The following is a 57671-nucleotide window of genomic DNA, read 5'->3' on the forward strand; positions in this document are numbered from 1 at the left end:
CTTGAGAGTGAGTTCACTGATTTGGTGAAAGCAGGAGCCAGCGATGAGGATCTGGCTCTGTTCACCAATCCCGCCGAGCACGAAATGGTGGTTCGCTGGGACATTGTCCAGGACCCACCGGATGTGCTCGTATCAAACTTTGCCATGCTCAACGCCATTCTGATGCGTGACTTTGAAAACCCCCTGTTCGCAGCGACGCGGGAATGGCTCAAAACATCACCAACGCACGTTTTCACACTGGCCGTGGACGAGCTTCACTCCTATCGGGGCACATCCGGCAGTGAAGTTGCACTCCTCATCAGGCGTCTACTCAACAGGCTCGAGCTCACGCCGGACAGCCCGCAACTACGCATCATCGGTGCGAGCGCCTCGCTCAATGCAGATGACGCTGGATACGAGTTCCTGGAGGAATTCTTCGGGGTCGACAGGAAACGATTCCACATCACGGAGGGGCAACGCCAAACCTTGCAGGACACGTTGCCGCTGGATCTCGCTCAGGTGCTGAAGGAAGATGAGGCAGACACACTGACGAAGAGGGCCCCCGAACTTGCTGAGGCCGTCGCCCGGGCCTGCTATGACACTGACGAACAACGCTACCGCACCTACTCACTGCCCACTGTGGCCGAGCGGCTTTTTGGCTGCCCAGACCCGGGTGTCAAAGGTTTGGACGCTGCCTTCCGTGCCATTGCACAGAGCGATCAGCGAACCATTCCCCTTCGAGCGCACCTTTTCGCCCGGGTGCTCTCGGGGCTATGGGCCTGCAGTAACCCCAAGTGCGTAGGGGTTGATGACGGACGAGCGGATGTATATCGGACAGTGGGAAAGGTTTTCGGCCGTCCAGTATCCATGTGCGACGCATGTGGCTCGCGCGTGTTGGAGCTCATTCTCTGCAGCGAATGCGGCGATGTAAGCCTGGGGGGTTACCGCCTGCCGCTGCAGGGAGACGGGGAAGAGGCGCTGAGCTCTACACCGACCTCCATCATGTCCGACAGCCCCGGGCTGGTGACCAGGCGCCGGCGGGAGAGTTACCGGTGGTATTGGCCGTCACCCGACGGCACCCGACCGGTCGGGCAAGCGGATTGGACCCATGCCAAGTTCAAACTGCAATGGGTCCCCGCGCGTCTCGACGAGGCAGGGGTCCTTCAAATCGGCGCTGAGGAGGCCACAGGATGGGTATTCCAGGCCTCGGGAAAGGGCGATGCCGGGGCAACGCCGGCATTGTCCAGCCGATGCCCACGATGCGGACAGTCAGGAGGACGGCAGACCGAGTTTGAAAGCGGTGCAGTGTCCACGCCTTTGCAGGGCCACGCCACGTCACCGGCACAGGCCACCTCCGTATACCTGAGGCAGCTGCCCCGAACCTTGGGGGAAAAACCCGAGGACTATCGCACCATCGTCTTTACAGATAATCGTGACTCCGCGGCACGGACGGCTGCGTCGTTGGCGACTAGACAGTACAGCGATATTTTGGTCCAAATGCTTCACCAGGGTCTTGCGGAAGCCTCCGAGCAGGATCCCATTGACCTCGTTGACCGTTTTGCCCACGGGAGCGCTGATCTGACCCAAGAAGAAGTGTCCGTCGCACAACAAATTGCTCAGGAATACCCGACGGCGATCATTGCTGCAGTTCGCCTCAGGAGCGGTTTACCGACGGAAGCTGACCTGGAAACAATCGCGCAAATCCGTCAGGGACGCAGCGACACCATCGGCTGGTCGGAACTCCGCGCCAGGACCACAACAAAACTAGTGGATCTCGGACTCAGCCCCGGCGGAAGTGGAGCTTTTGCTCAAAAGAAAGACGGGGAACCCTGGTATACGTACTATCCGTCCCCGGAACCAGGGATGTGGATTGAAGCGCCCGTCTCTGCCAGCGCACCCGCCCGTGATGCTTTTTCGAAAATGCTGGACCAGGAAATAGCCATGCAGCTCTTCGACTCCGGCCGACGGGATATAGAGTCGACTCTCCTGGCCTGGATCAAACCCCCGGCACATGACGGTGGTCCTTTGGAGACAGACGTGAGCATGCAGATTCTGGCAAGCTGTGTGCGCATTCTGGCTCTGGACCGGCAATATCAGGGCCATTGGGCGCTGCAGGATACCGGCACCAAAGCACCCACCGGAGTTAACGGGTACCTCACCAAAGTCGCTGCCAAATTTGAGACTGACCGTGCGACGCTAGAGGCATGGGTCTACCGGGCTCTGCAGACCGCCAACATCACTGATGGATGGGTCCTGAGGTTGCACGGGCATTCCAGTCAGATAGGGTTCGCACCAGCAGGGGAGCAGGTCTGGGAATGCCTTCGATGCGGCTTCAGGCATCTGCAACCGTCTGCAGGAATCTGCGCACATAAAGGTTGCGCTTCAACGGAGCTCGTCGAACGGAAGACCGGAGACTACGAGCAGGATTACTACAGCTGGCTGGCAGAACAACCAGTCCGCAGGATTGCAGTCGCCGAGCTCACTGCTCAGACGAAACCGGCCGAGGAGCAGAGGAAAAGGCAGCGGTGGTTCAAAGGTGTGCGACTCCCTGCTCCACAGGAGAACGCGCGGACGTCGCAGCTGGATGTGCTCAGTGTGACAACCACTATGGAAGTGGGAGTGGACATTGGGTCTCTGAACGTGACGCTGATGGCCAACATGCCGCCGCAAAGATTCAATTATCAGCAACGCGTTGGCCGAGCAGGCCGAGCCGGCCAAGCCTTCAGCTTCGCCATTACATCGTGCCGTGACTCCGCGCACGATGAGTACTACTTCAACCACGCGGAGCGGATAACCGGCGACTTGGCACCTCAACCTTTCCTGGATCTGGGGCGTATGCGGATCGCCCAGCGAGTCGTGGCAGCAGAACTGTTGAAAAGGGCCTTTCTCTCGTTGCCCGGGAGCCCCGAATGGAGCAGTGAAAGCCTGCACGGATCCTTCGGCAAGACGAGGGATTGGCCAAGGTACAGGAGCGGGGTGGAACACTGGCTGGCTACGAGCTCGCAGATCGCCCCCACTATTCGGAGGCTCACGGCCTACACGAAGCTCACGGAAACTGAGGTTGAGGATCTCATCTCTTGGGCACGCACCTCCCTGTGTGAACGAATCGATTTCATCCTGAAACAGCCGCATGTCACTGAGGAGGAACTAAGTCAGGCGTTGGCTTTGGGCGGCGTCCTGCCAATGTTTGGCTTTCCCACCCGAGTCCGGAACCTCTATCGGGACCTTCCGAAACGTAAACTTGACGATCAAGTCGTATCGGACCGGCCGCTGGGCATGGCCATAACGAATTATGCTCCCGGGTCGCAGGTAGTCCGGGACCAGCTTGTTCATACCTCCGCAGGGTTTGCGCATTACGTACGGAAGGGCAACGGCTGGGTCGCGGCAGATCCGCTGGGACCCAATCACCATGTCTCCCTCTGCCAGGAATGTGCCACGACCTTCATCGACAAGACTGTTGCCGCGTGCCCCACGTGTGCTGCGCCCATGCAGCAATTCCGCATGTACGAGCCGCTGGGGTTCAGAACTACCTATGTGGAACGCCCGTTCAGAATCGACCAGTCACGTACCCATGCCAAAAGCATGCCGACTTTCGTATCGGAGCAGGAAATGAGCCTGCAGTCCCGCGTTTGCGACGTGGATCTTCGACTGTATGAGCAGGGAAAGCTGGTGCAGTACAACGACAATAAGACGAAACTGTTCAAGTTGTTGCGGCAAGCAGACCAATCTGTTGTGGCTTCAGACAAGAACCTGTACCCCTCGGGATGGCGGGACATGCCTGAGACCGGACAGGATCTTGGGAGTGCGGCCATTGGAGAAATCCGGACCACCGATGCCCTGACTGTGGACTTCCTCCCGTTGCGGACGGCCGACGGCGGCATTCCCATCCAGCAGTCAGTTTTGCCAGCTGGGCACGCGGCGCTTTGGTCGCTGGCGGAAGTTCTTCGAGTCGGCGCAAGGGAGCAGCTCGACATCGATCCTCAGGAGATCCAAGCAGGTCTTCAGTACATCACCGCGGGAGCTACTCCCACGGCGCGGGTCTTCTTAGCTGATTCCTTGGAGAACGGTGCCGGGTACGCAGTCGAAATTGCCAAGCCTGACGTTTTTAATGAATTGCTGAGAAACACGAGGAAAGTCCTTCGCAACCAGTATGAGGACCGTTCGCATATTTCCTGCTCCGCTTCCTGTCCTGACTGTCTGCGATCCTGGGATAACCAGCGGCTTCACGGTGCCCTGGACTGGAGACTGGCACTCGACATGTTGGACCTCTGTTCAGGGGCTCCGATAAATGCTGAACGTTGGTTCGGCCGTAGAACCGAACTGGAATCAATGATTAACAGCATTAGCCCGGACGTCGGCATCACCTACGATGACAGCGGCATTCCACTCGTGAGCATTCCCGAAGCTCAGACGACAATTATGGTTAGTCATCCCTTGTGGTCCCGAAGCCCGGAACGGTTCAACAACGAGCAGACGCATGCCATTGAGTCCATCCGACATGCCCACCCCGGACACAGGATCGCAGTCAGCGACTTCTATGACATCACTCGTCGGCCACTTCCTGTGCTGCTGGCTGCCTACAACGGGGCTGCAAACTACCTGAACGTGTAGGCCATTTGGGTGGCGTGGGCGCGCTGCGCGCACGCCACCCCTGGCGGCAGCCCTTCTCATTCCGCAATCTCCTGTTGCCTTTTGTTATTCACGTCGTCTCACGGATGAGGTGACACAGCCGATTGTCTAGAGCAGGCTGATTTTGTCAGCCGAGCAAGAAAGTGTCCTTCTCAGTCTCGGCTCATATTGGGGTAGCAGTGGTGCGGCACACGTATGGGCGAACTTCCCGATTATCCTCCCGGAAGCTGATTCATCAACATACAGGCCACATGTGATGCCGGCGTATACCGGCACGCCCAGGCCTGGATCTCGGGAACCGCTGAATCAACAGAGTCCATTGTCTTTCGGCGGTTAATCTGATGGAATCCAGGGTGACCTGATTACCTCGACAGGGTTGGGGACGGGACTCCAGCACAGGGCGCCACATACCTGACCAGCAACTTATTCAGGGTAATCCCGACTTAGTCCACAACTATTAGCTGCGGCGAGCCGTTCGGGTTCTGATCATAGAGCCGGGTATTGACCAGAAACTAGAAGGACAGCCGGTATAGCTACCTCAGGTTGCTTATTGTGACTTGACCATGTCGCCCACGGCACTTACATCACGGTTGCGTAGAATGTCGACGGTGATCAATGATGCAAAAATAGAAAACATACGGACCGATACGCATGTTGAGGAATGGCGCAAACGACTAATTCAAGGTATTGAGTCTGGAGAGAGAGTCCAACCTGTGGATCAGGTGGGCTCCACTCCAACCGGAGAGGATAAGTATCCCGTCAGTACAGATTCGCTGCCTACTCTAGATGCAGCCGTGCTGAGAGATATCCTCGTCAACTTCGTTGGAAAACACGATCCCCGTGGTCTAACTATTACCAACGTGAGGATTGTGGGGGAACTTGATCTCGAACATCTGGTCCTGGATTTCCCAATCGCATTCGAGCATGTCCACATGGATAGTGACCTCAACCTGAACGGATTCAACTCGCCACAGCTTGATTTCTACAAATCCGGATTCCAAAGCATCAGACTCGAGCACGCGAGCTTCAATAAGAATCTGATAATCCAAGAATGCTCGATAGAGGAGCAGCTCGATATCGGGAAGGTTAGTTGCGGAGAACTATGTCTAGATTCCACCACTATATTCGCTCGCACGGCTTCTGAATGGCCTGCTCTAAAGGCTCAAGGTCTAACAGTTTGCGGGCCGGTCAACGCATATAATATTGAATGCCGGGGTGAAGTCAGCTTCGTCGGGGCAAAAGTTGGTGGACACCTCGCCCTTAGTGGCGCAAAGGTAACTAAAAAATGTGGAACCAGCGAACGGCATTTGACTACCCAGGAAGATATGCCGTACAAGCATTGCACGGATAACGCAATTTGCATGGACTCGGTGGAAGTGGGGGGAGTGCTTGAATTACGAGACCTCGATTGCGGATGCAGTGTTCGCTTGCGGGGAGCAAAGATTGGGGGGCAGTTAATACTTACAAATTCTAAGATTGGCCGCCGTAATCCTGTCACGAGTAAGGGCCGGTCTGTTTCTTCTTGTCAGCTGGATTTAACAGGCGCGTACATAGGGCATAACTCCATATTGCAGGGACTTATAACGGGGAACGTGACGCTTCACGACGCCACGATGAAAGACCTTGATTTAGATAATGCCCAAGTGGGAAGTTCTGAAGGTAAAAGTATCGAAGCGACGGGGGCGTCGTTAGCTTCGGTATCCCTTACCGGGGGCCGCCTCCAGGGGGTCGCAGACTTCCAGCAATCCACAATCGCGGGATCCATAACTTCAAGACCTTCAAATCCACGGACCGTGCTGGCTGGTCTCAATATTTCCCGTGCGGTGATTGAAGGAGGCGTTGATCTGGGGTATATCCAGATTACCAAGTATGGGGTCAGTGCCGAACACGCCAACATTACGGGACAGTTTGTCATTCACCTGAACTCTTCTGTGGCTACGGCGGTCCCCGCTTCCCCAGCGATCGACGCAGCCAACTCCCGTATGCAAAATTTCCGGACTACTGGCAGCACGGCATTGGGCGGCTCCATGAATTTTGATGGTGCTACCGTTGCACATCTGCAGCTCGGAGGCACGTCTTCCCGAGAGAATGAGTATGCGTCCAATAAATCTGGTTCAGTGATTGCTAAACATGAAATGACTTCGATGCGGGCACGCAACGCAAACATCTTGCATTTACAAGTTCACAACGACTCGGCATGGCAGGGCGGTCTGATATTAAGCGGTTCCGCCATTGGGCACTTGAACTTCGAGTCTGGAAGCTCAAGTGCGCCCTCTGTTACAGGGACCACAGCTTTTACGCTCACGAATGTTTCAGGATTGCCGTTCACTGATTGGAAGGCGAGCCTTTCATGGCTTCAGGCCAGTACCGAGGCTTCCTCACTGCCGTATGAGATAGATGCCCATGAATCGGGGCCCTTAACGCCTACAGATTCACATCCTCGCAGCTTTCGTGCCCAACCTTGGTTGGAAGTAGCTAGGGTATTCGAATCCAGTGGCCAGGAGTCAGATGGAAGGAGATTGAGGTACGAGGCGGCTGACCGACTTCTCAGAACTCGAAAGAGTTGGTTTTCCAACACCGTCTGGCGTCACATCTCAAAATGGACAATCGGACATGGATTTTACTCCCAGGCAGCAATAGCCTGGCTGGGAATTCTGTGGGTCATATCCACATTGCTGGTCGGAATGAATGCCGCAGCTTTTACGCCAACGGATCGGTCGGCCGCATTTATTATTACGTCGGAAGATGCGTCTGCTGCCGCCATAAGACCAACCGTAGAAGAACCCGCTGCCTCCGACTCCACGCCCACGGCCGAATCTAAAGTTGCAACAGCGGTTACAACGCCAGCTCCGCTTGCATACCCTAGCCTTATCCCTCCGCTTTATGCGGTTGACGTGGTTCTTTCTCCTTTGGGGACCGGCCAATCGACCGCGTGGCAGGTAAGCACAGATGCTTGGCTAAGCGTGGGGCTGACGATCATAAAAATGATGTCCTGGGCATTGCTTGGTCTGTTTATCACTGGAATCTCGGGCCTCCTCGGCAAGAAATAGTCTGCTTGCTTTTGTTGATGGTGACGCGATCAGGAGTCGCGGGTATCCATACAGGCGGAAGGCTGGGGTCTTCTTGCTGAACTACACGGGTCCCTGGCTTGGGCTGGCAAGCTAGAGACCCGGAGAGGCGATGCGTTGCTAGATTTCCTGAATCCGAACTAGTGACAAAATTCTGTCTGTTTACCCAGAGACCAGACCCATCCCAGCAACCCGCGCGGCATGGTTAGGATCCCCGTTTCTTGCTCCAACGACGTTCAGCGCCAAGCCAGCGGGCAGAAGCTCAGAGAATTTTAGGGCCTTCAGCGCACGGGCGTCCACCTGGGGCGAGAAACGAGTTGGGGAACTTTCCAGGGCCGCACTAATGGAGTTGAGTGCTTTGCCAAGGGCTCCTACGGTGGCGTCCCGATGTAGCCCAATCTGCCAGTTATTGAAGTGGCGCGTTTCGTCCAGCAGCTCGGGAGCAACCTCAAGCAGACCAGCCACCAGCACAGCGTTGGCACGGGCACCGGCCCATGTCCACCAGCGCAGCTGACCGTTGTCCTCATGGACCAGTGCTGTTCTGCCCGCAGTCACCCGTAGCGCGTACTCATCACGCAGCTGGTCGAGTTGGGCTACAGCGCGTTTGGACAGACGAACGCAGGGTAAATCCGCACCTAAAAGGACTCTCCGGGTAGCGTCGCTGAGCTCGAAGGATTCGGGCTGGGGCATCCCCGACCACCGAGAATCGGCGGCAGCCCGTGAAGGCTCCACAAAGGCACGGCGGCGTTTCCAATCGACATAGGTGACCTGCCAGGCCCTGCCACCAAGAGTCAGGAGCCGCGGACCATCTACCTTGCGCTGAAACAGCATTGGGTCAACAGAACCGATTTCTTCTCGACCCTGCAAAACGGTAATTTGTGGGTCAGCAGTGAACACGGCCATCAGGTCGCGATAGTGGATACCACCGTACTTGCGTTCTGACTCAGGCCCCATGAAGAGCATGCCCTGATCGGAATCGAGATGACCGGTCTCCACCAGCCACTCGGCGATACGGTTCCATTCGTCCGGTGAAGCGAGGGGCAATCCGTCGAACCATTCTGACCAGCTTTGATCCCCGACGCGTCGTTCCTGCAGCGTCAGTCCAAGCAGCTGCTGTGCAGCCACGTGAAGCGGCAGGGGAGGAGCCTTCACCGGTTCGACGTAGCCTTCCGACCACAACAGAAGAAGGCCGCAGGCGCGCAGAAACTGTGCATCGTCCGTGCTGAGGAACAGCATATTGCGGGACGTGCCTGGACGCCGTCCCGTGCGTCCCAGCCGCTGTAAAAGTGAGGCCACCGTTCGCGGAGCACCGATCTGAATGGTGCGGTCCAGGTCACCGACATCAATCCCCAGCTCCAAGGTCGAGGTAGAGACAATGACGCAATCACGGGCTTCGGAGAAAGCCGTCTCGGCCTGTCGCCTCGCATCCACTGACAACGAAGAATGCGACACGAAAGTCTCCGTTCCGCGGTCACGCAGAGACAGGGCAACCTTCTCAACTGTCCGCCGTGAGTCCGTAAACACCAGGCGCTTTTCACCATGATGCAGCGCGGAGATCACCTTAGCGGCGTTCGCCTCATTGCCCACAAAGTCCAGCTGCAGGTCGGGCACAGGACCACTGCCTGCCTCCGGTGCGACCACAGTGGACTTCACGCCACGAGACTTGTTACTGCCCTGCAGCCAGGACAAAAGCTCGGGAGCATTGCCTACTGTGGCAGACAGCCCAACACGCTGAATACTCCGACCCGCAAGCCCCGAGATACGCTCAAGAACGCTGAGCAGGTGCCATCCGCGGTCGTCCCCGGCGAACGCATGCACCTCATCCACCACCACGGCGCGGACATCAGCGAACAGCTTGCGCGGATCGGCGAGGGTGGAAACGAGCATCGATTCCAGGGACTCCGGGGTGGTCAGGAGAATGTCCGGCCGGGCAAGCACCTGCCGCTTCCTGGCACCGGCACCAGTGTCACCGTGACGCACTGACGCCGTTCTGCCCAGCCATGAAGCGTATGAGCCCACACGCGGTTCAAGGTTGTTCAGCAGTGCCCGGAGCGGGCACACATACAGCAGGGACGTGCCGGACCAAGACTCGTCCGCCATGCGGGTAAGCAGCGGAAACATAGCCGCCTCCGTTTTACCGCCCGCGGTCGGTGCCAACAGCAGCGCGTCATCGCCACCAAGGACGGGCTGTATGGCCTGTGATTGCAGCGGGCGCAGGCTGTCCCACCCCAGCGAGTTCACGATGTTGTACTGAACCACCTGGTTCAGCGAATCGAAGTCCGACATCCTTCTCAGAGGTCCAGATCCACGTCATCCGCAATGGAAACAAAGCCGGCAGGAGAAGCCGCCCGTGATGAACCCGCAGCGTTACGCTCCTCCGGACTCAATTCCTCCGTGCTGAGCGTGGGCGCATAGTGCTTGCGGGGATCGAAGTCAGGGAACTGATCCACACGGTCCAGCACATCACCCACCAGTTTCTTGAGAAAGATCCGGGGAGCCAACCCGACTTTTCCACCGAGCCCGCCGGCAACCGCACCAGCCAGATCACCGATGTAGACGTCGTCGACCAGCGACCGAACACGGGCTGGTTCACTCGCCCCGTCAGCGTAAAGGTCCCGTACCTTGGCGCCTAGCGACTCCAACGAGGCACGGTTAAACCCGGCCAGCCGGATCTGGACTGCCCTCGGGTTGTCGAAACGGGAGTCCGTGCCGAAATCCGTCGCCAGCCGCTGGGCCAAGGGAGCCAGCCGCGGCACCCCGGACGGCCCTTCGAAAAACGCAGGGGTGCCGGTCAGCACCAGGTACAGTCCGGGGAACCTCCCGGAGTCCACTTCATCCATCAGCTGACGGAGGGCGTTGAGCGCTTTGTCCCGGACATCGGACCGCATCCGCTGCAGAGTTTCCACCTCGTCCAGAACGACCAATAGCCCGGGATGCCCGGCGTCGCGGAGGATCAGTAACAATCCCTGCAAAAAACCGAGCGCACCAAAGTGGTCGAGGTCACCACGAACCCCGGCCGAGCGCTTGGCGGCAGCACCAACGTGGGGTTGTCCCGCCAACCATGCTGCCAGCCCATCAGCTGTGGCCGTGTCGCCTGCTGCCACGGCCGAGCGGTAACCTCGCAGGGCCTGAGCGAAGGCCGGGGTTTTCGAGCTGACTGCAGCCAGCCGCCGGTCCAGCAGCTCGTCGGCGGCGGTGGCCAAAGCTGCAGCTGAACCGTCAGCCAGGGTGGGATCGGCAGCCAGAACGTCGTCTTCCAAAGTGAAGAGCCACGCATCCAGCACGGAGCGGAAGGCACTCGGAGGAACCGACGCTGTTCGGAGGGACTCGGTAATCCTCCGGTAGACGGTCTCCAGCTTATGCAGAGGAGTCTCCGTCTCCGAGATCTGAACTTCAGCCGAGGCGAAACCGCGGCGCATGGCTTTTTCGGCGAGGTGTCGGGTGTAGAAAGTCTTGCCGGTCCCGTATTCACCGCGAACGGCTTTGACCACCGCGCCGCCGCCGGCTACAGAATCGAGTTCCTCCTCGACGGACTGATGGAAGCGTTCCAACCCGACGGCCAGTATGTCCAAACCATTTGCGGGGACCGTACCGCGGCGCAGCGCGTCAATGACCTCACGGCGTCGCCGAGGAGAGATTTCAGCCACGTGCTTTCACCCCGAACTGTTCCGTAAGCAGTTGTTTGTCGAGAATCACCAGGGGACCGTCGATGCGCAACACCCCGTAGCCTTCCACGTTGAGCAGTTTCTGTGCCTGGGCGACGGCGCCGTTGATGCGTGCGGCAGGGACCTGGAGCACGACGGCGGCAGCGTCTCGCGGCATCCGTGTACCGGGCGCTGAGACCAAGGCATCCAGGAGAGCAGCTACCTGCTGATCGGACAATCCCACACGGCCGGAAACTGTCTTCTGGGCCTTGAACGTCTGCGAGGACACCACTGCGGCTCCGATCGAGGTTTCTCCATCGGAGGGCTGCTCAGCACCGAGCTCTTCCAGCAAGGACGGTGTGTGGTCCTTGGATGACTCTGTCAGCTTTCCGTTCCGGGCAGGAAGGGGAGCATCGCTACGGTCGGAAACGGCGATGGACCACCAAAGCGGCTCCTGCGGTGCGGCCAGCTTCCAACCCTCGGGAATGTCGTCTCCGGAGACAAGCACAACAATGGGGACTACTACCTCTGCAGGGCTGGCACCACCGTGGTAGCCGGCTTTCACAGGACCGTACCGCAGTGTTTCGTCAACAGCGAGGACGGCACGTCCTCCCTCGGCCAGTACGCGGCGGCCCGCCACCAGCACTTCATCTGCACTGACGGTACCTTCATCGGCCGAACGCGACCTGGCGCTGCTGACCGATCCGAAGCTCCGCAGCTCTCCACGCCGGCGTTCCACGATGTGTCCGTGGTCGGAGGTCAGGACTACGGTTCGGCCGGCGGACTGGGCGGCAGCCAAGAGAGGTCGCAGGTGACGGATTGTCTCAGGCGTCCACGTGGTGCCGGCGGGATCGCTCTTATCGAGAGCATCGTCAATGGTATTCAGGACACAGGCCACCAGCTTGGTCTCCGGATCGGCAATCGCCGTCGCTATGTCGTCCTGCAGAGCCAGACCAGGCCTCGAAGAGTCAAGCGGAGCCTTATGGAAGAGCGCATGTCGAGCAATCCCATGACTCTTCGCGACCGTTGCCAGCCCAGACGCTTCCACTGATTGGCCGCCGCTGATCAGCCTTCCGTTGAGCAATGATGCACGGCTGAGCGTAGTCAGGGTCGGCAGGACGGCGACCGCTGCCATGCGGTGTTCTGAAGATTGGGGAAGAATCTCCTCCCAGCCCTCATTGCTCCGAAGGATCCCGGAGGCCAGCTCTGCTGCGGTGGCTGCACTCATGCCATCAAGCACCAGGAGCAGGGTATTGTGGCTGGCTGCCAAGGGTGCGATAACCCCTGGGAGCAGGTTTTCGAGGGGCCAGACGTGCTTCTCCTTCGTGACTGCCTTCGCGCCAGGGATGCTGCTATCTGCGGAAGTCCAAGCAGCCAGGAGCGAGGCAAACGCTCGGTCGTATGATCTCCGACGTTCCTCGGTCAGCCGGAGAATATTCCCCAGGCCCTCGGCGAGTTCTTCGTCGCTGACCCCGGCCGCGGCATCGTTGTAGGCGACGTCGACCCACGCGTATTCGCGCGCCTGAAGAAGCACCGCTTGGGCGAAGCCAGCAGGTGTTGCCTCCGCGGCATTCAACCAGCGGGCAAGACGGACTGCCGAGTGGAATACCTCGACTCGGGAATCCTGGGCATCGGCTCGAACCGGGTAGGCCAGGGCATGGTCTTGAACAACAGCCCATGCTGACTCCACGGCCCCAATGCCTGAAGCGGGGAAAGAACGCAGCGCGCCTGCCAGTTTGCGCAGAGCTTTGGTGAGACCTGCGGGAAGCACGGCCGAGTTTGCAGCCAAATCAGACGCTTGGGCCTTGCCCAGCAGCCGCTCTGCGGCTTGCAGTGCCGCATGGCTCTCCTGCCATGTTGCGGGCCGTCCCAGCATCGTCTTCACCAGGCTCATTGAGGCAGTGCCCAATGCGGCAAGGTTGTTGCGCGAAACGGGACTCGGGGAACCCTGCCACAGGTGCTCCAGACGTGCGAGCCCAAGATCGGCCGCTTGACGCTCTCTGGGAGTTGCCGTGGTGAGCGTATGCAGCGCCAGCCCCAAGGGAAGAACGTCTTTTCCCTGCCCTGCGCGCAGCAGTTCCCTCAGCGGTGCCTGAGCCTGACCAGCCTTCGCCGTCAGCCAGTCCAATACGGCATCCGCCAGCTCGCTCCCGGCAAGATCGCGGAGTTCGGTCAGGCGGGCCTCCGCGTTGTTTTGGAAGGTCCAGGCGAGGAGGCTGACAACGTCGAGAGGACCTGCGGGCAGACCGAGCTTCCTGGTGGCGACCGCCCCGAAGGCATGGTCTTTGGTCAGGACAGACCCGGGAGCGGCCGGCCACCCGTCGTCGGGCGTAATGGTCAGCAGACCTTGGGCCACAGCCATCCGGTGGGGGACCTGGGCCAGGGCTCTGTCCAACCGATCCGCGCTGAAACGCTCTCGAACAGCGTCCCAGGCGCCTGGTGCCTGGATCCGTTGAAAGGCGAAATGGCTGAGCAGCCCGGGCCCGAGATCCTCCTCAGACCGGTCGGTCACGATCACAAGCCATTCTTCAGGGGTGTGCTGGTACAGCGCATCTCTCATGGCCAGCGCGGATACGCAGGGCAGAACATGGATTGTCTGGCCTGCGTCGGTCAGCCGCCGTTCGATGTCGGGGGCAGGTTCACCGCGCACAGCAAGCACCCGCTGATTGCTGTGCTTGCGTGCGTTGGCGACCAGCGAGCGGACGACGGCGTTGCTCACCGCACCGGTTTGGCCTACCGCAATGCTCATTCGATTACCTTCCACGTAACCTCAACGCGCTTGCCGGGGTGCTGCCGGATAAACTGCTGTACCTTGCGGGCGGCGTCATGGGCATCATCCCCCAGCCAAGTGCCGTTATTGGGACCGGGCCCGGGCTCAACCGGACCGGGCCCGGGGTCAACCGGACCGGGCCCGGGGTCAACCGGACCGGGCCCGGGGTCAACCGGACCGGGCCCGGGGTCGACGGGGCCGGGCCCGGGGTCGACGGGGCCGGGCCCGGGGTCGACGGGGCCGGGATCAACCACGATGGCGGAGAGCCAAGCAATCATTTCGTCGACGGCATTCTTCAGAACTACCGTGGCTCGCTGTGCCTGTTCGTGGGAACGGAGCCCCTGTGTCAGGCGATCCAGGATCGCCTGGGCGCCGTCGGCTCGGGCGTCGTGGCTCTTCGCAGCGTTGAAAGCCGGGGCAAGCCGGGTCCAATCAAAGTTCCGGAGTGCCGTCGTTACTTCCTTAGCCTTTGCCAAAGATGCAGCGGCTTCCGGCGCAGTGGCCCCGAAGTCCAACTTCGCCAGAGACTGAATCAATGTGACACCACTCTGGTGCTGCAGTATTTCCAAGGCGTTCGCCATTTGTTGGGCGAGCTTGAGCCGCGGCCCGCCATCCGATCCCAGACGGGGTACTGACTCCTCAAGCACCTGGACGAGACCGGCGGCATCCGGCAATGCGCGTCTAACTGCAGCATGGACGGCATCAGTCAGGTTGGCTACCGCCGCTGGCGTTCGGTATTTATTAGCTTCGATTCCGAAAACCCCGCCGGCGACGGTTCGTGCAGCTTCCCATTCCTCGGCCGTAGGCATGGGCTGGGCGCGCAGCTCCATGGAGGGCTGCACCTTGCCAGGCAACGGCGTGGTGGGAAGGGGACTTCCATACTGGAACCAGGCACGCTGGCGGAGCAGGCCCCATCCGATAACGATGAGGTCGGAGACATCGTTGTGAAGCCCATGAGCGGGTTCAACGGAGTCGATAATTTCCCGCAGTTTGGCGACATTCACCGGATCGTTGTCCTGTACGCCGGCCTTGGACAGGCCGCGCTCAATTGTGGCTCCCCACGGGCCGAACCGGCCATCTCCGAAGAGAAAATGGGTTTCCCCGGCATAACCAACTTCGAGGGGATTCGCGATCCGACGGATCGGGCGCGGGTCCGTGGTGTATTCCACCCGCCCTTCCGGATCTGCCGATGCGGCCTCAAGAATCGTTGCGACAGCTTTCAGCTCGCCGGAGGTGACTTCCTTGTCCTCAGGTTCGAAGCGCGGATGCCCGGGGAAGCTGGATTCGAAGGCACGGCTTACCAGTTGTCGGAAAGCAGCCCCAAGCGTCGCGCCGACGGGTGGTTGCGGCGCGTATTCGGCGTCCAGAGAGTACAGAACTTTAACGTGCGATGGGTCATCCACCAGCGCACCCGGAGCCGGTGTAGCGGCACCGTACGCTTGCTGGACAACACGAAGGAGGCTCTCACGGAGGGCCGCCTGCTGGGATTCGAGGATGCCCCGAGCCTGCTGGCGGTCTACCTCGCTCAGGTGGTTGGCATGGCTGTTCCAACGTTCCCCGCTCGCGTCCAGGAGCCAGTCCAGAACCACCAAACGGCGGAGGTCCCGCATGGAATCGGGGGAGAGGAAACGGGGAACCCATACAACGGTCTGGGATGTGAAGTTCCGGGCCAGGAGGTTCTCGATACGCTCAACATCCTCGGCGGCCGAGTGCTGCTGTTCGTCAAAGGGGTGGTCGACCACAAAGCGCCATGCCCCTGCAGATGCTCGGAAGTGGTCGTCGGTCAACCAGCCGGCGTCACGCACGTTGCCAAAGACCAGTTCCACCTCCCGCCGGGAACCGCGCCACACGACGGTGTGACGGTAAACGTTCCAGGAATCAGGCTCCCCGAGGTCCAGGCCGAGACCCTCGGCCACAAGTTTGCGGATCAGTTCGCGCTGGCGGCCGGGGTTGTCTTCACCTTTGGCCTTGTCGACGATGGACTCGTAATCCACGTTCGAGAGCTGAACCCGGATGATGGGGTTGAGCGGTTCGCTGCTGACATGGATTTCGGGGATCTCACGCGCCCAGGTCTTCACCTTGGACAGCACAATGTTGGCTTCTCCCCCGGGGAGGGGGGAGGCGATGGAGCCGTGATTCAAGGCGGCCAGCCGCGATGCTGTGAGCGCTTTGAGTGCGGGGACATTAGGAGCAACAGCCGAGAGGAGCAGCGTCTTCGCCAGCCGGTCGTCTGCGTGGAAGGCAGGTGTCTGCCGGGCGGGGTCATCGAGATCTGACGCGACCATATTGTTGCTGGCCAAAATCTTCGGAAGCAGCTTTTCCTGATATAGCTGGTTGGCTGCCCGGAACAGAGCAGCAGCCTGCGCGTCAAGAGCAGCCCCTGCCTGGCCCTTCACGATGTAGTCGAAGCTGTCTCCGACCGGAATGACGTCTTCAATGCCCATGCTGCTTCGCCGGTCCACCAGCATCTGCTGCATGACCTTGAGTGCAGTGCGGTCACGCTGCATAACGCTGGAGAGGGAGCGAAGTGTGGAGACTAAAGCAGGAGCGAAGGGGTATGTGAGTCGGAAAGCCTTTTCATCCGAACCGCGGTGCCGATCGTCTGCATTGACCCCGTCCAGAAGAACGTCCCAGACCTTGGGATTGCGGTCCAGCCGCACGAACGCATCATTGATCGCTGCCTGCGCATCGGCATCACGGGGTTTGAGCAGCCGCTTGCTGGCTACGAAGGGCAGGTTATCGTCGCCCAACTCGATGCGGGCAAACCGGCCCTCCTGGTGCCGGAAGGCGGACTCCAGCGCCTCCTGCTGGGCGCCGTTTGCACCGGCGTCGGCGAACCACTTTCGGAGGTCCATCTGCCGTGCAACGAAGGAGACGAGCGGCGCCGGCAGGCTTCCATAGGAACCCTCGACGAGCTTTGTCAGTTTCTGTGACTCGCGGCGGAAGAAGGCCGGCTCATGCATACCGAATGCGAGCCAGAGAACCAGTTCATCCAGGAACAAAACGACGGCGTCGTAGCCCAGGGCTTTTGCATGAGCAGACATCGCCGCCAGCCCTGTGTCCAGGTCCACGTATTCACCCGACCGGACGTAGGAGCCGTAATAAGCCTGAACCAAGGCGCTGACCAGAGCCTGCCGTTCGGAACTCTGTGGGGCGGCCGTGCGGGCAGCCTCATATCGCTCCAGGTCCCAGCCGGTTGAGCCGAGAACTCCGGCCCAGACATCGTCGTCGGAGCCGCCGCCGAGTCCCTGAAGGAACTGCTGGTCTCCCATTGTCTGCCGCAGTTTATCTGCGTCCTGCAGCAGGGCATCCGAGGCAAAGAGTCCGGGCAGAGGCGCGTCTGGATGAACGGCTTGAATCCGTTTGATGTAGGCGTCAAAAATGACCTGCTCCATGGACTTGCCGTCCAGGAAGTGGAATGCCAGGGGCAGGATTTTCTTGTCGCGCAGAACCGGGTCGTGCCTGAGCACCGTTTCCTGCAGCTCGGGGACGGCCCGTGCCTGCGGGTCCTGGAGCAAGAGGGCATGGAGGACCGCCATGAAGTGCGACTTACCGGAGCCGAAGGAACCCGTCAGGAAGGCACCCCGGTTGATGCCTGTGGTTACCGCATCGGACACGAGGTCCAGTGCCTGCTCGAAGGCATCGACCAGGGACGGCGTGACAACGTAGTCGTCAAGGGCATGTTGTGCCCCCGTGCCGCTGACGGCGTCAGTGAGACGAAGGACGTAGTCTTCGACGCCCGCCCGGTCAGGGATATCGAAAACGTCGCGAAGCAGGATGGTCATGCGTTCTCCTTCAGGGTGCGGCGGCCGCGGGGGGCCGCCGCTGGGCGCCAGGCTTTGAGGTCAGCGGCGGTGAGGTTGAGTTGGGTCATGCGTTCTTCGAGCTGGCCGGTGCAGAAATCGGCCATGCTCATGCCAAAGGACGGGTCCAGGTCGGCGTGCCATTGTTTGACCCAGGGCAGGACTTCGGCCATCCCCGCCACGAGGGGCACCAATTGGGCGTCGTCGGCACCTTCGGAGCGGCGTTCGTCCATGAGGGTAGCCAGGACCAGGAACTGCTGCACATGGTCCCACCCCGCCCACCCCAGCAGCAGGGTCGGATCGGTGGAACGCCCGGCACCCGGGTAAAGGATGAACCGCTCCTTAGGGACATCGAGTTTCCCGCGGGCCTGCCACCAGGATGCTTTCCGGAAGTCGGTGTTGGTGTATTTGGGCGGAACCGGGATTTTGCCGACGTCTTCACCATTGTCTTCCCGGCGCTGCAGCTCCCAGGTCTCTTCCCAGGCTTCTCGTTTGCGCAGCCCGGGTTCCTTCAGCCGCTGGGCGGCGAGGTAGGGGACAGCCTCATCGGTGAGCAGGCGGGTGAGGGCCTTGACGACGTCGACGTCCACGGTCCCGTCCCAGAGAGCGAGGACACCGACCAGGTCCGTATCCCGGGTGACCATGTCCGCGAGCTGGGAGATGCTGCGGGCAGCCGGTCGTCCCTGGGCGTCGAACCAGTAGGAGCGGTCCTCGAGTCGGTTCAGCAGCCAGGTCCGCAGGGCGCGTTCTTCCTGCTTCTCCCACGGCTCAGTGGCCCACCGGCGTTTGTATTCGGGTTTTTCCAGCAGTCGGATGTTCGGGTTGGACTCGATGATGTCCAGACGTCGCTGCACGAGGTCCCGGTACGCTTCGGGCCACTCCTCCGGCAAGAAGGTAATAGGTGTGGAGCCGTGCCGCTGGAACCATGTGGACGTCGATTCCCCGGCGGCGAGCTGCCGTGCGAGGACGATTTCGGACGTGCGCTGGCCCAGCACGAGTTCGGGCAGGTCTTCACCGTGGTAGGTCAGGTCCTCATCGGTCAGGCCGTAGAGGCGGTAGGTTTCCCAGTCCAGTTCTTCCTGTGCCGCTACCATCTGGCCGAGGATGCTCTGCGATTGCTTGTGTGCCTCTTCGATTGCGGAGGCGGTTGGAGTGCCGTCCATAACGAGTGCTGCGGGTGTGGAAACAGCAAGCGACTGGGCGAGTGAGTCCAGCTGGCTGCCGCGCTTCAACGGCAGCACAGAAGGGAGAGGGAAGTCCTGGAGCGTCGTCCCCGTGAACTCGTAACGGTCGGACCAGGGCTGCTGCGAAACGCGCGCACCGTCCTTACCCACCGGGTCCCCTCCCTTCGGGTAGCTGTTTTGCTTCAGCCAGAAACACGCCGTGGAGGAATTTAGCACACCAAGCAGGGCAAGATGTTCTTCTTCCGTGGCACCTTCGGGCAACTTGATCACCGGAGCGGACCTGTTGAAGACCTTCCCGCCCCGGTCGAGCACGAAGTGGTTATGCGTCGCAACGAAGGCAAAGGTGATGGACAGCGGTGACCTGTAGGGGGCCAGGGTGTATTGCATGTATTCCCACCAAGACAAACCGGCATCAGCCATGTTGCCTTGGAATGTACTGCGCGACACGAGGGTCGCTCGCCAGGGCCACAACTCCTGGCGGATGCCGTCATCGATCACCTTCTTTGTCCCGTACTCGTACGGGAAAATCAGTTGGGTGTCGAGCGTCGATACCCAATCTCGCAAGTTGTCGCCCATAACGAAAGGCCGCAATGCGGCAACGGTTTTTTCGTTACGAGGCCTCCACCCAATGGGGCGCATGAATGCTTCGTCGGCGCCTGCTCGGATGGCTCCACCGATTTGCCCGGAAACCCTCTGGCCAAGGCTTGCCTTGGACGATCCCTCGATACGCTTGGCAACTTCTGAAACCCCGCCGCCTGAGAGGCTCCAAGGGTGGGTGGACAGTCGGTCCCGTGGAAGGTCAACAACGGTGACCCATTGTCCGTCGTGGCCCGGGGCTTCGAGGTTGTCGATGATGGAGCGCCAGACTTTGCCCGCTGCGGGGTTTTCCGGTCGTCCTGGTTCGCCCTGGACACCGAGAACGGCACGCACGGTTTCTGTCCTGGGCTGCTGGTGTTTGCCGATGAGAATGACAGTCGGGGTGCCATGCCCGGGAATGTAGGCACCGGACGTGTCAATCACCGCACGCAGGTCCTGCCGGACGAGGTATTCCTCGATCAGCTTGGTCCCGAATTCCCGTTTCATGAACGAGTTGGAGGTGATCTGCCCCGTCCAACCGGCGGGCTGGGTATCGGTTCCATGTTTGGCGAGACCGAAGAAGCGTTCCATGAACGGCACGGTCAACGCGTACGTGCCTTTACAGGTCGAGTAAAGCTTCCGGTACGCGGCATTGAGGGTTTTGTCCTTGACGGTGATGTAGGGCGGGTTGCCCACGACCACGTCGTACTGACCGGGCGAGAGGATGGATTTGAGCTGGTCCAGGTCCTCGGTGGCGTATGTGAAACCGGAAAGCTTGGCGTCGCCGTCGAAGCCCTCGAACTGGAATTCGCGCTGGGCTTGCCCGTGCAGCAGGGAGTCGCCGGCGGCGAGGTGGAACGGGAAATCCGGTGCCATCTCGAGGTTCAGCTCACCGGTCGCTTTCAGCGCAGCGATGGTCAGGCGGAACCGTGCAATCGCCACCGCCGCGGGGTTCAAATCCACTCCGTGCACGGCGTCGAGAGCCTTGCTTACTCGTTCCCGGGTTTCCAGGTTCGGCGCCTTCGCATCCCAGGCGTCCAGGAGCCGTTCGAAGGCACCCAACAGGAAGTGGCCCGATCCGCAGGTCGGGTCAATGAGTTTGAAGCCCTCCAGAGGACGCTCCGCCAGGGCAGGGTTGAGGGTCTGGTCGAGGATGAACTCCTCTACAAACTCCGGGGTCTGCAGCAGGGCGAAGGTCTTCTTCGCGTATTCGGACAGGTCCTGGTACAGGTCACCCAGGAAACGGGTGGAAAGTTCCTTATCTGCAAAGTTGTAGAGCAGGTTGTCGTTCTCATCGGTGGCACGCCAGAAATCCAGGATTTCCTTGGCCATCCCGCCCGAGGGGGAGACCTGCCAAAGGGCTGCATGTTCTCCGACCAAGCCGGCGGTGGCGGGGAACCGGCGCAGGTGCTTCACGCCTTCGAGGATCCATTCCCGCCAGGTCGACTCCGGGTGGGCACGGAAGAACGCGTTTTCGGCGTCGAACGCTTCCTGCCTGCGGGGGCCGGGACCGGAAATCCAAACCTTGGAGAGCAGCGAATTGTCTTCGCAGAAGCGCAGGAACACAGTGGTCAGGACCCAGCCGACCGCGGACTGGGTGATACGGTCATCGCGCCAGGACACCCAGGCGGAGGAGGTCCGTCCGGCGTCCAGTGCTGCCTGGTGTTCCTGCTGCCAACGTGCCTTCCGCTCAGTGTCGTCCTGAAGCCGAACCCGCAGGTCATCCTCCACCCGCAGCACGAGCTTCTGCAGCTTCGGGGTGAGGTCCTTGCCAATGGTCATGCGTTCTCCTTCAGGGTGCGGCGGCCGCGGGGGGCCGCCGCTGGGCGCCAGGCTTTGAGGTCAGCGGCGGTGAGGTTGAGTTGGGTCATGCGTTCTTCGAGCTGGCCGGTGCAGAAATCGGCCATGCTCATGCCAAAGGACGGGTCCAGGTCGGCGTGCCATTGTTTGACCCAGGGCAGGACTTCGGCCATCCCCGCCACGAGGGGCACCAATTGGGCGTCGTCGGCACCTTCGGAGCGGCGTTCGTCCATGAGGGTAGCCAGGACCAGGAACTGCTGCACATGGTCCCACCCCGCCCACCCCAGCAGCAGGGTCGGATCGGTGGAACGCCCGGCACCCGGGTAAAGGATGAACCGCTCCTTAGGGACATCGAGTTTCCCGCGGGCCTGCCACCAGGATGCTTTCCGGAAGTCGGTGTTGGTGTATTTGGGCGGAACCGGGATTTTGCCGACGTCTTCACCATTGTCTTCCCGGCGCTGCAGCTCCCAGGTCTCTTCCCAGGCTTCTCGTTTGCGCAGCCCGGGTTCCTTCAGCCGCTGGGCGGCGAGGTAGGGGACAGCCTCATCGGTGAGCAGGCGGGTGAGGGCCTTGACGACGTCGACGTCCACGGTCCCGTCCCAGAGAGCGAGGACACCGACCAGGTCCGCGTCGCGGGTGACCATGTCCGCGAGCTGGGAGATGCTGCGGGCAGCGGGACGTCCCTGGGCGTCGAACCAGTAGGAGCGGTCCTCGAGTCGGTTCAGCAGCCAGGTCCGCAGGGTACGTTCTTCCTGCTTCTCCCACGGCTCAGTGGCCCACCGGCGTTTGTATTCGGGTTTTTCCAGTAGCCGGATGTTCGGGTTCGACTCAATCAGGTCCAGACGCCGCTGGACAAGGTCCCGGTACCCTGACGACCACTCCTGGGGCAGGGCGGTAATTGGGGTGGAACCGTGCCGCTGGAACCACTCAGGCGCCTGCTCACCCACGGCTATGTTGCGGGCGAGGACGATCTCGAAGGCTCGCTGGCCCAGCAGGAGTTCGGGCAGGTCCTCACCGTGGTAAGTCAGGTCCTCATCAGTCAGGCCGTAGAGGCGGTAAGTTTCCCAGTCCAGTTCCTCCTGCATCACCACCATCTGACCCAGAATGCTCTGGGAGGTCTTGCGTGCTTCTTCAAGGGCTGAAGCGGTGGGGGTGCCATCCTCGGTGAGCGCTGCAGGTGCGGAAGCTGCAAACGACTGAGCGAGAGCATCCAGCTGGCTGCCGCGCTTCAAAGGCAGCGCAGCAGGGAGCGGGAAGTCTTTGAGCGTCGTCCCAGTGAACTCAAAGAAGCGTTCCCACTCGCTGCTGGCGATTCCTCCGCCAATACCGCCGTTTCCCTTGTCGTGGCTGTTTTGCTTGAGCCAGAAACAAGCGGTAGAGGAATTCAGGACCCCGAGCAGGGCAAGGTGTTCCTCTTCCGTCGCACCTTCCGGAAGCTTGATAACGGGTGCGGACCTATTGAAGACTTTCCCGCCGCGGTCGAGCACGAAGTGGTTGTGCGTCGCCACGAATGCGAAAGCTATCGAAAGGGGGTTGCGGTATCTTGCAGGAAAGAACATTGAGTGGTCAAACCAGCGTAACCCGCGCTCCGCCTTAGTTTGCTGGAAGTCCAGCTGGGTTTCGAGCCCCCGCCGAACCCGCCAAAGGTACCGTTGTGCAGCGACAGTTAGCTCTTTCGGTGCACCCTGAGAGTCATACGGAAAGACAGTGCAGTTGGCAGGTTGCAGTCGGAAATCCCGCACTTCCTCGCCCAGGACAACAGGCACCGTGTCCGCGTCGAGTTTTCGCACTCCACGACTGGAGAGGGGAAGGAAGAATGCCTCGTCGTTACCCGTGTGGGTGGTTCGTCCTATTTCCGCAATCGCTCGGCGCAGAGCTCTGTGGTGATACTCATTCATGAGCGCGAGGAGTCCGCTGGCACCGCCGCCGGTGAGACTCCAAGGATGGGTGGCCAGCCTGTCCCGAGGGAGGTCAACGACGGTGACCCATTGTCCGTCGTGTCCGGGGGAATCGACGTTGTCGACGATTGCGCTCCAGACCTTTCCCTGAGCAGGGTCTTCCGGTCGTTCGGGTTCGCCCTGGACGCCGAGTACAGCGCGCACTGGTCCGGGGGTCGGCTGCTGGTGTTTGCCGATGAGAATGACAGTCGGGGTGCCATGCCCGGGGATGTAGGCGCCGGAGGTGTCGATCACGGCACGGAGGTCCTGCCGGACGAGGTATTCCTCGATCAGCTTGGATCCGAATTCGCGTTTCATGAACGAGTTGGAGGTGATCTGCCCCGTCCAACCGGCGGGCTGGGTATCGGTTCCATGTTTGGCGAGACCGAAGAAGCGTTCCATGAACGGCACGGTCAACGCGTACGTGCCTTTACAGGTCGAGTAGAGCTTGCGGTAGGCAGCATTGAGGGTTTTGTCCTTGACGGTGATGTAGGGCGGGTTGCCCACGACCACGTCGTACTGACCGGGCGAGAGGATGGATTTGAGCTGGTCCAGGTCCTCGGTGGCGTATGTGAAACCGGAAAGCTTGGCGTCGCCGTCGAAGCCCTCGAACTGGAATTCGCGCTGGGCTTGCCCGTGCAGCAGGGAGTCGCCGGCGGCGAGGTGGAACGGGAAATCCGGTGCCATCTCGAGGTTCAGCTCACCGGTCGCTTTCAGCGCAGCGATGGTCAGGCGGAACCGTGCAATCGCCACCGCCGCGGGGTTCAAATCCACTCCGTGCACGGCGTCGAGAGCCTTGCTTACTCGTTCCCGGGTTTCCAGGTTCGGCGCCTTCGCATCCCAGGCGTCCAGGAGCCGTTCGAAGGCACCCAACAGGAAGTGGCCCGATCCGCAGGTCGGGTCGATAAGTTTGAAGCCCTCCAGAGGACGCTCCGCCAGGGCAGGGTTGAGGGTCTGGTCGAGGATGAACTCCTCTACAAACTCCGGGGTCTGCAGCAGGGCGAAGGTCTTCTTCGCGTATTCGGACAGGTCCTGGTACAGGTCACCCAGGAAACGGGTCGAGAGCTCTTCGTCCTGGAAGTTGTAGAGCTGGTTCCCGTTTTCGTCGGTGGCGCGCCAGAAGTCCAGGATTTCCTTGGCCATCGAACCCGAGGGGGAGACCTGCCACAGGGCCGCGTGTTCCCCGACCAGTCCGGAGGTGGCGGGGAACCGACGCAGGTGCTGGACGCCTTCGAGGATCCATTCCCGCCAGGTCGACTCCGGGTGGGCACGGAAGAACGCGTTTTCGGCGTCGAACGCTTCCTGCCTGCGGGGGCCGGGACCGGAAATCCACACTTTGGAGAGCAGCGAGTTATCTTCGCAGAACCGCAGGAAAACGGTGGTCAGGACCCAGCCCACCGCGGACTGGGTGATGCGGTCATCGCGCCAGGACACCCAGGCAGAGGAGGTCCGCCCGGCATCCAGCGCTGCCTGATGTTCCTGCTGCCAGCGGCTCTTCCGCTCGGTTTCGTCCTGAAGCCTTACCCGCAGGTCGTCCTCCACCCGCAGCACCAGCTTCTGCAGCTTCGAGGTGAGGTCCTTACCAATGGTCATGCGGTTGCTCCTTGAGCGGCGGTGGTGTCGGTTTCAGCAGCGGCGTCAATCCATGTGGGGTCAACGCGGATGAACTGGTTGGGGGAAGACTGAACGGAAAAACCGTCCAGCAACGGACCCTGGTTGGCGCCGAATTGCGGCAGCACAATCCATACGGCCTGGCCCCGTGGCGTGGCGAGGTCGCTCCACCGCCGGATGAGGTCTCCATGGCCGTACCGGACCAAGGGAGCAGCTTCCACAATCAGAACAGGACGGAGCCTGCCGTCGGCACTGTTGCTCGCGGCATCCGTAATCGCTGCCTCTACGGCAGGGAGTGCCATGCCGACCAGAGCAGCCAGGCCACGGGTTGCGCGTTGGTCATCCGTCTGCGCGTCCGCCTGCACCAGAACGTCCCAGGACGGGAAACGGTCCTGCTGCGTAAGCTTCTTCAACTCGTCCAACAGCAGTGCCGTGACGTCCACCCGGCGGGCATTGAACTCGGTTTCCAGCCGGCGGGCCAACGCTTCACACCTGTCAGCCCGGGCGCCCAACGCCAGGAAGGACCGGAGAGTTGCGCTTTCCCGGAGGCGAGAATCCAAAGCGGAACCACTGCTGACAACCGAACCGGTGTGGGTTGCAGTCGAGAGCCGGGATGAGGAGCCCGATCCGGTTTCGAAGCGTGTAGGCACACCGTATGTTCCTGAGGTGGGGTCCTGCACGAGATCGAGTTGAGCTTCGCGCAGAAGTTCAGCCAACCTGCCGGCGGCGGGCAGGGGCGGCACCGCAGGGAAGCGGACCCGGACACGGTCCGCTATTTCCCGTGCGGAGAGCCGCTGCGGACCGGAGACCCCGCTGAGGGCAAGACGCAGCGCATCCGGCTGAGAGAGGGAGCGGGGATGCAGCTCGCCGGTGCCCGACGCCGCTGCATCATGGGACAGGCCCGCGGACAGCTTCGTGAGGCGGAGCACGTCGCGAAGCTGCGGGGATTCAATCCCCGCCGTTTCGAGGACAGCGGTGAGTCGCTGGCGTGCCCGCTCGGCCGGGACAATAGCGGGTTCCATGGGGGTTTCCTGCAGCAATGCATCAGCTTCACGGCCGAGCCGCTCGGCGGCATCAAGCAGGGCAGTTTCCTTAGCAACTGCGACCACGATGCCCTCGCGCCGACGAATCTCCAGTGCGCCGTCGTCGTCGGCATCCGCGCGCCGCAGTGCCCGACCGCGGTCAATCACGAGGCGGAGCAGGCCCCGGGCGATCCGCTCGTTTTTCTCCGTGTGTTCTGATTCCACCGTTGTAATCGCCAGGATTTCGGACGCCAGTTCGGAGACGCTCGCAACGTTTCCAAGAGCCTCGAGCCGGTCGGAGATCCTCTGCGACAGGGTGGTGAGAGCGTTCAGCGTGTGGGGATTCTCAGCCCATGTGTTCTGGAGTTTGGTGACGATTTGATTCGCGCGGGCGGCGCTAGTCCGATTGGGAAGGTGCGCTCCGAGTTTCGCCTGGGTGGCAAAAGCATCAATCGTCCCGTTTACGCCCAGAAGCAGTTCTGCTGCAGAGCGCTGCTGAACCGCCTTGCGGGTTCCCGCGGTTTCAATCAGCATCTCAGCGAGCGCCATGACGGAAGGAAGAAGGGCGCCGCCAGCTGTTGCGCGCGGAGTGGATTCACCGAACTTCTGGCGCCATGTCTTGGCTCTGAGGGAGACTTCACGCCGGGTTGACTGTGCTACGCCGCTGAGGTTCGTGAGTCGGACAGGATCAACCGCCAGAAGTTCGCCTACTGTGGCGACGCCCAGCGGTTCAACGGCCGATAGTGCTCGGGCGGACAAACCTGACCGCTCCAAGAGAGTGGCTACGGTAGCGGCTGCTACCAGCTCGTCAGCGTTGGCTGGAGCGGTGGTGACATCGGTCGGGAAGACCAATCGCCATTGCTCCAGCATCTCGGTGGCGGTGTCGTGGCGCTGCTTCGCGTCCCTTGCCAATGCGGTACGGAAGAATGTCTCGAGGCGGGACGAGACAGCAGGATCGAAGTCGCCGGGAGCGATGGTGACCTCGTCGGTGACTGAGGCAGGGTCAGCGAGCGGATCCCCGTAGTACGGGCTGTGCCCCGACGCCATTTCGAACAGGACTACCGCCGCAGAGTATCGCTCAGCAGCGGAATCAAACCTGCTGCGCACTCCGCCTAGGAATGGGTCGAGGTACGGCGGAGTTCCCGCTGTCACATCCGATGCAGCGGCGCGGGAAAGGGAAAAGTCGAACAGGACAAGGTGCTTTCCGCTTCGTTCCGCGCGCACGCCCAAGTTGCCAGGCTTGATGTCGCGGTGATCGATGCCTGCCTTGTCCAGCTGCACCAGCGACTCCAGCAGATCGCGTCCGAACCGCTCCAGCAGATCGAGGGAGAGACGTTTGCGGCTGCGAAGCAGTTCGCTGAGCGTTTCCTCACCGGCGCTCTCAAGCAGGAGGGCGCTGCGGTCCCCCACCATGAGCGGGCCTTCCAAGATCCGGACCAGCCGGGAGCCGGTGAGCGCGCGGAGCACTGCGGCTTCGTCGTGGAGCCGCTGTGCGGCTTTGGCATCCAGTGCCACTTTAAGGACACGCTGGGTGCCGCCGTCGTTCGCGTCTTCAACGAGCAGACCGACGGCAGTGGAACCCTTGCCCAGACGGCGGAGGACTTTGAAGCGTCCGTGGGCCAGTACTGCGCCGGGGACGGCGTCGACGGCGTCAACGTCCTCATCGGGAATCTGTTGGGTCTGCGGTGAAGAAAAGATCTCGTCGACGAATTTGCTGACCGCGTCCAGCCGCTGGCCGGGAGCCGGCCGGGTGGCATCGAGTACAGCGCTGCGGATGCTGGCTGAGACCTCCGGGAGGTCGAGCGACAAATCCAGCCCGTGCTGGGTCCGGAGCCGCTCCTTCAGAGCAGAGGACGAGACGGACGGTGCCTTGCCGGTAAGAATGTAGTAGGCCAACGCGCCGAGCGAGAATAGGTCGGCTTTGATCCGGTCAGCTGATTCCGGACGCCAACGCCCTTCGGGCGCCTCGAAGGCTTCAGTTAGCCAGGCATCAGCAGCGTTCGGGTTGTGTTGCGCGGCGTCGAACAGGGACGTAACCCCGGCGCCGCCGAGCCTGCTCGCAGCTTCCTGTGAGGCGAGCCCCGCGCTCTGCCAGCCACCAATGAGTACCTTCGGCTGGCCGTGGCTCATTTTGACCCAGACGGCTTTCGGGCTAAGGCCACGGTGGACAACCTGGTTGCGGTGCGCATAGTCCAGGGCTTCGGATAGCTGGCGGATCATGGACAAACGGTCCTCCAAGGGCAGACCGTTTGTCTGTTCGGCCATCCAAAGGTCCAGCCGCTGCATATCGTCGGAGTGGTCATACACGAGCCCGACGCCGAGTTCTGAGTCCACCAGGTCTCGGGGACGGAGCAAGCCGTCATGGGAGAGTCGGCTCATGAGCCTGTATTCATGCTCGGCGATGCGGTAGTTTCGGCTCGCCTGTGACTGGGCAGCACCCGGACTGGTCATCTGGAAGCGGATACGGACCGGTTCCTCTTTCGCAACCTTGTGGTAGCCGCGCCAGTCCTGCCAATCGGGTCCTTCGTCCAGGGCGCCGTCCTCAATGATCCAGGACCCGGCTTCGCGTTCGCGGCGCTGCACAAATCCGATGCGCTCCATCAGGTGAACCAGGAGTATCTCCTGGTTCTGACCGATGGCTGCACCGCGCGGAGGTTCGTTGATCAGCGTGCTGATACCGGGGAGGTGGCTGGTGTTTTCGTTTTCATCCAGCCCGTAAAGGCCGAGAGCGGACGATGCCGGGAGCTCGCTGCTGAACCCCGGGTGATGGAGGAAGACAGCCTGATTAACGAAGGGAACGATCGCCTTTGGATCGACCGTCACGCCTTTTTCGCGGCCCCAGTCGAGCGATGCGGTCTTGAGCTTTGATGCTAGGTACTGTGCTTTCCGCCTGGCCAGCAGAAGCGGGGAAGCCTCGGCTCGTTTGCCGGCACGCAGCCATTGCGTGTCGTTACCCGTGAGTCGTCCGGAGTAGTACTTCAGCTCAAGGAGGTGAAGCGCACCGCGGCCAAGCAGGAGGGCGTCAACTTCATGCCAGCCTCCGCGCTCATCGCGGAACTCAAAGTTGCTCCATACCCGGTACGGGCTGGTGTCGGGAAGCTTGGCTTTTAGGTAGTGCAGGCCTTCGGTCTCATGTGCGAATTGAGACGGGCTGACTTCTACCCAGCGGTTCTGCTCCACGCGACCCCCTATGTCGATGTGTTCCCAGTCAGGGGACACTTCAGATTAGCAGCGCGGGCCGACAACCCAGGGCTGTTGGCCTGCGGAGCGACCCGTGCTTCCTATTGCTACAGCTTGTCGATCCAGGTGTCTTCATCCCGGTTGTCCCAGGCGGAGCCTGTCACAGGACCTTTACTTTGCTGCTGGTCGCTGATGCGTTGAAGGATTCGGCGGACATCCCTTGCCTGCAGCTCTCGGAGGCGGGCAACTGGACGGACCACGCAGGACTCGATGAGTTGCTGGCGCTGCTCCATGGACGTGATTCCGGCTTCTTCGAAGGCTTGCCGAATGGATGCGATTTGCTGGTCCGTAATTGCTGGTTCTTCGAAAGCCTGCGGTGCGGCTTCATCTTCGAGGTCAAAGAGGCCAGGCTCGTTGGGCTGCATGCTTCGGTGGTCCTTAAAAGTGCTAGCGGTTGCCCTTTGAGGATACCCCGTTGGTGCCTTTGGAGGCGCGTCACATCGGATGTGTGCTCTCTTTGCAGACCTCAGCAGCCGAGACCATGCCTTGGATCACCTCTGAACGGTCCATTAGGCGGCATGGTCTGGCATTCATAAAATGTCGGGTGAGCTAGGATTCTCTCGTCCCGGAAGAAGCACATGCTTCGGGGGTGGGGAAGGGGGAAGTTGGATAGCTCCACCTTCCGAAGATGCGGCTAATCGTGATTCACATCGGAGCATACGGCTGGGACGCTGATACTGTCCTCTGCCAGGATCAAGACCGCACGACATTATAGAGAGTGAAAATCGAAGAGCTACCTGAGCCAGGGCTGCTATTGGCGATCTGCAGCAGTCCACCGAAAACAAGCGGGACACGGACCCTGAACCGAGTTGAAATGGCCAGGAAAGTCCTTCGTTACGAGAATGCCCGAGTGGCTAACATGTTCCCGCTGCCGACTCAATCATCTGGAGAGCTGAAGATTCTCGGGGTTCATCGAGCGCCGTGGATGATGTCCCGGGAAGAAATCGAGTCTGGGATTTCCCTGGCAGATGGCATATTGCTCGCGTATGGGACCTCTGCTCCGACAGGTCCCGCAAGGGTCCATTGGAAGGAACAGATTTCTTGGTTATTCAGCAAGCTTGAGCCTTTGAACATTCCCATTTGGTCGGTAAGCGATGAGCCCAGACACCCTTCACGCTGGCACCGTCACACATTCCGGGAGCACCCCGGCATGCCTTTTGAAAATGCACTTTCCCTTGTGCTGCGGGAACGGCAAGTATCCGCAAACAACCTACTGTCGGCAATGGGCTGCGATAACGAGGACGTCGGTGCAAAGAACAGGGCATCGACGTAGCACTGCAACCGTTATCAATCGGATTGCGGGATTGAATAACGCAGATTCACTTCGCGCCGCGGGTGAGCTCTATTTCCTGGTTCTGCCAAGCTCCATAGGTCAAACCGGTCGACTGGACCTTCCACTCCATACGGCCGTTCGAATTCCGCCCGGACACGATCGCCGATGCCGCCGAGGGGGAGGCAAACACTTGGTCGCGGGCGAAGACCGCCAATTTGCCGTCTTGGGTCGGGACCAAGGTGCCGTCCTGAACCAGCTTGTCCCGCAGCCTCCCGTAACCGTCCTCTACCCCGACCCACGAGGCCCTCGCGAGCGATGCTTTCAGCACCGTGAACTCGCCATCGACTTCCTGAGCGGTCGCAACAATGCCATGCCTGGCAAGGCGCATTTCGAACAGCGGGGAGACAAGCGACTGAACCGGAGGCAGGGGATCGGCAGCATTCGAAGATGCTGTGGTGACCGTTGTGTTACGGAACAAATTAACCCCGAGCACGGGCAGCGCGATCTTGACTTGGGCAATGAAGTACTCCATGTCCGAGATGTCCGCCTCCGGCAGAGGCAATGGCACTGGCGCAGTGCCATTCGTGAGGCGGGCCCGGTTGGCCTGCTGCGCCAGAGTGATCAGACGAGACTCAAGATAGCGGGCGTGTGCCTTGGTCAGGTTGGCATCCTTGCTCGTGAGGATGATCGCACGTTCCCAAAAATCCTTGCCGCCCTGCTCTTCCGGTCGGGAATGCTGATAAAGCCGCCTGCTGACGTCGTCACCTTCGCCAATGTAGGCCAAGGAACCGCCCATGCTGTCAGGATCATCACCAAGCAAAATGTAGATGCCTGTCCGGCTGGCCTCCGGCCGTTTGAGGAGCGCTCCGAGATCCGACCGCGGAGCCGCGACGACATGCCCCGTCCAATTCATAATTTCGGCAGTCAACAAGCCACCAGGGGTGCCGTCCGCGAGAAACAAGCGGACGGATTTTCCGATACTCATGACAAACCCTCCAACTCTGAGGTTTTCGATAGCTCGTAGTCGACATCAGGTTCTTTGAGTGCCATAGTTTGTATCCCTTTGCTTTAGGTTAGTTGAAACGTGCGGGCTGCCAGCGAGGCATTGCATTAGGTCGACTCTGCGGTCACTGCACGGGGCCTGAGATTCAGTGCACGAACCTCGCTGTTGTCCGGGATCAATCCCAGCAAGTCATCCTGCCGTGCCTGACCCAATGCGAGACGGTAGGTTGCGAGACCCGACAGCATCTGCTTGGTCCGCGCCACATCCCGGCTCAGTGGGTGGTCGAGTAACCGCCGCTCAACCTTGTTGGCACCCGGGTGGATCCAGTGCGGAGAGAATTCCGTGGCGGCATTGTCCGGCGCGGCTGAAATTGACGCGGCGGCAGCATCAAACACGGTGGCCCAGGGGCTGGTTGCCCGCGACGTGAAAACCGCGACCCCATGCTCCTGGGCGACATTCTTCCTGACTGCATGGCCGAGGTAGCGGTGCACTCTCCCTTCCCGCTGTTCAAAATCCACCGGATTGGACGGCACATTCCAATGCATCACTGAGTGAGACCACCAATGGAAATCAATCCCTTCCTGGCCGACCGAAGTGGACGCCAGAACAAACGGCCAGAAGGGACTGTTGAATGACCGCCGGACTTCGGGCATGCGGGCGGAGTCGCCATCCTCGGAGCGTGAGTTGCTGTACCGAACTGCGAAGCGAACCCCCATCCGGAGATCGTCATGCGAGCCATCCGGATACTTCGCCTGCATGGGTGCGGGGCGCAGAGTGAGTGCCCCCCGAATGTCGTTCGCCAGCAGCATGAGCTGGGCACTGGTCAGTTCACCGGGAGGCTGCTGGCTCCGCAGCTGGAACACATACTCGTCCAGCAGCGACTGCAGATTTCCGGCCTCGCAATACCGCAGCACCCGTTGCCATGGTTCACCCTCCGGATACAGCTGGCCCAAGAGTTCCGCCACATCAAGACGGTTAAAGAGTGAGCGGAGGCCCGAAACACCGATCAAGGCAGCCCGGAAGATATCGCTTTGCTCCATGCCAGCCGGAGCTATTCGCTGAAGTGAGCGGTACATGCAGTTGGCGGGAGAATTTGCCGTCAAATCGGCCACATCAGCATCCCATCCCAGGAAGCCCGCAGTCGCGATGTCGAGCATGCGTTCAACGTGCTGGAGGTAGGCGGTGTCTTCGCGTCCGCCGTCGTCGTTTTTGCTGGACTCAGCAGCGTCCTCTGCGCCGGAGAACCGCACGATGACGTCGGCTGTGTCTCGGAATCCCTGCGCGGCCGCACCCGTTTCAGCCCAGCGGTCGGGCAGGGCACCCGGAACACTGAAATACGAAGCCCAGGAGCCCAGCCGTCCCGCGTCTCCAACCGCCGGACCGGTGATTGTCTGACCTGTCGCGGCGGCGTATTCCCTGAGCTCCTCGCCCGTCACTCGGCCGCCGGACGACCGTGCGGCGGACAAGGGATCGCCCGCGGCGCTGAGAGCAACGTGGGGTACAAACAATGCCAGCGTCGACATTCGCTGCGGCTCCCCGTCCTTAACCGCGTACCGGAACCTGCCGCGGAATCTCCGCCGGGCCTCTGGAGAGTTCTCACCGTGTTCGGACCCTTCGAGAATTTCCCGCTCCGCCTCATAGGAGAGCAGCGTGGTGAGCGCTGTGGGAGCGGCGTTCCACGAGGTGAAAACTAGCTGTTTGGTCACGGCCGAGTGCCCGGTGTAGGGTCCGGATGGTTCCACATATGGCAACGACGGCGGAATCCACAGCAGTCGCCACCAGCCCTCGCCGACAGTGTGATCCCGGACAGCACGGAACTTTGCGCTGTCGGTGTCCAGCGGTTTGTAGCGGCGGTATTTGTCAGCGTCTATGGTCGCCAAGCTGGACAACAGCGGCCGCAGAGTTTCGCTGTGCTGTGCGGTCACACGGCCGATTTTGTAGCCGCTGAGGAAATGAGCGAAATAGGGGATGGATTTCCAGTACTCCAGCACGTTGCCCGATTTTGTTGCCCGTGAGACTTCGGCGAGGGAGCGGTAGCTCGTAAGGTCTCCGGGCTTCACTTTGGTCGGCGCCATGTTGATGACCTCAAGCATGTCGTCCCCGCCCAGCTGGGGCCTCTCGGTCCGCGACATGAACCGAAGCAGTGATTCTTCGATGCGGTCAGTCACGTCCTCTTCGACGGATTGGCCGGTCAGTTGCCGGCGCCGCGTTTCGAAGTCGGCAGTCAGAGCGCTCAAGTAGCCGTCTTCGCCGCGGCTCAGGAAATCCAGCAGCTGAAGGAAGTCCGAGGAATGGTCATCCCCGTCGACGTCTCCCGCAGTGGTGTGTGCCTTGTAAGGCGTGGCGGAGAGCAAAAGCAGCTTCGCGCCGTCGTACTCCAGGAATTGCCGGGCCAGTTCATTGGCCTCGTCGATCTGGTCATCGACCGCCGGCGGGCGGAGCAGATCCCGAAAGCGCTGAAACTCGTCCAGGATGATCAGATCCGGTTCCAGACAGTTCAGACCGGCCCGCGCCAAGTCAGAGCGCAAACCGCCAATAATGCCGTTCATGGTTTTCCGCTGATCGTCCCAATCAGCTGTGTCGTTGAACAGCTCGCGTTTCAGCGCCTGCAGATTTCCGCTCTGCGTGGCAAGGTCGGAAAACTCATTTGCTATGCGGGGAACGAAGCCGCCGGGGTTCCTGGCCTTGGCGCGTCCCAGATGCCACTCAAACGAGCCCGCCCCAGCGGTAGCGCGGAGCAGTTCCACTGCATGGTCACGGTTCTCCGCCGTGATGACATCGAGTTGTTCCAGGAGTGCGAAGAGGACGGCCCGTTCCGGAATCTGTCCGGTGGCATGGGTGACTTTGAACGAGGTGCCCGGCGTCAGTGAGATGAAGTTGACCCGTTTGTTCATGCCTTCGGCTGGCTCACCCTGCAGCAGATCCAGTTGTCCGGGGAGCAGGGTCAGCCGTCCGGATTCGATAATGTCCGGCTGGCCGGTGACGTTCAGGCGAGCCAAGTTCTGTTTGGCCAGATCAGCATTGGAACAGACGTAGACGACGTCGATGCGTTCGACGCCCGAGTCGGGCTGGTCCAGTTCAGCGATGACCTTGGCAATGACCCCGCGGGCAACCATGCTCTTCCCCAGACCGGTTTCGTCCGCAACCAGGAAGCGATCTGCCGGCTGGGTGTCGTGGTAAAGCCGGTTGAAAACATGGTCCACGGTGCGGCGTTGAAAGCCCCGCAGGCTGTTCAATGCTGGCAGCGGGTCAAAGGCCATGAGGAGTTTCTTTCATTTGCAGGGCTTCGGTGGCGGCGGACCAGAGGGCGTGAAGCTGGAGAACGTCGTCGCTTTCCCCGTTCAGCTTTACCAACCGTTGAATCACCGGTTCCAGCTCGCTGAAAATTTCCGAGGCGTTGGGATTCTCCAGTGCGGTGACCAGGGTTTCGAAGAGCCCGGCCGATGCACCCGCCTGATACCCCGCACCGAAACGCCACGGCAGCCCGGCAAAGCCTGCGCCGGGTGGGGCATCTTCCGGCGACAGGAACAGAAGCAGAAATTGCCGCAGCTTGTCGGGATTGTCCAGCTGCCGGGCAACGATCTCGTCTAGGCGGCCGTCTGGATCGGTGCGCAGAACCCCCTGCACAACGGCCGTTGCCGTCAGCTCGGACTCCGGGTCGGTGAGGCTTAGGACGAGATATGGGGTCACATCCGCCAGCGGTACGTTTCGGTAGCGCAAGCTACTGGCCCCCGGCTCGGATGGTCCGCCGACCTCGAAGACCGGTGTTCGAAGGGTCACCAGCCGCACGGTGGCGCTGAGCCGTGCTGGAGGTGTCCAGTCGTGCTCCAGCGTTACCGCATACAGTCCGGAAGTGTCGGGGCCCTGTTCCGGGACGGCATCAAGGAGGAAGATTCTGGCTGCTGCTTCCCTCAGCTTGCTGTCCAGATGGAAGCGCATCTCGTCATCGTCGCTGCGTTGCTGGCCTCCGGTGCCCGAATAATCGTTGAAGGGAACGTCTTCGAGGCTCGTCAGGATCGTGTCCACGCCGATTTTGGACTTGAGGCCCCGCATCTCAACCAGGAATTCGACGTTCTTGTTGAATCCCGCGTTGGTGGCATTGCTGGAGCCGAGGAGCACATGGGTCTGGAATCCGTAATCGCAGAAATAGGCCTTGGCGTGCAGCCCGGTGAGGTCGTCCCCCGAGGTGGAAGCGCCGTCGTCGCCCATCTCAGGGGTGATGGTGTCGTCGAAGGAGCGGAAGCAGAAGCGCTTGTTGGAGATTGTGTTGGGGGCGATGAGGTCCAGCTGGTCTGCACGGGAAAAGACGTGAGTCTTGTCAGTGCGGGTGGTGTCGAGAATGCGCCCGAGCAGGATGTCATCCAGGAAAGGGGAGATCACCAGCTTTTTGTAACCGATGGTTTTTGCGGCGGCAGGGTCGGGATTCAAGCCGGCTGCGGTCTGCGGATTACGGAGGTAGCTGACCAAGGACTCGGGTTCGGGGTCGGTTTGAACACCGAGTGGCCGGAAGGCCAGTAACGAAATGTGCTCCGGAAGCTCCCACTCAACAGTGGCGATCCGGTCGGCAAGGCTATGGATTCGGTTGACCCGTGATTGTTCCGGCGGCACTGATGCCAGGGGGCAAAGCGCTGTCAGGAATTCCTGCAGGGGAGTGTTGCCTGGTTGGACGGTGTCCGTGGGCGCTCCGTCCAGACGCACCAGGAGGTCCCAGCTGGTGTCCGGGGTGAGGTTGCGGCTGCCGCACAGGAACCGGTAACGGCGCTCGCCGTCGTCGTTTTCAAACTCCAGTACCCAAACCTTCGGATGAAAAAGTCCGCCGCCCCTCACACTGACCTGGTGCACCATTGGTTCCAGCAACGCCAGCAAATCCGATGCACCCTGCGGAACCCGGATATTGCCCGCCTGACAGAAGATATCGACACGGTCGGAGACCTTTCGGAGTGCGGTAAGCACCGCCACCGGATTGGTGAACTGCTCTCCGGACCCGGCCACAAAGCTCAGCGGCACCGACAGGGCGCTGGTCATGTCCAGAGTGAACGTAGTGCCCACGGCGTGAACCAGTCGAAAACCGGCCGGTGGACGCAGCTGCTGGGTAAGGGCCTGCCTGTTGCCGGCATCAAGCATGTGCGTGCTCCGGCCCGAGGGCAAGCCCGTCATGGATGTCGCGAACGGTGCGGCGGACCTGAGCCCAGCGGTACGTAAGGGCGGCGACGCCCCGCTCCGGCGGTGCCCAGGCGCGGAGGCGCTGGTGGTTACGGAAGCGCGAGTTGGCTTTTTTCATGAGGCGTTCCCTGTCTTCGACGGCGCGACGAAGCTCGGGATTGTCCGCGAGTGGTATTGAAAAGGTTTGAGCTGCTGCGGCCATGGTTCGGGCGAAGTCCACTGTGCTGCCGCGGATGGCGGGGTTAGCCTCCCGGATTCTGTCGAGGAAGGCGTCAACGTTCCAGCTAGCAAGCAGGTGTTTTTTGGCATCCCGCTCTGTTTCCCATTCTTGGAGCAGTTCATTGGTTGTCTCGGTGGTGATGCCGCTGTCCGGCAGGTTCTTGGCAGACAGTTCAGCAAGCAAATGCTGGTACAGGATGTTGGCGCCGTTGTGCACAAAGGAAAAGAGTTCAGCGTCCCGGACCCACTGGACGGTTCGTGCATCTGCTGTGTGGGATATCGGGTCCTGCCACGGACCGGTGGTGTTCTGCGCCAGCGGATCCCGGGACACTACGAAGTGCGCGAGCAGGGTTCCGCGGCAGGAGGCGAGCAGCCGTTCCTGCAGCCACGATGCTTCGGCATGCGTGAGCGCCAGGCCGTTCTCTTCGGTGTAGGGGAAGCCTTCGGGCGGCTGGGGCAGGGATGGCGCCCAGACCGCTGCGGTTTCGGCGTTCTCGTTGCTGCTGGAATTGGCTCGGGCAGCGCACATGGCCTCGGCTATGCCCGCGCGGTCGATATCGGGATGCACGATTTCGTAACGGCGAAGTGCGGACCAGTAGGCCGCTGAGGGAAGCTGGCGTACCTTGTTGCCGGCCGAGCTGCCGATGAATCCGGTCGTCGAGATTTCTCCAAGCCTGTCGATCAGAGCTCGCTCGGACTTCTCAGCCCTGGACTTCAGAACGTCCGGTTGGGATGTTCCGGCTGCGGCGGTCAGATAGGCCCAGGGAACGAGCAGAAGGTATCGGGCTCCGGCGTGCAGGACGGAGGTCCCGGGGAAGAGGCTGTTGCTGATGACGTCCCGTATTTGGCCGATGCCCAGATCATCGATGGTTTCGGGTGTGGAGAAGAGTTTGACGAGTTCCCGCATGCGGTTGTTCTCGTCGGTGTTGGCGTCAAGCCAAGAGATATGAGAAGTCATCGTCAGATCGAGTGAGCGCTTTCAGGTGCGGCTGGCTGGCTTACGGTAATTACAGGCTACCTTCACGCTGCTCTATGCCCGTGCAGACCGGAGTAGGCGTTGTTCTCGGCGAGCACCTTCTCGAAGTTGCTGAGCTATGGAGCGCATTTGCTTCATTCGCGATGACGAACGACGTGTTGGAGCGGCGCCGGTCCGGATTCGGCCCCCGCCCCACGTTCTGCAAAGATGGTAGTAAGGCTACTGATAAAGGAGATCCCATGCAGAACGAAATGCAGGAACATCCCGCTGACGAGAACACCCCGTCAAGCCGGCGGACCACCCCGCTGATGAACATCCCGGCGGCAGACATCGTTGACGCCGGAGCATCAGCAGCCAGGCCGCGGGACGTGGATCCAGCCGAGGTCGCCATCCTGGCCGAGGCCGAAGACCCGGGAACGCCCGGCCTGCGGCTGCAGGAACTCGCCACCGACGAGCCCAAGGCCCGCCCCGCCGTCGCCGCCAATCCCGCCGCCGGACCCGAACTGCTCAAATGGCTCGGCGCGCTCGACGATCCCGCCGTGAACGAGGCGCTCCGGCGCCGCGAACAGGCCCAGCAAACAGAGCACGGACACTAATTTCTAAGCTGGTGGAGGGACGGACAAACAGTCCGCCCCTCCACCAGCTTTGTCAGCACCACCCGCACCGATGAAGTCCCGCCGACAGCAACCCCGGCTGCAAAGAAGCAGCCAGACAACCCAAGGAGAACCACATGCTTCCCGCACCCTCCGCACCCAACGCGGCCGACTACGGGGTGTATTCGGAGGTCGGCAAACTGCGCAAGGTCCTGGTCTGCGCCCCGGGCCTGGCCCACGAACGGCTCACCCCCACTAACCGCGAAGACCTGCTCTTCGACGACGTGATGTGGGTGGAGAACGCCCAGCGCGACCATGCCGACTTCGTTGCAAAGATGACCAGCCGCGGCGTCGATGTCGTCGAACTCCACGACCTGCTCGGCTCTACCATGGATATCCCTGAAGCCCGGACCTGGCTGCTGGACCGCAAGATCATCGCCAACCGGGTGGGGCTGGGACTGGTTGCCGGCACCCGGGCATTCCTGGATTCGCTGACCGGGGCGGAACTGGCACGGATCCTCATCGGCGGGTTGACGACGTCGGACCTGCCCAACGACTATCTCAGCGGCTACGTGGGCCTGGTCCGGGAATCCACCGGCCGGCCCGAGTACCTGCTACCGCCGCTGCCCAACACCCTCTACACCCGGGACACCACCTGCTGGATCGGCGGCGGGCTGACCCTGAACCCGCTGTACTGGCCGGCCCGGCACGACGAAACCCTGCTGATGCAGGCCATCTATCGGTTCCATCCGGACTACACGGGCTCGAAAATCTGGTGGGGCGACGCGGAAAAGGACTGGAGCCAGGCCTATCTGGAGGGCGGCGACGTCATGCCCGTGGGCAATGGCACCGTGCTGCTCGGCATGGGGGAGCGGACCTCCCGGCAGGCCATCACCCAGCTCGCGCAGGCCCTGTTCAAAGACGGAGCCGCCGAACGGATCGTCGTCGCCGGCATGCCGAAACTGCGCGCCGCGATGCACCTGGACACCGTGTTTACCTTCGCGGACCGGGACCTGGCCACCATTCACCCGGCCATCGTGGACGGCATCCACCCCTTCACCATCCATCCCTCGGACAAACCCCTGGGCCTGGAGGTGCGGGACCACCGCGACCGGCGGTTTGTGGACGTGGTGGCCGAATCCATGGGCTACAAGAAACTGCGGCTGGTGGAGACCGCCGGGGACTACTCAGCCTCCGAACGCCAGCAGTGGGACAGTGCGAACAATGCCGTCGCCCTGGAACCGGGCGTGGTGTTCACCTACGACCGCAACACCCAGACCAACGCGGCGCTCCGGAACGCCGGCGTGGAGGTGATTCCCATTGTCGGGGCCGAGCTGGGCCGGGGACGCGGCGGCGGGCACTGCATGACCTGCCCGATCATCCGCGACGGGATCGAGTAACCGACGACGGCGTGCGGGATGAGGCGACTGGCATTTGACCGCATTCACGCTCGCCATCGGAATCCCGGCTGCGGTTTCGGCGTGGACCCCAGCGAACGCGCCGCCCTTGACGGGTACACGCCTTTCCACTGCACCGCCCCCTTCGGCAACCGCCTCCGGGTGCGGGCCGCCGATTCGGACCCCGCCGTCTCCTTCTGAGACGATAGTGCCGAGGCTATTGACGAAGGAAGATCCCAGGCAGGAAGCGGCCCGCCCCTCCACTGTTGTCTAACCCGTGTTGCCTCAGCGGCCGCCACACCCGATTGGAAAAGAACCATGTCTAATCCGCCTGTTTCGGGGGAGAAGGCTCCAGCGGCCAAACTCTCCCTACTGACCCTCACCACTGTGGTGATCGGGTCCATGGTTGGGGCCGGGGTGTTTTCCCTGCCCCAGCGCTTCGCCGAGGAAACCGGGGTGTGGGGTGCGCTGGTCGCCTGGCTGATTGCGGGTTCCGGCATGATGATGCTGGCCTTTGTGTTCCAGCGGCTGTCCATGCGCAAGCCGGCGCTTGATGCGGGGATCTTTGCCTACGCCAAGGCCGGCTTCGGAAATTACGTGGGGTTCTTCTCCGCAGCGGGTTACTGGGCCAGTGCCTGCGTGGGAAACGTCACCTACTGGGTGCTCACCATGTCCACGCTGGGAGTCCTGTTTCCGCAGTTGGGCGCAGGGGACACCCTCCTCGCCGTCGTGCTCTCCTCGGCCGGGCTGTGGGGATTCTTCTTCCTGATCAGGCGCGGCATCAGGGAAGCCACGGCCATTAACCGGATAGTCACGATCGCCAAGGTTGTTCCCATCCTGGTCTTCGTGCTGTTTGCCGTCTTCCTGTTCGACCCCGCCGTCTTCGCGGGAAACCTTACCGGGGCGGAGTACACGGGGCCGCTGTTTGAGCAGGTCAGCAACACGATGCTGGTGACGGTCTTTGTGTTCCTCGGGGTTGAAGGTGCCAGCGTGTATTCGCGCCATGCCCGACGGCGGGAGGACGTTGGCAGGGCCACCATCCTCGGCTTTCTGAGCGTCTTTGCCATCTTTGCCTCGGTCACGATCGTTTCCTACGGAGTCCTGCCGATGGAGCAGCTCGCCGGGCTGCGTCAACCATCCATGGCGGGCGTCCTGGAATCGGGAGTAGGGACCTGGGGGCTGGTGTTCGTCAGCGCAGGCCTGATCATTTCGGTGATGGGCGCCTACCTGGCCTGGAGCCTGATGGCAGCGGAGGTCCTGTACGTGGCGGCCACGGAGAAGGACATGCCGCGGTTCCTGTCCCGGGTCAGTGATGCCGATGTCCCGGTCAACGCCCTGCTGCTGAGCACCCTGCTCAGCCAGCTGGTCATGGTCATCACCTACTTCTCCGAGGACGCCTTCGACTTTGCACTGGACATGACCGCGGTCCTGACGTTGTTTTCCCTCCTGTTCGCGGCCCTCTACGCCCTCAAGCTCGGCTGGAGCGGCGAAACGTATGAAGGAGCCCCGAGCCGCATCCGGCGGGGCGACCTGACCATTGCCGTCATTGCCACCATTTACTCGGTGTTCCTGGTCTACGCCGCCGGGCTGCCTCTGGTGCTGCTGTCGTTGATCTTCTACGCCCCCGCCACCGTCCTGTTTGTGATCGCGCGCCGTGAACAAGGGCAGCGCGTCTTCCGGGGAGGAGAGCTGTTCCTTTTCCTCATGACCTTGGCAGGAGCCGTTGCAGGCGTTCTCGCCCTGACCCGGGGCTGGATAGAGCTCTGAGCTAGAGGACCCGCCGCGTCCTGCGGTACGGGATCGATTGAGGACTGACGACGACGGCGGCCCGTCGCCACTAGACTGGCGGCTGTGCGCAATAGTCCGTCCTCCCGTCAACCCGGCCCGCCAAGAGTCACCATGGCCGACATCGCTCTGGCGAGCAAGTCGGATATCTCCACGGTGTCCCGCACCCTCCGCAAAGCTGAGGATCAGGTGAGGACAGAAAAAGGGCGGGCCATTTGGCGTATCGCAGCGGAAATGGGCTACCGGCCCAACCTCACCGCGGCGTCGCTGAGAACCAATTCATCCCGGCTGATTACTGTGTTTGTGCCTAGGCTTCGTGACGAAGTGCTGGCCCTGATGCATGAGGGAATTGATCAGGTTCTGGCCGCGGCCGGATATCAGAGCATTGTGGTGCCTACCGGGGATGACCCCGCGGAGCAGGTGGCGAAGCTGGAGATGGCTATCCAGCGGGGCGTGGACGGCATCCTGATCGGCGACGCCCGCAGCGATTCGGATTTCATGGATAACGTCCGGCGCCTGGGCCTGCCGTTTTTTCTCTTCAACCGTCCGCTGGACGGTTATGCCTCGGTAACCAGCGGTGACTATCAGGGCGGAATGCTCGCAGCCGGACACCTGGCGCAGATGTGTCCCGGCCCGGTTGCCGTGTACGGGGGGATGCCGTACGCCCAGAACCTGGCCAGACGGGTACAGGGTTTCCGGGACGGGTTTGAAGCTGCGGGACGCACCCTCCCGCCGAATCTGGTTCTCGACGGCGGCCTGTATGCCGAAGACGGAGCGATGGCTGCCCATCAGCTCATGCAGCAACTGGAACCTCCGTTCGGGCTTTTCGCGGTCAACGACACCGCAGCCATCGGTGCCCTGGGAGAGTTCTATCGGGCCGGACTGCGAGCCGGCAGAGATGTCTTCGTAGTCGGGTTCAATGACATTTCGCTGGCCGGGGCCATTCCTGTGGGGCTCACGACCATCCGCTCCTCCATGGCTGAGGTCGGCTCACGCGCAGCGGAAGCACTTTTGGGCCGCATCAGCGGGGAAAACCCCGGCTCCAGAACGGTGCCCGTGGATTTGATGATCCGCGAGTCCACGCAAAACTAGCAGCGGCAGCAGCTCCCGGGACGAGTATCTTTCGTCACACGTCTGCAATCGATTGCATTTCGCGGAATGCACCCCTAGGATCCTGTGACATGGATAATAAGACAGCTCCGCGCGTGAGCAACGTGAACCCGGCAAGCCGGGGACTCTTCGTCAATCGGTTCCGGTGGGTCGTTTTGTTCGGCATCGTCGTCATCACCGTTGTGAATTACATCGACCGGGGTGCCATCTCATACGCAGCCGACGGAATCATCAGCGAATACGATCTGGACCCCGCCGACTGGGGCAAGGTCCTGGGCTTCTTCGGGTATGGCTACATGTTCGGTGCCCTCATTGGCGGCGTACTGGCGGATAAGAAGGGTCCCCGCTGGACGTGGACTGTTTCCTGCCTCTCCTGGTCAATCCTCGTGATGTGCGTGGTCTTTGCCGGTGACGTGGGTGTCGCCCTCGCCGGCTCCGCCCTGATCGGCTTCGCGTTGTTCCGCATCACCTTCGGGCTGGCCGAAGGGCCGGCCTATGCCACGGTCAACCGGACCGTTGCCAACTGGGCAACCGTTAAGGAACGCGGCTTTATGTCCGCCGTCGGACTGCTCGGAACCCCGCTCGGCGCGCTGCTTACCGCTCCCGTGGCGGTGGGGCTGATTGCCCTCACCGGGTCATGGCGCTGGGTCTTCATCATTCTGGGCGTCGTCGGACTCGTATGGCTGGCATGGTGGCTGCGCATTTTCACCAACACCCCGGAAGAAAACCCGCGCGTGTCCGCCGAGGAACTGGCAGTGATCCGGGACCAGTCAGACACCCTGGCTGGGGAAACAACAGTGGACCAGGCCGCCCGTCAGCTCAAATGGTGGAACTTCTTCCAGAGCCGCACGCTTGTCTGCAACGCCATCGGTTACTTCTCGTTCATGTACGTAAACTTCATGATTCTCACATGGACGCCCCGTTATCTTCAGGCCGAGTTTGGTTTCTCCTTGGGATCGCTTTGGTACCTGGGCATGATTCCGTGGATCGGTGCCTGCTTCACCGTTCTTTTGGGCGGCCGTATCAGCGACTGGCTCCGCCGGCGCACGGGCAGCCTGTGGATCGCCCGCAGCGGCTTTGCCATGGGATCCCTCGCCCTGACGACGCTGTGCTTCTGCCTCATCCCCACCCTGGACTCCGTTGCCATGATCCTTTTGGTGATGGCGGTCGGCAACGCCCTGAACTCGCTGCCCAACGCCGTCTACTGGACAGTTGTCATTGACACGGTTCCGGAACGCACGGGCACCTTCGGAGGCATGACCCACTTCATCGCCAACATTGCAGCTGTTGCCGCCCCCACGCTTACCGGATTCCTGGTCAGCGCGCACGGCTTCGGCTCAATGTTCATCGCCACTGCCATCGCCACCGGCATCGGCGTCGTTGCCATGGCCTTCGTGAAGCCGGGTCACCTGAGCCGCCGGCTTTCCCCGGCGCAGGACGTGCGCGGATGACACAGCAGGCCTCCCCGGTGAACGTGACGATGGATGATGCGATGTCGCTTCTGGGCGGGCCGGTCGATCTGGTTGATCCGCCGGCCGCGGGATCCCTGGCAAGGGCATTGGAGTTAAACGCCTTCGCGTCCATCGACGCATCGCAAATTGATGCGGGCGGCATTTCACGTGCGGAACGTATGGGGTCTGCGCTGGCGGGCCGGCTGGTCGGAATAAAGGACATGATCGATGTTGCGGGCGTGCCCAGCCGATACGGCTCAGCATGGGGCAGCGATGCACCCAAGACGGCGGACGCCCCGGTAGTGCATGCGCTGCGGCAAGCCGGGGCCGTCCCCGCAGTCAAGACCCAGACCCACGAATATGCTTACGGTCCCACCGGCGACGTTACCTCCACAGGGCCGGTGAGGAACCCGCATAATCCGACGTTGATGTCAGGCGGATCCAGTGCCGGCTCAGCGGCGGCCATCGGCTGCGGGGCGCTGGGCCTGGCCTTGGGGACGGACACGGGAGGTTCCGGGAGGACGCCCGCGGCGTTTTGCGGCATCTACGGCCTGCGGCCCACCCATGGATCGACCAGCATCGAGGGAATCTTCCCGCTGTCTCCGTCCCTGGACACTGTCAGTCCGATGGCGAACAGCATCCAGGGCATTGCTGATCTATGGGGCGCTCTCAGCTCGGAAATGCCGGCCCCCCAGCCAGCGGTGGACTCGTTGAGCATAGGCCTGCTCTCCGGATCGCCCTGGTCGCAGGTGACTGACAGCGTCAGCAGTGCACTTGAGGAAGTCCGCGCCGCACTGAGCGCACTGGGACATACGATTTCCAGCTACGAGCCGTCATGGACAGAACTGACGCACCAGCTGTATCCCAGGATTCAGGGGCCCGAAGCTGCCTCCATTCACGCGGACAACCTGGAGCAGGACCCGGCCCGTTACCAGCCGGAAGTGCTTGCCCGGCTCTGCGGTGCGCAGGAGGTGCCCGGGTGGGAGTACCGTCGTGCCCTTCAGCAGATGGAGGCCCTCCGCGCTGATGTGCCAGCTGCTTTTGGCAACCACGATCTGCTGCTCTGTGCCACCTCGCCTGTGACGGCTCCAAGGATTGGTCAACGTGTTGCATTCGGCGCAGGGTGGAACACCGTGTGGGATGTGGCGCTGGCCTTCACCGTCCCCTTCAGTGTGCTGGGCGTGCCGGCCTTATCCATTCCCGTCTGGAAGGAAGAGGAGCCAATGCCCGCAGGGGTCCAGCTAGTAGGCCGCCCCGGTGCTGAATTTCAGCTCATCGGTGTGGCGCAGAAGCTCGGTGAGATGCGGGTCGGCAAACGCTAAGGGGCGGTGCGGCCCCGGACGACAGGCCGGGGCCGCCGGTGGGTTGCGGCGCTGTGCTCCAGCCCCTGCTCAACCGGGACATGACATGGCTGCTTTGCCGGGATCCTGGTGCTTAACCGCCGGTGTCCCGTCAGTGAATCACTAGCGGACAGCCCGTTGCTTGAAATCCGAGGAAGAGCGTTTCTCGCATTTATATGTCTTTGTTACAAAACCTTATCGATTATGCCCCTGGAAATTAGCTGTTAGTAGGCCATGCTAATTAACAGATAATTAATCCGAATACAAACCCGCATAATCTTGGCGCCGTTAATCCTGAAGCCACTCGGGGGACCATGACGGTTGTCATAAAGTAGACCGATGACTCAGAAAGCATCGAAAAAAATTCGTATAGGTACGGTCATCACCATCATGGGCGCTATTGTCGCCTACCTGATCGGCTCCGGGTTCGCCAAAGGCCAGGAAGGACTGCAGTACTTCGCGTCCTTCGGGACGGCCGGTGCGGCTGGCGCGCTCGTGATTACTTTTGTTCTCTATTGCTACGTCACGGCCATTGTTCTCCGTGATGGCCGGAACCTTCGGTTGCAGTCCGGTAACAAAATCTTTGAGTATTACTGCGGAAAGTACATTGGAAAATTCTTCGGTGTTTTTGCGCCATTGTTCTTCTTTTGCCTGTATGCCGTCATGCTCTCCGGAGCCGGTGCAACCCTGCACGAACAATTCGAATGGAACGGGCAGGTGGGAATCTTTGCCATGGCGGTCGCAGTGCTGGCGACGGTGATGCTGGGGCTGGACGGACTGGTGGCCATCCTGTCCAAACTCGGTCCCCTCATCGTTGCCCTGTGCCTCATCGTGGGGGTCACCGGCATCGTCAGGAGTCCGCAGGGCATAGCGGAATCGGCGGATACCCTCCCCACTATCGATGTTCTGCAGGCGGCGCCGCACTGGGCGCTCTCGGGATTCAACTTCCCGGCACTGGGGATCCTTATGCTGGTCCCGTTCCTGGCAAGTTTGAGCAGGAAGGTCCGGAACGACAGGGAAGCTGTCGCCGGCGGGCTGGCCGGAGCCATCACGTTAGTGGTGGCTGTTGCTGTGGTGGCATTCGGGCTGTTGGCAAACATCGGTGATGTCTATGACAAGCAGATCCCGATGCTGTGGATCGCAGATCAGGTCTTCTCCGGCGCGGCCGGCGTCTATTCAGTGATCCTCTTCGCCGGCATCTACACCACCGCCGTTCCTCTGCTGTGGGCGGTGGTCAACCGGGTTGAGACCAACGACAAGAGCAACCGGGCAAAGTTGTTCGCCTTCATTGCAACGGTAATCGCGGTCCTGCTGGCGCAGGTGCCGTTCGCGGAACTCGTCAACTTCCTCTATCCGGTCGCAGGTTATCTGGGACTCGTTCTGTTGGTCGGCATCGTCGTCCGGCACATCAGAAACTTCCGGAACCGGAAGCAGGGAACCGACCTCTACGCCGTCGAGTTCGAGCGTTTGCCCGAGGAGAAGACAGCGGCGGCAGCAAAGTAGTGCTTTAGTGTTGTGACCCCCGGATGATCCCCCCTGTGATCCAACCGTGAAGGGCATCCGCCTGCAGACGGATGCCCTTCACGGAGCCGATCTACCGCGAGCTGAACGCCGCATCAAACGCAGCGTCCGGCGGATCCATCGCCAGCGACCGGACAAAGGCCAGCGCCTCCGGAGCGCCGACCAGCCGGTCCATCCCGGCGTCCTCCCACTCCACTGAGATGGGCCCCTGGTAGCCGATGCTGTTGAGCATCCGGAAGGCGTCCTCCCACGGCACGTCCCCATGCCCGGTGGAGACGAAGTCCCAGCCGCGGCGCGGATCAGCCCAGGCCAGGTGCGAGCCCAGCCGGCCGTTGCGCCCGTTGGACATGCGCTTCTTCGTGTCCTTGCAGTCCACATGATAGATCCGGTCCTGAAAGTCCCAGAGGAAACTGACCGGATCCAGGTCCTGCCAGACAAAGTGGCTGGGATCCCAGTTCAGCCCGAACGCCGGCCGGTGCCCGATGGCTTCCATAGCCCGGACCGTGGTCCAGTAGTCATAGGCAATTTCGCTGGGGTGCACCTCGTGCGCGAACCGCACCCCCACCTCGTCGAACACGTCCAGAATGGGATTCCAGCGGTCGGCGAAGTCCTGGTACCCGGCGTCGATCGCCTCGGCGGACACCGGCGGGAACATCGCCACGTACTTCCAGATGGCCGACCCGGTGAACCCCACCACGGTCTTCACGCCCAGCGCCGCGGCGAGCCGGGCGGTGTGCTTCATTTCCTCGGCGGCGCGCTGCCGCACCCCCTCGGGATCGCCGTCGCCCCACACCACATCCGGCAGGATGTCCCGGTGGCGCTGGTCGATGGGGTCATCACACACCGCCTGGCCCTTCAAATGGTTGGAGATGGCGTAAACCTTGAGCCGGTACTTCTCCAGGATGTCGCGGCGGCTCTGCACGTACTCCTCGTCATCCCACCGCCACGGGTCCAGATGGTCGCCCCAGCAGGCAATCTCCAGGCCGTCATACCCCCACTCCGAAGCAAGGCGCGCCACTTCCTCCAGCGGCAGGTCGGCCCACTGGCCGGTGAACAGGGTGACTGGACGGGGCATGGCTGGCTCCTTCTCGGGATGGGACGGGGGAAACGAATCAGGCGACGGGCGTCCAAACGCTGGACTTGCCGGCGCTGGCGGACACGGCGTCCAGGACTTCCTGGACCTGCAGGCCGTCAGCGAACGACGGCGAAGGCTGGGTTCCGGCGGCAATCGCCTCCACGAAGTCCTTGGCCTGGTGCACGAAACCGTGCTCGTAACCCAGCGAATGCCCGGCGGGCCACCAGGCGGAGACATACGGATGGGTGGGTTCGGTGACCATGATCCGGGTGAACCCCTGCCGGACGGCGGGGGCGGTGTAGTCGTAGAACTCCAGGAAGTTCAGGTCCTCCAGATCGAAACTGAGCGCACCGAGCGTGCCGGAGACCTCCAGCCGCAGCGCGTTCTTGCGGCCGGTGGCCATCCGGCTGGCCTCGAATGAGCCCAGCACTCCGTCCTCGAAACGGCCGGTGAAGAGGGCGACGTCGTCCACCGTCACCGGGCCGCGCTCTCCGGTGCCGGGTGCACCTCCCAGCACTGCGCCGTCGGGGGATTCCGCCGCCAACGGACGGGTGGGAACCAGGGTTTCCAGGGTGCCGCTGACCTGGGTGAGTCGGTGTCCGGTGATGTACTGCGCCAGGTCAACGGCGTGGGCGGCCAGATCGCCGAGCACCCCGGAGCCGGCCTGTTCCTGCTGCAGCCGCCAGGTCAACGGGGCGTCGGGGTCCACCAGCCAGTCCTGCAGGTAGACCGCCCGCACCTGCCGCACCGTGCCCACGGCTCCGCCGGCCACCAGGTTCCGGGCGTGGGTGGTGGCCGGCAGTCGGCGGTAGGTGAATCCCACCATTGCCCGGACGCCGTTGGCTTCAGCGTCGGCCGCGGCGTCGGCCATGGCGCGGGCTTCCTCGGCCGTGTTGGCCAGCGGCTTTTCACACAGGACGTGTTTGCCGGCCTGCAGGGCGGCAATGGCAATCTCCGCATGGGCGGCACCGGGGGTGACAATGTCGATCACGTCAATGTCGTCCCGGGCAATCGCCTCCCGCCAGTCGGTGGAGGTCTCCGCCCACCCCCATTTGGACGCGGCGGCAGCGGTGCGCCCCGTGTCCCTGCCCACCAGGAGCGTCAGCTCCGGCTGCAGCGGCAGGTCAAAGAACCGCGGCGCCACCCGCCAGGCCTGGGAATGGGCGGCCCCCATAAACCCGTGGCCCACCATGGCCACCTTCAGAGACTTGTTGTCCTGCATGTTTTTTCCTCTTTCTCAGCCCCGGGTGTTTCTTGAGACCTGCACCTTGGCCGTCAGGACTCGAACGCGACGGGCAGGTACGTTTCCACGTTCTCGGAGGTGACCACCGGGGCGTTCAGGACCACCCGGTTGGGGACTTCGATCTCCACCAGATCGCTCATCGCCTTGTCCTGCACCAGCAGCCGGGCCAGCCGGATACCGTCCGCGGCCTGGGTGTGCGGATAGATGATGGTGGCCTTCATGACGCCGTCGCCTTCCTGGATCTCGCGCATGGCGTTGGCAGAACCGGCACCACCCACCATGAAGAATTCATCGCGTCCGGCGGCGTCGATGGCGGCCAGGACGCCGATGCCCTGATCGTCGTCGTGGTTCCACAGCGCATCAATCTCCGGTGCGGCGGAGAGCAGCTGGGACGCTGCGATCTCGCCGCCCTGGACGGTGAAGTCCGCGGACACCCGGTTGTTGACCTCCAAACCGCATCCGGAGAGGGCGTCCTCGAAGCCCCGGCTGCGGTCCTGGGTGAGCGGCAGGGAGTCGATGCCGGCAATTTCTGCCACGACGGCGTCGGACTGGCCGCCCAGCTGCTCACAGATATAGGTGCCGGCGCTGACGCCCATGCCGTAGTTGTCGCCCAGCACAGTGGTGCGGGCCGCGAACGGGCTGGAGAATTCCCGGTCCACATTGATCACGGGAATTCCGGCTTCCATGGCGCGCGTGGCGACATCGGTGAGGGCGGCGCCGTCGGTAGGCAGCAGCACAATGGCATCCACCTGGTCATTGATGAACTGCTCCACCTGGCTGATCTGCAGGTTCGCGTCATTGGTGCCCTCGGCGACGCGCAGGTCGATGTCCGGGTACTTTTCGGCTTCCGCCAGGGCGGCGGAGTTGATGGCGCCGAGCCAGCCGTGGTCCGCGGCGGGACCGGAGAACCCGATGACCGCGGTGTCTCCTTCCGCCTGGTTTCCCTCCGAGGAATTGTTGGTGGGTTCGGTGTTGGTCTCTTCGCCGCTGGAGCATCCCGTGAGGACAAGCCCGCCGGCCGCGATAAACGCCGCCGTGGTTACAAGCTGCCTCCTGCCCGTCCTGCGTGCTGCCTGCATGGTGTTCTCCTTTATGTGATTGGAGCGCTGCGGTGGTGATGCGCGTCACACTAACAGAAGCCCGACGATAAAGCTGCAAGATACTACTGGTCGTCGACATAAGTGTGTAAGCTCCGTCCCATGACCGCCTCCAGCCCGCCTCCGGCCACCGCGCAGCCGCTGCTTCAAGTGCGGAATCTGAGCAAAAGCTTCGCCGGCGTCCGCGCCCTCAAGAAGGTGGACCTGCAGGTGCTGCCCGGCGAAGTGCACTGCGTGCTGGGCCAGAACGGCGCCGGAAAATCCACCCTCATCAAGGCACTCTCCGGCGTGCACCAACCGGACTCCGGAGAGATCCGGTGGAACGGCGAGGAGGTCCGGCCGGCCAGCCCCACGGCGGCACTGGAACTCGGCATCGCCACCATGTACCAGGAACTGGACGTGGTGGACGGGCTGAACATCACGGAGAACATCTTCCTGGGCCACGAGGATGCCCGTGCCGGCGTGCTGCGGGTGCGTGATGCCCGGCAGCGGACCCGGGAACTGCTGGCCCGGCTGGGGCACTCGGACCTCGCGCCCTCGGCCGAGGTGGGCGGGCTCTCGGCGGCAGGCAAGCAGATTGTCAGCCTGGCCCGCGCCCTGTCCCGCAACGCAAAGCTGATCATCATGGATGAACCCAGCGCCATCCTTGACGCCGGTGAAGTGGCCAACCTGTTCCGCGTCATCCGCGAACTCACCGCCCAGGGCATCGCGATTGTGTACATCTCGCACCGGCTGGAAGAAATCCGGCAGATCGGGGACCGCATTTCGGTCATCAAGGACGGCACCAGCACCGCCTCCTCGCTCCCCGTGGCGGCCACCACCCGCGCCGACTTGGTGAAGCTGATGACCGGCCGCGACGTCGCCCACGCCTTTCCGCGGCGGGTTCCGGTGCCCGACGCCGCGCCCGTGGTGCTGGAGGTCAGGGACCTGGGTCTGGCCGGCTCCTTCGCGGACATCAGTTTTGAGGTCCGGGCCGGGGAGATCTTCGGGCTGGCCGGGCTGGTGGGATCCGGCCGTTCCGAGATCCTGGAAACCATTTACGGGGCACGCCGGGCCACCGCCGGCACCGTGGCCGTGCAGGGCAAAACGCTGCGCCCCGGTTCCGTGCCTGCCGCGATCGAGGCCGGAATGGGGCTCTCACCTGAAGAGCGGAAGAGTCAGGGCCTGCTGCTGGAAGAACCCATCTACCGGAACATCACCCTGTCCACCTTTCCCCGGTTTGCCGTCCGCGGCGTGCTGAAGGAACGCCGGGAGAAGGCCGCTGCCCGGGAACAGGCCGCGGCCCTGCAGCTGAGTCCGGCGGATCCGAACCGTCAGGCACGCACCCTGTCCGGCGGCAACCAGCAGAAGGTCCTGCTGGCCCGCTGGCTGCTGCACGGCACCCGCGTGCTGCTGCTCGATGAGCCCACCCGCGGCGTCGACGTCGGCGCCAAGACAGAAATCTACGCGCTGATCCGCGCCCTGGCCGCCGACGGCGTCGCAGTGGTGGTGGTCTCCAGCGAGCTGGAGGAGGTGCTCGGGCTGGCGGACCGGGTGCTGGTGCTGGACGCAGGCCGGGCCCTCGCCACCGACAACGCCACCAACCTGGACGAGCACGCCGTGCTTGACCTCGTGCTGAAAGGAAACGCCCAGTGAGTGAGTCCAAGACGACGGCGGTCCAGCCGCCACCCGCCGACGGCGCCACCGCCGCCCAGGCACCCCGGCCGAACCCGGTGCGGACCTGGCTGGGAGGTTCCGCCGGGCGCAACCTCGGCCTGGTGGTCGCGCTGCTGCTGCTGTGCGTGGTGGGCACGGTGACCAGCGGGGAACGGTTCCTGAACGTGGACAACCTGCTGACCATCCTGCGCTACGCCTCGATCACCGGGGTGATCTGCGTGGGCATGACATTCGTCATCACCGCCGGCGGCATCGACCTCTCAGTGGGTTCGGTGATGGGGCTGACCACCGTAGTGGCATCCCTGGCCGCCGTGCAGCGCGCCGCCGAGGAGACCAGCTGGCTGCTGATGGTGGTGCTGGCACTCGCCGTCGGGATGTTCGCCGGGCTGATCAACGGAGTGATCATTGCCTACGGCAACGTGGTGGCCTTCATCGCCACCCTGGCCATGCTGGTGGCCGCCCGCGGCGCCGCGGAACTGATCTCCGGGCGGCGCACGCAGATTGTTATCGAGCGGGACTTCCTGGCCGTGATGCGCTCGAACTTCCTGGGCGTGCCGCTGCTGATCTGGATCTTCGTCCTGGTGGCAGCGGCCGGCTGGTTCCTGCTCAACCGCACCACCTTCGGCCGCCGCACGGTGGCCATCGGCGGCAACCTGGAGGCCGCCCGGCTGGCCGGCATCAAGGTGAAGCGGCACATCGTGTGGCTGTACGTGCTCTCCGGTACCACCGTGGGCATCGCCGGGATCATGATGATGGGCCGCACCACCGCCGGCACCTCCACGCACGGGCTGCTGTTCGAGCTGGACGTTATCGCCGCCGTCGTGGTGGGCGGAACCCTGCTGGTCGGCGGGCGCGGCACCATTGTGGGCACCGTCCTGGGCGTGCTGCTGTTCAGCATCCTCATCAACGTGTTCACGCAGAACAACCTGGACACCTCGGTGCAGCAGGTCGCCAAGGGCGCAATCATTGTGGTGGCGGTGTTGCTGCAGCAGCGGTTCGCGGTGCGCGGAAACCGCCGCAAGGGTGCCCTGTGAGGTGCCGCCGGCAGAGTAACGGCGGTCACTGTGCTTCAATTGCTCAGTGGTCGATATAAGGAAAACGGCGTCTGCTTCGGCCGGCGCCAGCGAACTGTTCCAGCTGCTGCGCGACGGGCAGCCGCGTACCCGCAGTGAACTGGCCGACCTGGTGGGAGCGGCCCGTTCCACGGTGGCTCTTCGACTCGATGCGCTGATGGAACTGGGCCTGGTGGGGCCGGTGGACGACGCCGTTTCCACCGGCGGGCGGCCCTCGGCCCGGGTGGCGCTGCAGACCGAAACGCGGGTGGTGCTCGGGGTGGACATCGGCGCCTCGCACCTGCACGTGGGACTGACCGATCTGTCCGGCACCTCCCTCGCCGACACGCTCCGGGATGGGCTGCTGGTCAGCGCCGGACCGCAAACCGTGCTCGACGCCGTGGTGGAACTGGGCACCGGACTGCTGGCGGAAACCGGCCGGTCCGCCGCCGACCTGCTGGCGGTGGGCGTTGGATTGCCCGGGCCGGTGGAACACAGCACCGGCCGGCCGATCAATCCGCCGATCATGCCCGGCTGGCACGGTTTCGACGTTCCCGGCTACCTGCACGAATACTTCGGCGTGCCGGTGCTGGTGGACAACGACGTGAACGTGATGTCCATGGGGGAGCGGGAAGCAGCCTGGCCGGACGTCGAAAACCTGATCTTCGTGAAGGTGGCCACCGGCATCGGCGCCGGCATCATATGCAACGGCGAACTGCTGCGCGGAGCGGACGGGGTGGCCGGGGACATCGGCCACATCCGCGTGTCCGGCGGCGGCGAGCAGCTGTGCCGGTGCGGGAACTTCGGCTGTTTGGAGGCGCTGGCCTCCGGTCCGGCGGTGGCGCTGAAGCTGCGGGACGCCGGATACGACGCCGAGGGCAGCCGCGACGTGGTGCAGCTGGTCAGCCAGGGAAACCGTGAGGCGCTGCGAGCGGTGCGGCAGGCCGGCCGGGACGTGGGCGAGGTGCTCTCCGCCTGCCTGAGCATGATGAATCCTGCGGTGATCGTGATTGGCGGGTCCATGGCGCTCACCGGCGAGCACTTCATTGCCGGAGTGCGGGAGGCGGTGTATTCGCGCAGCATGCCGCTGGCCACCCAGCACCTGCAGATTGTCCAGTCCGCGTCCGGGCTCGACGCCGGAATGCTGGGCGCCGGGATGCTGGCCCTGCATCATGCGCTCTCACCGGAAAGCGTGGACGGGATGCTGGCCGCGGCAGCGACCGCCTAGGCCTCCATGACTTCGCGGAGGGCATCGATGATGCGGGTGGCCCGCGTATCGTCGCCGGCCTCCATCCAGTTGGTCAGGAACGCAACGCTGAGCTCCAGCCCAGGTTCGGCAAACGCCACCTGGCCGCCCGCGCCGTCGTGCCCGAATCCGTCCGCGGAGACGAAGCGCCGCGCCGCCGAATCCAGCTGGAACCCGGCACCCCACCGAGACCACGGCTCAGGGGCGGGGAACACGGGTGGGCCTTCACTGCGCACCTCGGTAGCCTGCTTGAGCACCGCGGGATCCAGCCGGCGGGTGGCGGCGGTGTCATGGACAACTGAGGACCACGCCGCCGACAATCCGTGGGCAGTGGCCACGGCGCCCGCACCGGGCCATTCTGCGGCGCGGACATCGGAGCGGTTGAACCCGTCGTCGTCGCCCACCAGTTCCTGCGGGAAGGCATGTCCCAGTGTCAGCGCGCGAGCGGGCCAGTCCGTGACGTCGGGCTGACGCTCCGCCTGCTGCGACCGCACGAGTTCCTGCAGGCTCTCGCCTGCTTCGAGATGCGCAATGTTGGCCTGCTCCGCTGCAGGCACACCAAGCTGGAGCTCGGCCAACAACGGATCAGCCAGGGTTTCCCGGAGGAACTCACCGGGGGACTGTCCGGTGACCCGGCGGATGATTTCACCGGACAGCCAGCCGTGGGTCAACGCGTGGTATCCGTAGCCGGAGCCCGGTTCCCACAGCGGTTCCTGCCCGGCGAGCAGGCCGGTCATCTGTTCCCAGTCGAGGGCTTCCGCCAGATCCACGGCCCTGCGCGGAGCCGATACCCCTGCGCGGTGGGCGAGCGCATCTCCGATGGTCACGCTGCCTTTCCCGCGGGCGCCGAACTCGGGCCAGATATCAGTGAGCAGCGCGTCGTAGTCCAGGCGGCCAGCTTCAACCAGGCGTGCCAGGAGGATGGACATGATCCCCTTGGTGCAGGAGAAGACAACGGTGGACGTGGCGCTGGTCCAGGGAACAGCCGTGCGGGCATCCGCGACTCCGCCCCAGAGGTCGACGACGAGTTGTCCCTGATGGTGCACGGCCAGGGCCGCGCCCATCCGCGGCCTTCCCTCGAAGGCCGCCTCGAAAGCATTCCGCACCGGCAGAAAACGGGGTTCGAAGGTGCCGGAAATACCGGTCCGCTCGCCGATCATGCGCGCATTCCGGCCGATGCGAGGCAAAGACTGCCGTCAGGTGCCCACTCCAGGGGGAGGGGGTCCGAGATGCCGCTGATAAAGGTTCCCTCGGTGTCTACGTTTTCAAAGGCCAGCAGCACCCACTCGCCGGAGCGGGTGCGCACTGCGCGTCCGGCGTAGAGGTCCTCGGAGGTCAGTCGGATGGCGGACGCGATGTCCAGGGGATGCTCCAGACGGTCCGACGCCAAAGGAAGCGCCCAGATCCCGCCCCCGGTTCCGTCTGCCTCCCGCTGCCCGGCAAGGTGGGCGGTGTCGCAGGAGAACAGCAGGACATGGCGGTCCTCGATGGTCACCAGCTGAAGCACCTCGAGGTGGGCGAAACCGGCTCCGGGTTCGCTGAGCGGAGGCTGTACGGTCCAGTTCTGGAGGTCAGAAGAGGTGGCGTGCCCGACGACGCCGCGGTCCCGTCCGGCGCCCTCGCGGGTCCGGGCGGTAATCAGCATGTGCCAGAGCCCCGCGGAATCACGGTGCAGCCAGGGATCCCTCCACGCTTCCTCATGCCAGCTGCCGTCGCCGAGGGTCTCATACCAGCGGGGATCGGCGGGAATCTGCTCCGCCTGTTTGGTCCACGAACGCAGATCGTCGGAGACGGCGCGGCCGACCGTTTCAACGTTGGTGATCTTCTCCGGGTGCAGGAAGCGCGTGCCGGTGTAGAACATGTGCCAGGCGCCGTTGTCGGCCCGGACCACACTGCCGGTCCACGTGGCGCTCGCATCAAAGTCTGCCGCCCCGCCCGGCTCAAGGACCACCCCGTGGTCGACCCACGTTGAAAGATCATCCGAGGTTGCAAGGCCGATCCGTGCGTTCCGGTGGCGAAGGCCGGGGTCTGCCAGTGACCGCGGCGCATGCAGATAGTAGAGGTGGTGCCGGTCGCCGTCGTCGGCATGCCAGAAATCCCAGACCCAGTGGTCGGTGAGGGCAAAGCTCATGGTGCGTGGTCCTTAATCGGAGACTGGAGGCGTTGCGGGGTCAGCCCTTGACGGCGCCCTGCAGCAGTGCGCGGACAAACTGGCGCTGGAAGATGAGGAACACGATGATGGCCGGCGTGATGATCAGCAGTGCTCCCGCGTTCAGGAGCGGAATGCTCAGGGAGTACTGTCCCTGGAAGAAGGTGAGCGCTCCCGCCACAGTGCGGTCAAGCGGATCGGCGATGAGCACCACGGGGAGCAGGAACTGGTTCCAGGTCCAGAGAAACAGGAGAATCGCCAGAGCCGAGAGTGCAGGCAGCGCGAGGGGAAGCTGGATCTGCCGGAACTCCTGGAAGACCGATGCGCCGTCCACCCGGGCGGCTTCGGACAGCTCGCGGGGAACGTTGATGAAGTGGGCACGCATCCAGAAAACGCTGAAGGGCATGAAGAGCCCCAGCAGCGGGAAGATCACTGCCCATTGGGTGTTGAGGGTCCCCATGGCCTGGGCCTGGTAATACAGCGGGATGATCAGGGCTTCAAACGGGATGGTCAGTCCGGCGACGAAGATGATCAGGACCGCCCGGCCGCCCTTCGGGGCGAGCGCGCCGAGGGCATAGCCGGCGAGGGTGGCGATGAGCATCGCCGCGGGCACCACGCCCAGGACGATGAATGCGCTGGAAGTCATCAGCCGCCAGACGTTGCCCACCTCAAAGGCCGTAACGAAGTTGCCCCACTGCGGGTCGGTGGGCCAGACAATGCCGGTGGGATTCCGGTCCGCCGGCTGCAGCGCTGCGGACAGCATGCTGATCAGGGGCAGGAGAGTCAGGATAAGTGCCGCCGCCAGCAGCAGCCGGCCGAGCAGGAGTTCACTGCGGCTGGTACGCATCAGTCGTTCACCTTCGAAAGTCGCTGAATGGGAAGTACTACCAGCAGGACGAGGACCATCAGCACAATTCCAAAGGCCGATGCCAGGCCCACATCACTCTGGGTGAAGCCAATGCGGAAGATGGAAATGCCCGGAACGAGGGTGGTGCGGCCTGGGCCGCCCTGCGTGGAGGTGTAGATAATGTCGAAGCTGCTCAGGGCGGCAATGATGGT

Annotated in this window: 31 protein-coding genes (2 of these 31 only partly in view); 12 read left to right on the forward strand and 19 right to left on the reverse strand. The window is 62.4% G+C overall.

Annotation, left to right across the window (positions count from 1 at the left end):
- Positions 1 to 4590, forward strand: the 3' portion of a protein-coding gene (locus MUG94_RS03190; RefSeq protein ID WP_227909305.1) for a DEAD/DEAH box helicase. The gene continues 741 nt to the left of window position 1, outside the view; the window shows 4590 of its 5331 coding nt (coding positions 742-5331); the start codon falls outside the window, past its left edge; the stop codon is at positions 4588 to 4590.
- Between the two features lie 626 nt (positions 4591 to 5216).
- Positions 5217 to 7658, forward strand: coding sequence for a hypothetical protein (locus tag MUG94_RS03195; protein ID WP_227909306.1), 2442 nt, complete (start codon positions 5217 to 5219; stop codon positions 7656 to 7658).
- Positions 7659 to 7838: 180 nt separating this feature from the next.
- Here MUG94_RS03195 and MUG94_RS03200 read toward each other — a convergent pair whose 3' ends face one another.
- The 12 genes from MUG94_RS03200 to MUG94_RS03255 all read right to left on the reverse strand — a co-directional run bounded on the left by MUG94_RS03200 (position 7839) and on the right by MUG94_RS03255 (position 37879).
- Positions 7839 to 9962: a DEAD/DEAH box helicase gene (locus tag MUG94_RS03200; protein ID WP_227909307.1), complete on the reverse strand. Its 2124-nt coding sequence runs from the start codon at positions 9960 to 9962 to the stop codon at positions 7839 to 7841.
- A 5-nt stretch (positions 9963 to 9967) separates the two neighbouring features.
- Positions 9968 to 11323, reverse strand: a complete 1356-nt coding sequence (gene brxD / locus MUG94_RS03205) for a BREX system ATP-binding protein BrxD (protein ID WP_227909308.1) — start codon at positions 11321 to 11323, stop codon at positions 9968 to 9970.
- Entirely contained in the window at positions 11316 to 14069 is a 2754-nt protein-coding gene (pglZ, locus tag MUG94_RS03210; protein ID WP_227909309.1) for a BREX-2 system phosphatase PglZ, read from the reverse strand. The genes brxD and pglZ overlap by 8 nt, the downstream gene beginning before the upstream one ends.
- Positions 14066 to 17875: a DUF6079 family protein gene (locus tag MUG94_RS03215; protein ID WP_227909310.1), complete on the reverse strand. Its 3810-nt coding sequence runs from the start codon at positions 17873 to 17875 to the stop codon at positions 14066 to 14068. Before MUG94_RS03215 ends, pglZ begins: the two co-directional genes overlap by 4 nt.
- Positions 17872 to 21435: a BREX-2 system adenine-specific DNA-methyltransferase PglX gene (gene pglX, locus MUG94_RS03220; RefSeq protein WP_247098833.1), complete on the reverse strand. Its 3564-nt coding sequence runs from the start codon at positions 21433 to 21435 to the stop codon at positions 17872 to 17874. Before pglX (MUG94_RS03220) ends, MUG94_RS03215 begins: the two co-directional genes overlap by 4 nt.
- A complete protein-coding gene (gene pglX, locus MUG94_RS03225; protein ID WP_247098834.1) occupies positions 21432 to 24983 on the reverse strand; it encodes a BREX-2 system adenine-specific DNA-methyltransferase PglX in 3552 nt (1183 codons plus the stop codon). The genes pglX (MUG94_RS03220) and pglX (MUG94_RS03225) overlap by 4 nt, the downstream gene beginning before the upstream one ends.
- Positions 24980 to 29203, reverse strand: a complete 4224-nt coding sequence (gene pglW / locus MUG94_RS03230) for a BREX system serine/threonine kinase PglW (RefSeq protein ID WP_227908370.1) — start codon at positions 29201 to 29203, stop codon at positions 24980 to 24982. The genes pglX (MUG94_RS03225) and pglW overlap by 4 nt, the downstream gene beginning before the upstream one ends.
- Positions 29204 to 29310: 107 nt before the next feature.
- Positions 29311 to 29628 carry a hypothetical protein gene (locus MUG94_RS03235; protein ID WP_227908371.1) on the reverse strand — a complete coding sequence of 106 codons (318 nt, stop codon included), beginning with the start codon at positions 29626 to 29628 and terminating at the stop codon, positions 29311 to 29313.
- A gap of 954 nt (positions 29629 to 30582) precedes the next feature.
- Entirely contained in the window at positions 30583 to 31521 is a 939-nt protein-coding gene (locus MUG94_RS03240) for a GIY-YIG nuclease family protein (RefSeq protein ID WP_227908372.1), read from the reverse strand.
- A gap of 125 nt (positions 31522 to 31646) precedes the next feature.
- Positions 31647 to 34799, reverse strand: coding sequence for a helicase-related protein (locus MUG94_RS03245; RefSeq protein ID WP_227908373.1), 3153 nt, complete (start codon positions 34797 to 34799; stop codon positions 31647 to 31649).
- Positions 34789 to 36663 (reverse strand): phospholipase D family protein, encoded by a 1875-nt coding sequence (locus tag MUG94_RS03250; protein WP_227908374.1) that lies wholly within the window; start codon positions 36661 to 36663, stop codon positions 34789 to 34791. The genes MUG94_RS03245 and MUG94_RS03250 overlap by 11 nt, the downstream gene beginning before the upstream one ends.
- Positions 36656 to 37879: a DUF6361 family protein gene (locus MUG94_RS03255; protein WP_227908375.1), complete on the reverse strand. Its 1224-nt coding sequence runs from the start codon at positions 37877 to 37879 to the stop codon at positions 36656 to 36658. The genes MUG94_RS03250 and MUG94_RS03255 overlap by 8 nt, the downstream gene beginning before the upstream one ends.
- A 257-nt stretch (positions 37880 to 38136) precedes the next feature.
- Here MUG94_RS03255 and MUG94_RS03260 point away from each other — a divergent pair, with 257 nt between their 5' ends.
- The 7 genes from MUG94_RS03260 (at position 38137) to MUG94_RS03290 (ending at position 47076) form a co-directional block, all read left to right on the forward strand.
- The gene (locus MUG94_RS03260; protein WP_227908376.1) at positions 38137 to 38493 is read left to right on the forward strand and encodes a variant leucine-rich repeat-containing protein; all 357 of its coding nucleotides are present in this window, start codon (positions 38137 to 38139) and stop codon (positions 38491 to 38493) included.
- Between the two features lie 134 nt (positions 38494 to 38627).
- Positions 38628 to 39890, forward strand: a complete 1263-nt coding sequence (locus MUG94_RS03265; protein ID WP_227908377.1) for an arginine deiminase — start codon at positions 38628 to 38630, stop codon at positions 39888 to 39890.
- Positions 39891 to 40205: 315 nt separating this feature from the next.
- Complete coding sequence (locus tag MUG94_RS03270; RefSeq protein ID WP_227908378.1) at positions 40206 to 41654, forward strand: basic amino acid/polyamine antiporter; 1449 nt, start codon at positions 40206 to 40208, stop codon at positions 41652 to 41654.
- Between the two features lie 132 nt (positions 41655 to 41786).
- Positions 41787 to 42764, forward strand: coding sequence for a LacI family DNA-binding transcriptional regulator (locus MUG94_RS03275; RefSeq protein WP_227908379.1), 978 nt, complete (start codon positions 41787 to 41789; stop codon positions 42762 to 42764).
- A gap of 89 nt (positions 42765 to 42853) precedes the next feature.
- Positions 42854 to 44233, forward strand: coding sequence for an MFS transporter (locus tag MUG94_RS03280; RefSeq protein WP_227908380.1), 1380 nt, complete (start codon positions 42854 to 42856; stop codon positions 44231 to 44233).
- On the forward strand, positions 44230 to 45555 hold the full coding sequence (locus tag MUG94_RS03285) for an amidase (protein WP_227908381.1): 1326 nt from the start codon (positions 44230 to 44232) through the stop codon (positions 45553 to 45555). The genes MUG94_RS03280 and MUG94_RS03285 overlap by 4 nt, the downstream gene beginning before the upstream one ends.
- A 357-nt stretch (positions 45556 to 45912) precedes the next feature.
- Complete coding sequence (locus MUG94_RS03290) at positions 45913 to 47076, forward strand: YkvI family membrane protein (RefSeq protein WP_227908382.1); 1164 nt, start codon at positions 45913 to 45915, stop codon at positions 47074 to 47076.
- A 91-nt stretch (positions 47077 to 47167) separates the two neighbouring features.
- On the opposite strand, the gene MUG94_RS03295 is transcribed toward MUG94_RS03290, so the two are convergent.
- The 3 genes from MUG94_RS03295 to MUG94_RS03305 form a co-directional block, all read right to left on the reverse strand.
- Positions 47168 to 48169: a sugar phosphate isomerase/epimerase family protein gene (locus MUG94_RS03295; protein ID WP_227908383.1), complete on the reverse strand. Its 1002-nt coding sequence runs from the start codon at positions 48167 to 48169 to the stop codon at positions 47168 to 47170.
- Between the two features lie 37 nt (positions 48170 to 48206).
- Positions 48207 to 49361: a Gfo/Idh/MocA family protein gene (locus MUG94_RS03300; protein ID WP_227908532.1), complete on the reverse strand. Its 1155-nt coding sequence runs from the start codon at positions 49359 to 49361 to the stop codon at positions 48207 to 48209.
- Positions 49362 to 49444: 83 nt separating this feature from the next.
- Positions 49445 to 50491, reverse strand: a complete 1047-nt coding sequence (locus MUG94_RS03305) for a substrate-binding domain-containing protein (RefSeq protein WP_227908384.1) — start codon at positions 50489 to 50491, stop codon at positions 49445 to 49447.
- 120 nt (positions 50492 to 50611) lie between these two features.
- Between MUG94_RS03305 and MUG94_RS03310 the strand changes: the two genes are divergently transcribed.
- Genes MUG94_RS03310 through MUG94_RS03320 form a run of 3 tightly spaced genes read left to right on the forward strand, consistent with a single transcriptional unit; the run spans position 50612 to position 54445 of the window.
- The gene (locus MUG94_RS03310) at positions 50612 to 52144 is read left to right on the forward strand and encodes a sugar ABC transporter ATP-binding protein (RefSeq protein WP_227908385.1); all 1533 of its coding nucleotides are present in this window, start codon (positions 50612 to 50614) and stop codon (positions 52142 to 52144) included.
- Positions 52141 to 53199, forward strand: coding sequence for an ABC transporter permease (locus MUG94_RS03315; protein ID WP_227908386.1), 1059 nt, complete (start codon positions 52141 to 52143; stop codon positions 53197 to 53199). Before MUG94_RS03310 ends, MUG94_RS03315 begins: the two co-directional genes overlap by 4 nt.
- A gap of 46 nt (positions 53200 to 53245) precedes the next feature.
- Positions 53246 to 54445, forward strand: a complete 1200-nt coding sequence (locus MUG94_RS03320; RefSeq protein WP_341482169.1) for an ROK family transcriptional regulator — start codon at positions 53246 to 53248, stop codon at positions 54443 to 54445.
- Here the strand turns inward: MUG94_RS03320 and MUG94_RS03325 are convergent.
- The 4 genes in view from MUG94_RS03325 to MUG94_RS03340 are tightly spaced (at most 40 nt apart) and all read right to left on the reverse strand, a layout consistent with a single transcriptional unit that may run on beyond the window.
- A complete protein-coding gene (locus MUG94_RS03325) occupies positions 54442 to 55623 on the reverse strand; it encodes a serine hydrolase domain-containing protein (RefSeq protein WP_227908387.1) in 1182 nt (393 codons plus the stop codon). The genes MUG94_RS03320 and MUG94_RS03325 overlap by 4 nt on opposite strands.
- On the reverse strand, positions 55620 to 56594 hold the full coding sequence (locus MUG94_RS03330; RefSeq protein ID WP_227908388.1) for a glycoside hydrolase family 68 protein: 975 nt from the start codon (positions 56592 to 56594) through the stop codon (positions 55620 to 55622). Before MUG94_RS03330 ends, MUG94_RS03325 begins: the two co-directional genes overlap by 4 nt.
- A gap of 40 nt (positions 56595 to 56634) precedes the next feature.
- Entirely contained in the window at positions 56635 to 57459 is an 825-nt protein-coding gene (locus MUG94_RS03335) for a carbohydrate ABC transporter permease (protein WP_227908389.1), read from the reverse strand.
- Positions 57459 to 57671: the 3' portion of a carbohydrate ABC transporter permease gene (locus MUG94_RS03340; protein ID WP_227908390.1), read on the reverse strand. The gene runs 774 nt beyond the window's last position; 213 of the gene's 987 nt are visible here — the last part of the coding sequence; its start codon lies beyond the right edge, outside the window; its stop codon occupies positions 57459 to 57461. Before MUG94_RS03340 ends, MUG94_RS03335 begins: the two co-directional genes overlap by 1 nt.

Source organism: Arthrobacter gengyunqii (genome assembly GCF_023022985.1).
Lineage (GTDB): Bacteria > Actinomycetota > Actinomycetes > Actinomycetales > Micrococcaceae > Arthrobacter_B > Arthrobacter_B gengyunqii.

Coding starts and splice junctions, on each gene's coding strand:
- MUG94_RS03295 (WP_227908383.1), bottom strand. CDS start 48,169: ATGCCCCGTCCAGTCACCCTGTTCACCGGCCAGTGGGCCGACCTGCCG.
- MUG94_RS03325 (WP_227908387.1), bottom strand. CDS start 55,623: ATGATCGGCGAGCGGACCGGTATTTCCGGCACCTTCGAACCCCGTTTT.
- MUG94_RS03330 (WP_227908388.1), bottom strand. CDS start 56,594: ATGAGCTTTGCCCTCACCGACCACTGGGTCTGGGATTTCTGGCATGCC.
- MUG94_RS03300 (WP_227908532.1), bottom strand. CDS start 49,361: ATGGTGGGCCACGGGTTTATGGGGGCCGCCCATTCCCAGGCCTGGCGG.
- MUG94_RS03270 (WP_227908378.1), top strand. CDS start 40,206: ATGTCTAATCCGCCTGTTTCGGGGGAGAAGGCTCCAGCGGCCAAACTC.
- MUG94_RS03310 (WP_227908385.1), top strand. CDS start 50,612: ATGACCGCCTCCAGCCCGCCTCCGGCCACCGCGCAGCCGCTGCTTCAA.
- MUG94_RS03285 (WP_227908381.1), top strand. CDS start 44,230: ATGACACAGCAGGCCTCCCCGGTGAACGTGACGATGGATGATGCGATG.
- MUG94_RS03335 (WP_227908389.1), bottom strand. CDS start 57,459: ATGCGTACCAGCCGCAGTGAACTCCTGCTCGGCCGGCTGCTGCTGGCG.
- MUG94_RS03265 (WP_227908377.1), top strand. CDS start 38,628: ATGCTTCCCGCACCCTCCGCACCCAACGCGGCCGACTACGGGGTGTAT.
- pglX (WP_247098833.1), bottom strand. CDS start 21,435: ATGACCATTGGCAAGGACCTCACCCCGAAGCTGCAGAAGCTCGTGCTG.
- MUG94_RS03250 (WP_227908374.1), bottom strand. CDS start 36,663: ATGCTTGATGCCGGCAACAGGCAGGCCCTTACCCAGCAGCTGCGTCCA.
- MUG94_RS03215 (WP_227909310.1), bottom strand. CDS start 17,875: ATGACCATCCTGCTTCGCGACGTTTTCGATATCCCTGACCGGGCGGGC.
- MUG94_RS03305 (WP_227908384.1), bottom strand. CDS start 50,491: ATGCAGGCAGCACGCAGGACGGGCAGGAGGCAGCTTGTAACCACGGCG.
- MUG94_RS03240 (WP_227908372.1), bottom strand. CDS start 31,521: ATGAGTATCGGAAAATCCGTCCGCTTGTTTCTCGCGGACGGCACCCCT.
- MUG94_RS03200 (WP_227909307.1), bottom strand. CDS start 9,962: ATGTCGGACTTCGATTCGCTGAACCAGGTGGTTCAGTACAACATCGTG.
- MUG94_RS03245 (WP_227908373.1), bottom strand. CDS start 34,799: ATGGCCTTTGACCCGCTGCCAGCATTGAACAGCCTGCGGGGCTTTCAA.
- MUG94_RS03255 (WP_227908375.1), bottom strand. CDS start 37,879: ATGACTTCTCATATCTCTTGGCTTGACGCCAACACCGACGAGAACAAC.
- MUG94_RS03280 (WP_227908380.1), top strand. CDS start 42,854: ATGGATAATAAGACAGCTCCGCGCGTGAGCAACGTGAACCCGGCAAGC.
- MUG94_RS03290 (WP_227908382.1), top strand. CDS start 45,913: ATGACTCAGAAAGCATCGAAAAAAATTCGTATAGGTACGGTCATCACC.
- pglX (WP_247098834.1), bottom strand. CDS start 24,983: ATGACCATTGGTAAGGACCTCACCTCGAAGCTGCAGAAGCTGGTGCTG.
- MUG94_RS03260 (WP_227908376.1), top strand. CDS start 38,137: ATGCAGAACGAAATGCAGGAACATCCCGCTGACGAGAACACCCCGTCA.
- pglZ (WP_227909309.1), bottom strand. CDS start 14,069: ATGAGCATTGCGGTAGGCCAAACCGGTGCGGTGAGCAACGCCGTCGTC.
- MUG94_RS03235 (WP_227908371.1), bottom strand. CDS start 29,628: ATGCAGCCCAACGAGCCTGGCCTCTTTGACCTCGAAGATGAAGCCGCA.
- MUG94_RS03275 (WP_227908379.1), top strand. CDS start 41,787: ATGGCCGACATCGCTCTGGCGAGCAAGTCGGATATCTCCACGGTGTCC.